The 57,671-nt window shown below is 35.1% G+C and carries 56 protein-coding genes (2 of these 56 running past the window's edge); 15 read left to right on the top strand and 41 right to left on the bottom strand.

The window, feature by feature from the left end:
* From gpr to CaldiYA01_RS03660, 4 genes are all read right to left on the bottom strand, one after another.
* A protein-coding gene (gpr, locus tag CaldiYA01_RS03675; RefSeq protein WP_207181477.1) for a GPR endopeptidase crosses the window boundary here: on the bottom strand, window positions 1–322 show its 5' end (the start). The gene continues 662 nt to the left of window position 1, outside the view; only the first 322 of its 984 coding nucleotides appear in the window; its start codon is at window positions 320–322; its stop codon lies beyond the left edge, outside the window.
* 143 nt (window positions 323–465) lie between these two features.
* Entirely contained in the window at window positions 466–639 is a 174-nt protein-coding gene (locus CaldiYA01_RS03670; protein WP_207181475.1) for a small, acid-soluble spore protein, alpha/beta type, read from the bottom strand.
* A gap of 77 nt (window positions 640–716) precedes the next feature.
* Entirely contained in the window at window positions 717–2,117 is a 1,401-nt protein-coding gene (ypeB, locus tag CaldiYA01_RS03665) for a germination protein YpeB (protein WP_207181473.1), read from the bottom strand.
* A gap of 25 nt (window positions 2,118–2,142) precedes the next feature.
* Entirely contained in the window at window positions 2,143–2,700 is a 558-nt protein-coding gene (locus CaldiYA01_RS03660; RefSeq protein ID WP_207181471.1) for a cell wall hydrolase, read from the bottom strand.
* A gap of 115 nt (window positions 2,701–2,815) precedes the next feature.
* Between CaldiYA01_RS03660 and CaldiYA01_RS03655 the strand changes: the two genes are divergently transcribed.
* Window positions 2,816–3,928, top strand: coding sequence for an MGDG synthase family glycosyltransferase (locus CaldiYA01_RS03655; protein WP_207181463.1), 1,113 nt, complete (start codon window positions 2,816–2,818; stop codon window positions 3,926–3,928).
* 39 nt (window positions 3,929–3,967) lie between these two features.
* Here the strand turns inward: CaldiYA01_RS03655 and CaldiYA01_RS03650 are convergent, their stop codons facing one another.
* Window positions 3,968–4,882, bottom strand: coding sequence for a M23 family metallopeptidase (locus CaldiYA01_RS03650; RefSeq protein WP_207181461.1), 915 nt, complete (start codon window positions 4,880–4,882; stop codon window positions 3,968–3,970).
* Window positions 4,883–5,045: 163 nt separating this feature from the next.
* Between CaldiYA01_RS03650 and CaldiYA01_RS03645 the strand changes: the two genes are divergently transcribed.
* Window positions 5,046–5,306 carry a hypothetical protein gene (locus CaldiYA01_RS03645; protein WP_127352184.1) on the top strand — a complete coding sequence of 87 codons (261 nt, stop codon included), beginning with the start codon at window positions 5,046–5,048 and terminating at the stop codon, window positions 5,304–5,306.
* Window positions 5,307–5,646: 340 nt separating this feature from the next.
* Here the strand turns inward: CaldiYA01_RS03645 and CaldiYA01_RS03640 are convergent, their stop codons facing one another.
* The 26 genes from CaldiYA01_RS03640 to CaldiYA01_RS03515 all read right to left on the bottom strand — a co-directional run bounded on the left by CaldiYA01_RS03640 (window position 5,647) and on the right by CaldiYA01_RS03515 (window position 32,991).
* Window positions 5,647–7,089, bottom strand: a complete 1,443-nt coding sequence (locus tag CaldiYA01_RS03640) for a transposase (RefSeq protein WP_207180368.1) — start codon at window positions 7,087–7,089, stop codon at window positions 5,647–5,649.
* Window positions 7,090–7,219: 130 nt separating this feature from the next.
* Window positions 7,220–7,807: a hypothetical protein gene (locus CaldiYA01_RS03635; protein WP_207181459.1), complete on the bottom strand. Its 588-nt coding sequence runs from the start codon at window positions 7,805–7,807 to the stop codon at window positions 7,220–7,222.
* Between the two features lie 12 nt (window positions 7,808–7,819).
* Window positions 7,820–8,389, bottom strand: a complete 570-nt coding sequence (locus tag CaldiYA01_RS03630) for a hypothetical protein (protein WP_207181457.1) — start codon at window positions 8,387–8,389, stop codon at window positions 7,820–7,822.
* Window positions 8,386–8,607: a hypothetical protein gene (locus CaldiYA01_RS03625; protein ID WP_207181455.1), complete on the bottom strand. Its 222-nt coding sequence runs from the start codon at window positions 8,605–8,607 to the stop codon at window positions 8,386–8,388. Before CaldiYA01_RS03625 ends, CaldiYA01_RS03630 begins: the two co-directional genes overlap by 4 nt.
* 219 nt (window positions 8,608–8,826) lie before the next feature.
* Window positions 8,827–10,101 carry a PDZ domain-containing protein gene (locus CaldiYA01_RS03620; RefSeq protein ID WP_207181453.1) on the bottom strand — a complete coding sequence of 425 codons (1,275 nt, stop codon included), beginning with the start codon at window positions 10,099–10,101 and terminating at the stop codon, window positions 8,827–8,829.
* Between the two features lie 17 nt (window positions 10,102–10,118).
* Window positions 10,119–11,312 (bottom strand): S41 family peptidase, encoded by a 1,194-nt coding sequence (locus tag CaldiYA01_RS03615; protein WP_207181451.1) that lies wholly within the window; start codon window positions 11,310–11,312, stop codon window positions 10,119–10,121.
* 15 nt (window positions 11,313–11,327) lie between these two features.
* Complete coding sequence (locus CaldiYA01_RS03610) at window positions 11,328–12,467, bottom strand: murein hydrolase activator EnvC family protein (RefSeq protein ID WP_207181450.1); 1,140 nt, start codon at window positions 12,465–12,467, stop codon at window positions 11,328–11,330.
* Between the two features lie 44 nt (window positions 12,468–12,511).
* Window positions 12,512–13,396 carry a permease-like cell division protein FtsX gene (gene ftsX, locus CaldiYA01_RS03605; protein ID WP_207181449.1) on the bottom strand — a complete coding sequence of 295 codons (885 nt, stop codon included), beginning with the start codon at window positions 13,394–13,396 and terminating at the stop codon, window positions 12,512–12,514.
* Window positions 13,353–14,072 carry a cell division ATP-binding protein FtsE gene (gene ftsE / locus CaldiYA01_RS03600; RefSeq protein ID WP_207181448.1) on the bottom strand — a complete coding sequence of 240 codons (720 nt, stop codon included), beginning with the start codon at window positions 14,070–14,072 and terminating at the stop codon, window positions 13,353–13,355. Before ftsE ends, ftsX begins: the two co-directional genes overlap by 44 nt.
* 17 nt (window positions 14,073–14,089) lie before the next feature.
* Complete coding sequence (locus CaldiYA01_RS03595) at window positions 14,090–15,184, bottom strand: PucR family transcriptional regulator (protein ID WP_207181447.1); 1,095 nt, start codon at window positions 15,182–15,184, stop codon at window positions 14,090–14,092.
* 139 nt (window positions 15,185–15,323) lie between these two features.
* On the bottom strand, window positions 15,324–16,436 hold the full coding sequence (locus CaldiYA01_RS03590) for an ABC transporter ATP-binding protein (RefSeq protein WP_207181445.1): 1,113 nt from the start codon (window positions 16,434–16,436) through the stop codon (window positions 15,324–15,326).
* A 200-nt stretch (window positions 16,437–16,636) separates the two neighbouring features.
* Window positions 16,637–16,909 (bottom strand): GlsB/YeaQ/YmgE family stress response membrane protein, encoded by a 273-nt coding sequence (locus tag CaldiYA01_RS03585; RefSeq protein ID WP_207181444.1) that lies wholly within the window; start codon window positions 16,907–16,909, stop codon window positions 16,637–16,639.
* A 61-nt stretch (window positions 16,910–16,970) separates the two neighbouring features.
* Entirely contained in the window at window positions 16,971–17,606 is a 636-nt protein-coding gene (locus CaldiYA01_RS03580) for a thiamine diphosphokinase (protein WP_207181441.1), read from the bottom strand.
* A gap of 29 nt (window positions 17,607–17,635) precedes the next feature.
* Window positions 17,636–21,844 (bottom strand): PolC-type DNA polymerase III, encoded by a 4,209-nt coding sequence (locus tag CaldiYA01_RS03575; RefSeq protein ID WP_207181440.1) that lies wholly within the window; start codon window positions 21,842–21,844, stop codon window positions 17,636–17,638.
* Window positions 21,841–22,509, bottom strand: coding sequence for a glycosyltransferase family 2 protein (locus tag CaldiYA01_RS03570; protein WP_207181438.1), 669 nt, complete (start codon window positions 22,507–22,509; stop codon window positions 21,841–21,843). The genes CaldiYA01_RS03575 and CaldiYA01_RS03570 overlap by 4 nt, the downstream gene beginning before the upstream one ends.
* 20 nt (window positions 22,510–22,529) lie before the next feature.
* Window positions 22,530–23,576 (bottom strand): flavodoxin-dependent (E)-4-hydroxy-3-methylbut-2-enyl-diphosphate synthase, encoded by a 1,047-nt coding sequence (gene ispG / locus CaldiYA01_RS03565; RefSeq protein WP_207181436.1) that lies wholly within the window; start codon window positions 23,574–23,576, stop codon window positions 22,530–22,532.
* A complete protein-coding gene (locus CaldiYA01_RS03560; protein WP_207181434.1) occupies window positions 23,573–24,622 on the bottom strand; it encodes a M50 family metallopeptidase in 1,050 nt (349 codons plus the stop codon). Before CaldiYA01_RS03560 ends, ispG begins: the two co-directional genes overlap by 4 nt.
* Window positions 24,622–25,788 carry a 1-deoxy-D-xylulose-5-phosphate reductoisomerase gene (locus tag CaldiYA01_RS03555; protein ID WP_207181432.1) on the bottom strand — a complete coding sequence of 389 codons (1,167 nt, stop codon included), beginning with the start codon at window positions 25,786–25,788 and terminating at the stop codon, window positions 24,622–24,624. The genes CaldiYA01_RS03560 and CaldiYA01_RS03555 overlap by 1 nt, the downstream gene beginning before the upstream one ends.
* Before the next feature lie 26 nt (window positions 25,789–25,814).
* Window positions 25,815–26,600: a phosphatidate cytidylyltransferase gene (locus tag CaldiYA01_RS03550; protein WP_207181430.1), complete on the bottom strand. Its 786-nt coding sequence runs from the start codon at window positions 26,598–26,600 to the stop codon at window positions 25,815–25,817.
* A gap of 19 nt (window positions 26,601–26,619) precedes the next feature.
* Window positions 26,620–27,366: an isoprenyl transferase gene (locus tag CaldiYA01_RS03545; protein ID WP_207181428.1), complete on the bottom strand. Its 747-nt coding sequence runs from the start codon at window positions 27,364–27,366 to the stop codon at window positions 26,620–26,622.
* Window positions 27,367–27,458: 92 nt separating this feature from the next.
* The gene (gene frr / locus CaldiYA01_RS03540) at window positions 27,459–28,013 is read right to left on the bottom strand and encodes a ribosome recycling factor (protein ID WP_013290906.1); all 555 of its coding nucleotides are present in this window, start codon (window positions 28,011–28,013) and stop codon (window positions 27,459–27,461) included.
* A gap of 1 nt (window position 28,014) precedes the next feature.
* Window positions 28,015–28,734 carry a UMP kinase gene (pyrH, locus tag CaldiYA01_RS03535; RefSeq protein ID WP_013290907.1) on the bottom strand — a complete coding sequence of 240 codons (720 nt, stop codon included), beginning with the start codon at window positions 28,732–28,734 and terminating at the stop codon, window positions 28,015–28,017.
* Between the two features lie 131 nt (window positions 28,735–28,865).
* Window positions 28,866–29,480, bottom strand: coding sequence for a translation elongation factor Ts (tsf, locus tag CaldiYA01_RS03530; protein WP_207181426.1), 615 nt, complete (start codon window positions 29,478–29,480; stop codon window positions 28,866–28,868).
* Between the two features lie 36 nt (window positions 29,481–29,516).
* A complete protein-coding gene (rpsB, locus tag CaldiYA01_RS03525; protein WP_207181423.1) occupies window positions 29,517–30,293 on the bottom strand; it encodes a 30S ribosomal protein S2 in 777 nt (258 codons plus the stop codon).
* A gap of 258 nt (window positions 30,294–30,551) precedes the next feature.
* On the bottom strand, window positions 30,552–31,832 hold the full coding sequence (locus CaldiYA01_RS03520; RefSeq protein WP_207181422.1) for a nucleotide sugar dehydrogenase: 1,281 nt from the start codon (window positions 31,830–31,832) through the stop codon (window positions 30,552–30,554).
* On the bottom strand, window positions 31,825–32,991 hold the full coding sequence (locus CaldiYA01_RS03515; protein WP_207181414.1) for a glycosyltransferase: 1,167 nt from the start codon (window positions 32,989–32,991) through the stop codon (window positions 31,825–31,827). The genes CaldiYA01_RS03520 and CaldiYA01_RS03515 overlap by 8 nt, the downstream gene beginning before the upstream one ends.
* 165 nt (window positions 32,992–33,156) lie before the next feature.
* On the opposite strand from CaldiYA01_RS03515, the gene CaldiYA01_RS03510 reads away from it, so the two are divergent.
* From CaldiYA01_RS03510 to CaldiYA01_RS03490, 5 genes are read left to right on the top strand one after another with little or no spacing between them, the layout of a single operon-like run.
* Complete coding sequence (locus CaldiYA01_RS03510; protein ID WP_207181412.1) at window positions 33,157–33,675, top strand: DUF4330 domain-containing protein; 519 nt, start codon at window positions 33,157–33,159, stop codon at window positions 33,673–33,675.
* 13 nt (window positions 33,676–33,688) lie between these two features.
* Window positions 33,689–34,198, top strand: a complete 510-nt coding sequence (locus CaldiYA01_RS03505) for a hypothetical protein (RefSeq protein WP_207181410.1) — start codon at window positions 33,689–33,691, stop codon at window positions 34,196–34,198.
* A gap of 27 nt (window positions 34,199–34,225) precedes the next feature.
* Window positions 34,226–35,611: an O-antigen ligase family protein gene (locus CaldiYA01_RS03500; RefSeq protein ID WP_207181408.1), complete on the top strand. Its 1,386-nt coding sequence runs from the start codon at window positions 34,226–34,228 to the stop codon at window positions 35,609–35,611.
* Between the two features lie 3 nt (window positions 35,612–35,614).
* On the top strand, window positions 35,615–37,372 hold the full coding sequence (locus CaldiYA01_RS03495; protein WP_207181406.1) for an Rqc2 family fibronectin-binding protein: 1,758 nt from the start codon (window positions 35,615–35,617) through the stop codon (window positions 37,370–37,372).
* Between the two features lie 57 nt (window positions 37,373–37,429).
* Window positions 37,430–38,677 (top strand): 6-phosphofructokinase, encoded by a 1,248-nt coding sequence (locus tag CaldiYA01_RS03490; RefSeq protein WP_013290916.1) that lies wholly within the window; start codon window positions 37,430–37,432, stop codon window positions 38,675–38,677.
* 52 nt (window positions 38,678–38,729) lie between these two features.
* Here the strand turns inward: CaldiYA01_RS03490 and CaldiYA01_RS03485 are convergent, their stop codons facing one another.
* Genes CaldiYA01_RS03485 through CaldiYA01_RS03470 form a run of 4 tightly spaced genes read right to left on the bottom strand, consistent with a single transcriptional unit; the run spans window position 38,730 to window position 43,250 of the window.
* A complete protein-coding gene (locus tag CaldiYA01_RS03485) occupies window positions 38,730–41,219 on the bottom strand; it encodes an ATP-dependent Clp protease ATP-binding subunit (RefSeq protein WP_207181404.1) in 2,490 nt (829 codons plus the stop codon).
* Window positions 41,220–41,234: 15 nt separating this feature from the next.
* On the bottom strand, window positions 41,235–42,221 hold the full coding sequence (locus tag CaldiYA01_RS03480) for a protein arginine kinase (protein WP_207181402.1): 987 nt from the start codon (window positions 42,219–42,221) through the stop codon (window positions 41,235–41,237).
* 9 nt (window positions 42,222–42,230) lie between these two features.
* Window positions 42,231–42,743: a UvrB/UvrC motif-containing protein gene (locus tag CaldiYA01_RS03475; protein WP_207181394.1), complete on the bottom strand. Its 513-nt coding sequence runs from the start codon at window positions 42,741–42,743 to the stop codon at window positions 42,231–42,233.
* A 48-nt stretch (window positions 42,744–42,791) separates the two neighbouring features.
* Window positions 42,792–43,250 carry a CtsR family transcriptional regulator gene (locus tag CaldiYA01_RS03470; RefSeq protein WP_207181391.1) on the bottom strand — a complete coding sequence of 153 codons (459 nt, stop codon included), beginning with the start codon at window positions 43,248–43,250 and terminating at the stop codon, window positions 42,792–42,794.
* 168 nt (window positions 43,251–43,418) lie between these two features.
* On the opposite strand from CaldiYA01_RS03470, the gene CaldiYA01_RS03465 reads away from it, so the two are divergent.
* The gene (locus CaldiYA01_RS03465) at window positions 43,419–44,321 is read left to right on the top strand and encodes a polysaccharide deacetylase family protein (RefSeq protein WP_207181389.1); all 903 of its coding nucleotides are present in this window, start codon (window positions 43,419–43,421) and stop codon (window positions 44,319–44,321) included.
* 41 nt (window positions 44,322–44,362) lie between these two features.
* On the opposite strand, the gene CaldiYA01_RS03460 is transcribed toward CaldiYA01_RS03465, so the two are convergent.
* On the bottom strand, window positions 44,363–44,659 hold the full coding sequence (locus CaldiYA01_RS03460) for a zinc-ribbon domain containing protein (RefSeq protein ID WP_013402841.1): 297 nt from the start codon (window positions 44,657–44,659) through the stop codon (window positions 44,363–44,365).
* A gap of 126 nt (window positions 44,660–44,785) precedes the next feature.
* Window positions 44,786–46,870: an elongation factor G gene (fusA, locus tag CaldiYA01_RS03455; RefSeq protein WP_207181388.1), complete on the bottom strand. Its 2,085-nt coding sequence runs from the start codon at window positions 46,868–46,870 to the stop codon at window positions 44,786–44,788.
* 253 nt (window positions 46,871–47,123) lie between these two features.
* On the opposite strand from fusA, the gene CaldiYA01_RS03450 reads away from it, so the two are divergent.
* A complete protein-coding gene (locus CaldiYA01_RS03450) occupies window positions 47,124–48,176 on the top strand; it encodes an HD-GYP domain-containing protein (RefSeq protein WP_207181386.1) in 1,053 nt (350 codons plus the stop codon).
* On the opposite strand, the gene tsaD is transcribed toward CaldiYA01_RS03450, so the two are convergent.
* A complete protein-coding gene (gene tsaD / locus CaldiYA01_RS03445) occupies window positions 48,173–49,183 on the bottom strand; it encodes a tRNA (adenosine(37)-N6)-threonylcarbamoyltransferase complex transferase subunit TsaD (RefSeq protein ID WP_207181384.1) in 1,011 nt (336 codons plus the stop codon). The genes CaldiYA01_RS03450 and tsaD overlap by 4 nt on opposite strands.
* A gap of 143 nt (window positions 49,184–49,326) precedes the next feature.
* Here tsaD and uppP point away from each other — a divergent pair, with 143 nt between their 5' ends.
* Window positions 49,327–50,124 (top strand): undecaprenyl-diphosphatase UppP, encoded by a 798-nt coding sequence (uppP, locus tag CaldiYA01_RS03440; RefSeq protein ID WP_207181371.1) that lies wholly within the window; start codon window positions 49,327–49,329, stop codon window positions 50,122–50,124.
* Here uppP and CaldiYA01_RS03435 read toward each other — a convergent pair.
* Window positions 50,090–51,070 carry a hypothetical protein gene (locus CaldiYA01_RS03435; RefSeq protein ID WP_207181370.1) on the bottom strand — a complete coding sequence of 327 codons (981 nt, stop codon included), beginning with the start codon at window positions 51,068–51,070 and terminating at the stop codon, window positions 50,090–50,092. The two genes, uppP and CaldiYA01_RS03435, sit on opposite strands and share 35 nt — an antisense overlap.
* A 93-nt stretch (window positions 51,071–51,163) precedes the next feature.
* On the opposite strand from CaldiYA01_RS03435, the gene CaldiYA01_RS03430 reads away from it, so the two are divergent.
* From CaldiYA01_RS03430 to CaldiYA01_RS03420, 3 genes are read left to right on the top strand one after another with little or no spacing between them, the layout of a single operon-like run.
* On the top strand, window positions 51,164–51,790 hold the full coding sequence (locus CaldiYA01_RS03430) for a DedA family protein (RefSeq protein WP_207181369.1): 627 nt from the start codon (window positions 51,164–51,166) through the stop codon (window positions 51,788–51,790).
* A gap of 53 nt (window positions 51,791–51,843) precedes the next feature.
* Window positions 51,844–53,049 carry an aspartate aminotransferase family protein gene (locus CaldiYA01_RS03425; protein WP_207181368.1) on the top strand — a complete coding sequence of 402 codons (1,206 nt, stop codon included), beginning with the start codon at window positions 51,844–51,846 and terminating at the stop codon, window positions 53,047–53,049.
* A complete protein-coding gene (locus tag CaldiYA01_RS03420; protein ID WP_207181367.1) occupies window positions 53,027–53,584 on the top strand; it encodes a uracil-DNA glycosylase in 558 nt (185 codons plus the stop codon). The genes CaldiYA01_RS03425 and CaldiYA01_RS03420 overlap by 23 nt, the downstream gene beginning before the upstream one ends.
* Window positions 53,585–53,644: 60 nt before the next feature.
* Here the strand turns inward: CaldiYA01_RS03420 and CaldiYA01_RS03415 are convergent, their stop codons facing one another.
* On the bottom strand, window positions 53,645–55,372 hold the full coding sequence (locus CaldiYA01_RS03415; protein ID WP_207181365.1) for an S-layer homology domain-containing protein: 1,728 nt from the start codon (window positions 55,370–55,372) through the stop codon (window positions 53,645–53,647).
* A gap of 186 nt (window positions 55,373–55,558) precedes the next feature.
* Between CaldiYA01_RS03415 and CaldiYA01_RS03410 the strand changes: the two genes are divergently transcribed.
* The gene (locus CaldiYA01_RS03410; protein WP_238480585.1) at window positions 55,559–56,701 is read left to right on the top strand and encodes a GAF domain-containing protein; all 1,143 of its coding nucleotides are present in this window, start codon (window positions 55,559–55,561) and stop codon (window positions 56,699–56,701) included.
* Between the two features lie 23 nt (window positions 56,702–56,724).
* A complete protein-coding gene (locus CaldiYA01_RS03405) occupies window positions 56,725–57,441 on the top strand; it encodes an MBL fold metallo-hydrolase (RefSeq protein ID WP_207181363.1) in 717 nt (238 codons plus the stop codon).
* A 90-nt stretch (window positions 57,442–57,531) separates the two neighbouring features.
* Here the strand turns inward: CaldiYA01_RS03405 and CaldiYA01_RS03400 are convergent, their stop codons facing one another.
* Window positions 57,532–57,671: the end of a hypothetical protein gene (locus CaldiYA01_RS03400; protein ID WP_408612170.1), read on the bottom strand. It continues 232 nt past the right edge of the window; only the last 140 of its 372 coding nucleotides appear in the window; its start codon lies off the right edge, out of view; its stop codon occupies window positions 57,532–57,534.

Genomic DNA, 57,671 nt, shown 5'->3' with positions numbered 1-57,671 from the left:
TGCCAAGTCCAACAACAAGTACGGTAGATTTTTGTGACACATTTATTAAGCTTTCAAGCTGGTCAGCTAAGACCTTTGAAACTTGTTCCTGTACCTCAAAATCTTCATCACGCAGCCCATCAGCTTCGATAGTGATATAATTTCCTATAGGCTTTTGCAAGATTGCTTCACCTTTTATAGAGTTAATCTTGACCTTAGTGATTTTAATTTTATCCTCAAACTCTTTTCTCTCTTCAACCTCAACACCTTCTATCTCTCTTCCAAGTCCTTTTTGGACAAGTTCTCTTGTTTCAAGTGCAAGGTCTGTTTGAATTTTAAACATTCTTTTTCCCGCCTTTCTCTTGAAACTTTTTCCTACACATTATTATTTTCACTTTTGAATTCATTTAACCAAAAATGAATGTATGTTAAAAGGGAACTGCAAGATTATACCCTTGCAGCCCCCTCTTTTTATTTTCAGGGGGGTTATTGCTTTTCTTTCAAGGCTTTTTCTGCCATCTCGATAGCTTTTCTGACAATATTACCACAGTCGCGTGATTTTACTTCTCCCCAACCGTACTTCGATACCGTGTCGTACACTCCAAGTTCTTTTGCTATTTCCATTTTTAATTCCTCTGACATAATCTTTTGTCTTGCCAAGGCAATCGCCCCCCTTGCGGTTTTTTCACCGCATATCTTAGTCTGTTCAAAAACAATTTAATTTATAATCCATTTATTTACATTGATAAAATTCCGTTAGGGTCTTTAATAATTTCCAGGATATTTTCTTCTTTTCCAGTAATTGCGTTTATATAATCAGCAAAGTATTTGTCGTCGTACTTGCCTAAAAACTCATATGTGAAAGCCTCTTTCCCAGAATCAAGTGGTATGATAGCAAGCGACACACTTTGCACATCAAAATTTTTGCTAATCAAATTTCTTGCTTGTCTTTCAGATATTGCAGGTTTAGGAATATTTCTTGAAGTGTGAGACATATAATATGGTGTTGCATCAAATCCTACTATTTGCCCTGTGTCAAGGGCTACTCTAATCTTTACCATATCAGGATATATTTTGATACCATTTTGCAGAAAAATATAATTTATTAGTGCAGTGTTGTCTTGTTTTAAATAGAAGGTATCAATCATGTTAGGAAAACCTTTTGCAATTAAAAACTTTTTAGCGTTTTCTTTTGCTTTTGCAACACCTATTTTTGGTGAAGAAGTAGCTCTGTTGTCAATCATCCAAATTACTTTGCCACCTTTTTTAGAAATAGCTATCGTGATTGTTCTGTAGCGAATTTTTCTGTCAGGGATTATCTCAAAAGTATAAACCTTTATTCTATCTCCTGAAAGTCCTAAATAATTAACAACGTCAGCTCTTTTAAGATTTAAAAACTCAAAAGCAATTTTTTTTGCTTGTTCTTTAGTTACAAGTTTTTCAGGAAGCCCTTTTGGAATCTGGCGGCTAATATGGTCAGAAAAAGGTCCATCATATATCAAAGTTGGATAGTCTTTAAAACCAGCCTCAACTGCAAGCATTCTGCTACTTGTAACATTCTGAGACACTCTCTTGAGCCTTGACGTTCCAACTACTCTAACCTCTCCCCATCTTAGTCTTCCTTGGCTTATCTCAATTGCAAGTTCATTTAGGCTATTACTGAGTTTATCTGCATATGCTCGAAGTTTTTTGAGTTGCTTTTTCTGAAGGAGTGTCTCCTTTTTACCACTCATAAGCTGTTTTGAAAGCGAAAAACTGAGGTCTCCAACTTGAGTAAGATATTTTGCTGTTTTTTCAAGTGCAACATTGTTCTCAATAGGAAGCTGGGAAAGGTTTTCCTGTGCTGCAAAAGCGTTTCTCCACACCTCGGTATATAATACTGCTCTTTGCCTATCATCGCCTGACACTTCAGCCTTTGAAAGAAGCGATTGGATGTTTTGAACATAACCTACCATATCGAAAAATGCTCTGTGCCACATATTGGTAAGATAGTTATGATAATTAGCTTTACCTCTATACTGATTCACTCCCCAAAGGGCCACAATAACTAAAATACCAAGTGTTACTGCCATTATACTCCAAAGTCTTACACTTTTTAGTCTTTCCCTAAGTTCTTTATATCCACCTAAAATACTCAAGTTAATCTCACCTCTTTAGTTGATTTTATTTTGCAAATCTGTGTTTGCCAATTACAAGCATAACCTTTCTACTCCAAATCCATCTATTTGTTGTCTTTGCAGGATTATAATAATATATACAACCGTTTGTCGGGTCCCAACCATTTAATGCATCTCTTGCGGCTTTCAAAGCTGTTGGTTCAAGTTTGGCGTTAATCTGTCCGTCAGAGACACAGGTAAAGGCACCTGGCTGATAAATAACACCACTGATTGTTTTTGGAAATCCGGGGTGTTTTGTTCTGTTTATAATAACAGCTCCGATTGCAACCTGACCTATATAAGGTTCTCCTCTTGCTTCACCATTTATTACTCTGGCCAAAAGATACAAATCTTTATTTTGGTAGCTCGTTGAACCTTGTGTTTCAATAGATTGATTCAAAACTTCTTTGTCACTACTTTCCAATGCTTTTTCAAGTTTTTTCTCAATTTTTTCGTAACTTGATCTTCTTACATCATAAATAAGTTTTGCAGTGTAAATACTGAGAATAAAACTTATAAAAAGAAGCAAGAGATAAAGTGAATATTTTCTTAAGATTTTGCTCACCGTTTAAACCCCCAAATATAAATTTTTCTAAAATTATTTTTTGTAAGCTCATTTTTATTATTCAAAATTAGCGGTAAAATAAACTTAAAGATTTATATTAGCGGAGGAAATGTAAATGAAAGTTTTGATTTTAAGTCTTGACGCAGGTGGTGGACACTTTGCTGCTTCAAATGCATTGAAAACCGCTATTTTGCAAAAAGATCCCCAAGCCAAAGTTGAAATTGTAGACACCCTTAAGATTATAAGCCCAATATTAGATAAGTTGGCTGTTGGAACATATTTAAAAGCTATTAAAACAGTTCCATTTATATACGGTCTTGTTTATGATTCAACAGACAAAGACCCACCTACACGTTTTAGCAAGGCAATTTATGAAAAATTTTATTTTGCATTTTATAAGCTTTACAATATTATTTCTGAACTAAACCCTGATGTAATAATTGGAACTCATCCGTCACCAATTGATATGGTAAGTCAGCTAAAAAAACGTGGAAACATAAATGTCCCTATAATCAGCATAGTTACAGATTTTACAATACACCCCTATTGGATTAATGAGTATGCAGACTATATAATTGTCCACCATGAGAACTTGGTTTATGAAGCGGTGAAAAAAGGAGCTTCAGAAAAAAAGGTAATACCTCTTGGTATTCCCATTAACCCTTCTTTCTCAATAAATAATGAAAAAAAACAAATCTTATCTGAGCTAAACCTTGAAGACAACCCAACAATCTTAATTATGGGTGGAAGTTTAGGGCTTGGAAATATTGAGGATATAGTTGAAATGGTTTGCCACATATGTGACGAGAGTTATCAAATAATTGTTGTTACTGGGAAAAACAAAACATTAAAGAAATCATTGGAGGTAAGAAATTTTGGAAGAAAGGTAGTTGTATTTGGTTTTATCAGCTTTATAGACAAGCTCATGGCAATAAGTGACATTTTGATTACAAAGCCTGGTGGTCTTACCTGTGCTGAAGCACTTTCTCGTAAACTTCCAATGATTTTGATATCACCAATTCCTGGACAAGAAGAGAGAAATACCTTTTATCTTATAAACAACGGCGCTGCCGCTTATGTAAGAAATATTGAAAGCTTTGATATAGTTTTTAACCAAATAATAAACAATCCTCAAAGGCTCGAACATATGAAACTTGCGTGTTCATTTTTAGCAAAGCCAAATTCATCAAATGACATTGTGGAATTTATAAAGGGAATGGTGCTCTAAAAGGCCCCATTCCCCTTTCTATAAAAAGATTTCTCTTTTTTATTGTGGTTGTGGCAAAAATCTTGCTGGGTTTTGGTTCTCACCGTTGTATAAAATCTCAAAGTGTAAATGTGGTGGGTCCATGTATTCTATATTAGAGCTTGTCCCCACCTCACCAATTTTTTGCCCTTGCCTAACTATGTCTCCAACTTGGACATATTTTAAATCTTTCAAGTTAAAGTATTTTGAAATATATCCATCACTATGGTCAATTACAACATATTTTCCATAAAGAGGGTCTTCGCCCAAGTCAATTACAGTACCGTCAAAGCAAGCTTTTATATCGCTACCTTCTTCTGCTTGAATATCAATGCCTGAATGTTCTGTCCATTCATCTAAGGTTTTAGAGTACACAAGTGACTGGTCAGAAAACTCTCTGATTACCTTGCCAGAAACAGGATATATAGGCTTGAACACAAGAGGATTTATTACTTCTATTTCGTCTCCTAAGCTATTTCTTCCCTGATTTTCCTCTGCAGTTGTATTAGCCTTTTGTTGTGCATGCTGTTGTTTATTAGCATTGCTTGCGGCGTCATTCTTAGTTGTTAAAGAACTTTCATTCTTTTTTGAATTGTAAGCTGAGTTTGAGCTATGAATACTTTGGGTATTGTCTTCTGATTTCCTTTGAGATACATTTTTATTTCCTGTTTTTTCAGTTGTTGCAGGGCTATTTTTTAATTTATCTTGTTTGGTCACTTCTTGCATACCAACTTGTGGAATTGCATTAGAGGTATCGCTGTTATTCAGGCTTACATTATTATCTTGCTTTTCTTCAACCTCATACTTCGTAAAATCAGTAGTTGCAATTGTATAAATTGAAAAACCAATTACAAAAAGACAAACAACCACAATTATATAAAATCCTTTGGTGTCAAAAAAGTTTATCAATCTTTCTTTCCAATCCTTTTTATTCATCTTGACTTTGCACCTCCTTCCATATAATATTCTTGCCAGCTATTTCTCAAACTATACATAAATAACATCTTAAATATCCATATTTTTTCTTTGAATATTAGAAGAGGATTTGATATGATTTATTTAAAGATCAGTTATGTCAACTTAGAATGAGGTGCAAACAATGGAAAGGCGAAATACAAAGAAAAGACTATTTGGAAAGATTTCATCTACTTCAAAAAAGATTTTGTTAATCATAGGAACAATTTCTGTTATAATGCTTTTGCTTGGTATAAAGTTCTATTTTCTATCTTTGCACTATGTGTCTGATAAGATTGATTTAAAAACTTTGTCACAGGGGCTTTTGCAAAATTCACTTTACATATTCATAGAAGGGTTGGCAGCTGCTATTATAATTGACTACTTGGCAAAGACAAAAAATTAAAGGGCAAAGCTATTTTGAATTCAGCCTTGCCCTCTTTTATTCATCATAATATTTATTATTAAAACTACAGTTTTTTGTATACAAATAGCCGTTTGCAAAATGAATAGATGTACAAACCATAAAATAGGAATACAGGAATAAAAGTCAAGAGGGTGTATAGGTAAATTGTGCTATTTGCACACAATAACAACATTATCAGCAACGTATGTAACTATAAATTTATTACCAAATAATTCAAAAGCCAAAAAAGGCAAAGCTATATCAAACCCTTTAAAAAGGGTTTTTAGTGTGGGCAATTTGTTAGGGATTAAAAATGCATTTTTTAGAGTTAAGAGAAATCTCAGGCAATAAGTTTTTTAAGTTTTTGAAGTTTTTTGTAAGAGATATTTTGGTGATGTTTTAGTATGGCATAAGAGAGAATAAAGAGTAAAAGCATACAAATAGCAGAGAGTAAGAAGTCAGAAAAAAGTGAAATATGGTCATATGAGAAAATGGTATCATGACCGAGAAAAGACTTTAGATTAAAAATAGTTTGCTCGATAGTAACTCTGGATTTGTAAAGTTGATAAAACTGGTCAGAATTTCTATCGATACCTGGATAATACCGCAGGTTGGCATCTGGGTATGTATAGAACATCCTACCTGACTTAGAAGTAGTACAAGGATGTGGGCAGGTGCAAAAGCGTTTATTGTCTTTAATCTGAGAGCAAGGGCAGCGCCATTTAATTCTTGGGGAGCGATTTTTACCATTACAAAGACCTTCGTAGATAAAAGGTTTATTTAGTTTATTACAGAAGGGTATACCGTTTTGTGAGATAGTGATGTTAGGGTCAGAGGTAGGGGTATATGAGGTTTGGTTAGAATTTCTGGGGTTAATAGGGATTATGACTTTAGAGAAATTGAAATCTTTGATGAGGGAAGAATAGACCATGTAAGAGTCAAGAGCACTGTCGGCGATAAAGGTTGAAAACTGATTGAATTGGAAATTATGGTTTAGGTTAATCAAAGCGGGAATAAGAGCTTTTGAATCAGAGATAGCTTTAGAAAAAGCAGGGTCTTGAGGGTCATCAGAAGAAGGACAGAAGGCAGGAGTGATTACAAGAGGTAAACCAAATCCATTAGTGATGATAGCGAATTTGTATCCATAGCAGAAATGACCATTAGCGAACATACGAGTAATATAAGGTGAAGCAGAAGCAGATTTGGGGAGGTTTGAGTATGTGAGATAATACACAGCAGAGGATGTAAGGTTAGGGTTTTGAGATTTAGTTTTTCTGAGCATAGATTGGATGAACTTAGGGTTATTTTCTTTGAGCATAGGGACTAAGGCAGTTGTGTCGAATATTACGCAAGAAGCAAGGTCAGGGTTTATTTCAAGTGCAATATTTTGAGCATATTTTGCGAGGTTATAAAAGACGTTTTCGATTTCGGAGCAAAAGATTTTTCTAAATCTTGAGAATGTAGAGATAGAGGGTATAGTATCGAAGTTGCAGAAAGATTTAAGCTGGTATGAGTTGAGCAAGACAGCACGGAGTTGAGTTAAGGTAGAGAATTTGAAGATTTTTTGGATGAAGAAAGCACATAACATAGATTGCAAAGAGAAGCATCTATGTTTACCGAAGTATTTATAGTAGGCTTTAAAGAAGGATTGAGGGATGAAGTTATTGATATTGATGTATTTGTTGAAGAAGCCAAGAAGGTTATGAGGGTTATTGAGAGCGAGGTTTTTAACGTCCTCATAAAGTTCTAAAAAAGAGAGTTGTTTATTATGATTTTTAAACATTTTATCCTCCTCCTCATAGAAAATATGTTTTATACAGTTATATTTTACACTATCTATGAGGAGGAAGGAATACTTTTTTGAAGATTATATAAAGCTTGATAATGCTCATCTTGAGCGTTTCTGCAAAAGGCTATTTTTTGTATACAAAGTTAACGTCCTCTGCTGGAATTGTAAAAGTGGTATAACCCCCAACCCATTTAATCTCCACATGTATATCTTTCACAAATAAGCTTTTGAGCTTATTACTATCAGTTGTAATCTTAGTAATAAATGTGGCTAACCCAACATCTATCCCTTTATTCTTGACGCCATCTAATACATAATTTGGGATTGTATTAAAATCGTATCCGAATTCAAGGTTTTGCCTCCAAGGAGGGAAATATTTTTTTAAACTTTTATCCAATGTGCCTTTGACTATTATTCCTTTATACGAGCAAGGAATTTTAGTTGGAACAATTTTGACACTTATTATGAATCTTAAATAATCTTTGCTTTCTTTAACTTCTTGTATTATAACTTCTGCCTCAGATTTAAAAATTGATGGATTATACTTTCTGTAGCTTAATAACTTAGATTTTTCAATGGATTTATCTTTTTCTATATTTCTTTCTACAATGATTAAAATTCCCATTCCTATCAAAATAACTACAGCTGCATACAGCGCGAATATTGGAATAAACCTTTTTTTGACAATTCTATCACCTACAAAAACTTTCATAAAATAGCATTATCAATGAGTCCACGCAAGAACTAAAGCTGGTTTTAACCATAAATAACGAAGATAAGCTTCTTGATACATTATACTGTCTTGCCAATAGTAACCACTGTAAACTTCTGAAGCAATAGGGCCATATCCATTTGCTGGAATAAAATCATATGACTTTGTGCGCGTAAATCCGTTTTTATCTGTAAATGAAACTAAAGCATGTCTATAGGTTTCCTTGCGTTCAACATCTACCTTCGTAACCCACTCTTTTTTGCTACTGTAATAAACCTGGGCAATTTTACTATAGTATGAGTAAGAATGATATAATGCTGCTTTTCCATATCCTGTTACTGCAATATCCTGCGGCATAAGATTAAACGCAATAGATGCAACTTCGTATATCAAACTCGCTACTTTGACATAATAATTTGCTTCAGCTATGCTCAATAACTCTTCAGCAATCGTTGAAAAAATGCCGTCTTTTTCTCCATCTTTATAGAGAATACCACTTGACCATCGAGGAGTATACGTAATGTTTATTGAACCTTCATCAGTATCTGTATAATTTGGTGTTATTATTAATTTGTTGCTCAAAATGTTATTTTTAGAATTGAATTAAAATAAGGATTTTTCTCATAAACTGCTTTTGTAACTGTATCATTTTCCCGTATTTTTGACTTATCAAATGTTGCATAATTTAAAATTTCATTTTTACTTATCGTCGGGTTCCCTAAAATTGTTTGTTCTTTAAAAATTCCAACGATACATAATATTAACATAAAAACTCCTATAAACCTATATATTCTTTTCATATCACTTAAAACCTCCTTTCAGCTATTGTAGTTTGATTTTAACTAAACAGCTGTTAACATTTTTTCTTGCTAACTTAAAGTTAAATTTACTTTTTATCAACATTGATTGAATAAAACTTATGACATAATTGAATCATCCCTTTATTACCATGAAATGTTATTTTAATTATAAAAAAAATCAATGTATAAATTAACCAAAAATAATTTAATTTTGAATTATCAATTTGTCTTATTAAACAAAAACCTTTTTATTTTGCTGGCTATACTTTTAATAAATATAAAATAACCCTCAGTGTCAATTTTATAGTTTGGCGTCACATTTTTGGTAATGACTATTATACCAAGGTTTCTTATCCCATTTTCATAGTCCTGATAGTAAAGCTCTTTAATTTTCCCCCTTTTATCCTTTACCTTCACCCACATATAAATTTGGGCATCTGAAAATATCCTCTCAAGTTCGTTTTCTGATTGAATTAAAACACCATTTATAGAAATCAATGTGTCACCCAGTTTAATTCCCATCTTTTCAGCAACGCTATTTTCTTCAACATACAACACCTTGATTGTATTCTCCTCTGCCTCAAATATTGATTTTCCCTCTTTTTGCTTTTTTTGCTGAAAAAGTATTATACTTTCATGAGCAATAGGAGCAAACAGAGCTGCCACCCACTTGAAAGCATAGACTTTATATGAAAATGCACTTAAAATAAACAAAACAATACTAAAAATGCTCAAAATTCCAGCACTCTTTTTGCTTATCACAGCTGGTTCATCTTCCACCGCTAAATCCCCGTATCCAAGCGCTGCAACAATAGGAGTCATAAGAAGCATAGCATTGGGCAAAAGATTCTGTGGTTTAAAAAGAGGCCACCATGTTGGTTCAAACAACTCAATTTTTACAACCTGCGTGGTGGTCTGATAGTTATACGCAATTATTACCATCGGTATAACCCAGAACCTTTGCATAAGGTAAGCACCTGAGGTTGAAAAAACACCTTCTTTTTTTCTTCTCTCAATCACAACAGGTATTGCACCACGAAAACCGTCCAAGAAAATTAAAAGACTTTCAACAAAATGGAGAATTGCAACAATTACCAATATCCCTGAGATATCAACAACCGGTTTTGTGAAGATGAGAGATATCACCGAAACAATTCCTGCTGAATATGAAAAACAAAGATACCTTGGATTTATGAGTGCAAGAATCAAAGCAATATACCAAAGGTACATAAAACTATCTACATCTACTACAATACCAAAAAATAAAGTAATTAAACTGACTATATAACCCCCTACAAGTCCTGCGATAGATGACTCCACAACTTTGTAGGTAAGGCTGACCCGGTTGTACCCGAGCACAGCCTGTTCAAATTCCTGTTCTCTTTTGTACAAAAAAGAAATCAATATTACTACTACCCAAAAATTCCAGCTAAAAAGAAGTTGAAATATACTCAGTCCTGTCAGTTCAAATATCTGCCAAAAAAACTTTAACATTATATGCACCTCAAATTTCAAAACTTACTCTTTGAAATTTCACTCTTTAATATCTCAATAGCTTTTTTCAGTTGCAAGTCTTTATCTATTGGAACATTCATTTTATCTTGATACTCCTTGGGCTGAGCTATCTTAATATCTGGCTCTATACCTTTTTTGTGAATATATGCTCCACTTGGCAAAAGATACTGACTCACTGTTATTTTTATTGCAGAACCATCTCCAAGGTCAAATACCTGCTGAACAACCCCTTTGCCAAATGTCTTATCACCAACAATTTTTGCCCTTTTTTGGTCTTTTAAACATCCAGCTAATATCTCTGAAGCTGATGCCGAATATTTATTGGTAAGCACAACAAGCGGTGTTACAGTGTCACCATTTTTGTATGACTTAAAATATTCTTTTTGATTGTATCTATCTTTAAGATACACAATAAGCTGTCCTTTTTTGAGAAAATTGCTTGCAATGTCAACAACAGACTCTAAAAGCCCGCCAGGATTAAATCTCAAGTCAATAATAAGTCCGCGGCAGCCAGAACTTTTGAGTTTGTCATAGCTATTGTAAAAGTCCTGTGGGGTATTTTCGTCAAAATTGGTGATTTTAATATAACCTATGTTATTTTCCAAAATGGAAGAAGATACAGTTTTTATTTTTACTTCATCCCTGACAATTTTAAATTCAATAGGCTTTGAGCTGCCATCGCGCAAAATTGTAACTGTCACACTTGTTCCTTTTGGCCCTCTCATTAAATTTACAGCCTTTTCTATATCTTTTGATGTCAAATTTATCCCATTTACTCTTATAATCTTATCCCCTGGTTTTATCCCGGCCTTGTATGCCGGAGAACCTTCAAATGGTGTTACAACTTCAATATAATGTTCGCCCGGCTCTATTGTCACTCCTATCCCAAAATACGTACCTTTACTTTGTATCATAAACTCTTCAAATTCTTTTTTGGTAAAATATTCTGTGTATGGATCATCGACACTTGCAGCAATACCATCTATTGCGCCGTCTACAATTTTTTGGTCATTTATATCCTTAGGTTCGTAGTAATATTTTTTCAAAAGCCATATAACCTTAGAAATCTTAGGGTCGGTTACTATTCTGTTTGTATACACAGGACTTCCAAAATAGACATAAGTGGTCACAATATATGTTACAATTGCGGTAATGAAAACTATTGCAAAAGTTTGAAGTCTTTTCTTCATTTCTTTTTCAGCTCCTTATCTTAGGAAATTGAGTGGGTCAGATATATCGCCGTTTATTCTAACCTCAAAATGAAGGTGAGGACCTGTTGCATACCCAGTTGCACCAACACTGCCTATTATTTCACCTCTTTTCACTTTTTGACCCACAGTAACGTTAATTGAAGAAAGATGACCATATAAGGTTGAAATACCACTACCATTATCTATAATGACAGTCTTACCATAGCCAGACACCCATCCGGCTAAAATCACATCACCGTCTGCTGCTGCTAAAACACTTGCTCCATATGGCGCTGCAATGTCAATCCCTGTGTGCATTTTATTTTTCTTCAAAATTGGATGAAACCTCATACCAAAATATGACGTTACCTCATAATACCCTTCAAGCGGCCATAAAAGTTTACCACCTTTATACATACGTTTTTTCTTTTGTCTTGCCAAAATTTCCTTTATTTTCTTAGAAAGTTCATTTGAAATTTCTTCAAGTTCATCAAGCATTCTTTCCAATTTATCTTGCTCTTTTTCAAGTTCCGACAAAAGCTTTTTCTTTTCATTTTGATCTGCTAAAAGAGAAGCTTGGTAGCTTTCAAGATCTTTTTTTTGTCTACTCAAATCTTCCTTTAACAGAACAAGTTCTTTTTTCTTATTTTTGATAGTCTCAATGCTCTTTGTGTACTCATTTAGTATTTGCTTATCATATTCAATTATATCGTTAAAAAGATACATTCTTGTAAAAAAATCTGAAAGGTTTTGAGAGTCAAGCAGCATTTCAATATACGATACAGAGACAGTATTTAGCTCATAAATACATCTTATTCTCTCTTTGAACTTTTCATAATACATTTCTTTCCTTTTTTCTTCTTCTTTGAGCTCAGCCTCTGTCTTCAAAATCTTGTTTTCAATAGATGCAATGTTTGCTTTTAAATTTCTTATTTTTCCTTCTACATCATCAATCTTCTTATCAAGCCCATCTATTTGAGATAAAACTTGCTGCTGCTGTTTTTTAACCTCTATTATCTTCTGCTGTGCCTTTTGCTTGCTCTTTTCAATAGACTTAAGCTTGCTTTGATACTCTTTTAAAGTACTTGACACAGCAGTTTCAAAAAAGATAACAAATATAAGCAAAATAGAAAAAATTTTGAGTCTGATTTTCAACAGCCAAACCCCCTCTTTTACAAAAGACAAAAGAGGCTTGATTTTTATGCTTTTAAATATCTTCTCAAAGAAATTAAACTTCCCAGTACACCCACCATGCTTCCTGTGAGTATAAACACTCCTAATATTTTGTACTTGTAAATAGAAATGTTGACAAAATCAACAAAGGTAATAGTCTGTGAAAGGTACCTTATTGCATAGTGATAAAACAACAGAACAATAGCGTATGCTAAAAGTGAACCTAAAATACCTATAATAAATCCCTCAACAACAAAAGGTCCGCTTATAAACCTATTAGTTGCTCCAATATATCTCATAATTGAGATTTCTTTTCGTCTTGCAAAGAGGGTTATTTTAATAGTATTGGCAATTATAAATATGGCAATTATATAAAGTCCCAAAATTAAAAGTATGCAAAAAAGATTTATTATCTTCAAAATCCTTTTAAGCTTTTCCACCGTCTCAGAAGGAAAATAGACCTGAGCAACACCATCTAACGTTTCTAACTCTTCTGCAAGCTTTTTAGTGTATTCAATCTTTACAGGTTTTACTACAAAGTATCCCCGCAGAGGATTATCCCTCTCAAGTCCTTCAAGCAAAAATGCATTTTTACCAAGCTTATTTTTCAAATCTTGCAAAGCCATCTGTGGACTTATGTATTTAAACTCTCGAACTAAAACATTTTTCCTCAAATAATCTTCAATTACAATAGCTTTTTCTTCCTGACCTTTTTGTAAAATTACCCTTATATCAACCGTCTTTTCAATTTGTTGCGAAATATAATTAAGATTAGCTCCTATTGCAATAAATATCCCAACCACAGTTAAGGCTGCTACCACTATAGAAATAGAAGCAGCAGCCATGGTCTTATTTAAAAAAATGTTTCTAAATCCATCTTTGCAAAAGTACTTGATTGTCTGAAGACTCATAGCTGTAAACTCCTCTATGCTGATCTTTTACAATTCTACCACAATCAATTGCTACAACCCTTTTTCTCATACTGTCAACAATCTCTTTTGCATGAGTGGCAACAAGTACAGTTGTTCCTCTTTTATTGATATCTTCTAGAAGTTTCATTATTTCCCACGATGTATCAGGGTCTAAGTTACCTGTTGGCTCATCAGCTACAAGCAAGTTGGGCTTATTTACAATTGCTCGCGCCAAGGCAACCCGCTGCTGCTCACCGCCTGAAAGTTCGTGCGGGTAACATTTTGCCTTGTGCGCAAGCCCTACCAAAGATAGAACATAAGGAACCTGTCTTCTGATGATTTTTGCAGGTGTTCCTGTTATCTGCATAGCAAACTCCACATTTTCATATACTGTTTTGTTGGGGAGAAGTCTAAAATCCTGAAATACTATTCCAATCTTTCTTCTGTAATATGGTATCTCCCTTTTCGGAAGCTGTGTGAGCTTGTACTCACCAACAATAATCTCTCCCTCAGTCGGGTCAATCTCTTTCAAAATAAGCTTTACAATTGTAGATTTTCCTGCCCCGCTTGAACCAACCAAAAATACAAACTCTCCTTTTTCAATGGTCAAATTGATATTTGTGAGCGCAAGCACCCCGTTTGGATATCTTTTGCTCACATTTATAAATTTTACCATTCTTTTCACCTGCAATTTTAAAATGTAATGTTACCTTTTGTATATTCTAAATATTGATTTACAAGCATAGCCATCTTGAAAATTATAGCATCTTCAAACCTTCTGAGGTCAAGTCCTATCATTCTTTCTATTTTGTCAAGTCTGTAAACCAGAGTATTTCTGTGAATATAAAGCTGTCTTGCTGTTTCTGATACGTTCAAGTTGCATTCAAAAAACATCTCAACAGTCTGTATAAGTTCTGGGTCAAAATCAGAAAGTTTTACATCCTTGAAGACCTCTTCCAAGAACATCTCACAAAGTTTTGTTGGCATCTGATATATAAGTCTTCCAAGACCAAGCTTGTGATAGCTTACGATGTACTTGTCCTTTTCAAAGATGTAGCCTATTTTGAGCGCTGCTTCTGCCTCCTTATAAGACATCGAAAGTTCTTTTATGTCATCAACAACAGAGCCAATTCCAATATATGCCTTGAGCAATAGTTCTGAGTTGAGTGTATCAAGTATAATCCTTGCAACCTTGTATGCATCCTCATCATTTGAACCTGGTTTTAGCTCTTTTATGAAAACCAGAATATTGTTGTCAAGCTGGATTATAAAATCTTTTGTACTCTTTGGAAATATGCTTGTCAAAATCTCACCGATGTTCACATCTTTAATCTCTTTTGCATTTGGAATATAAATAGCAAACACAACCCTTGTTGCACCTGTCGCAATGTGAAGTTCTCTTGCCTTTGTATAGATTTCTCCTGGAAGGATGTTGTCATACAAAAGATTTTTTATAAACAGCTTTTTATCGTACGCTGAAGCTGGCTCTTTTGCTTTCATCACAACAAGGTTTAACATGTCCAAAAGCTTTTCAGCATGAGGTTCTGTATTGTTTATATAAAGAACGTAGGTGTCTGTCTGGCTTCTGTAAACCTTGTATGTGCGGCCTTCAAATATCTCAAGGTCTGTATCAGTCTTTATCATGTCAATTGCAACCGTGTTTATCCTGTTTTGAGAAAGAGGATTTGAACTGTATATAACTCTACCATCGGCTTCAATATATCCAAATTCATCGTCGATGATGTCTTTTGCCTGCTCTAAAACATCAATAACCTTTTGTGTCATCATACCTCAATACCTCACCCTTTTCTCAATAGTATTTTATAACTCTATTATACTTTTTTTCTTTGCAGTTGTAAAAGGTTTTTGAAAACAAAAAGCCCCTGCCACAGCTTTACCACATGGCAAGGGCTTATTCTACTTTTGCTTAGTGAACAATAGCCTTCTCTGTTTCTTTGTCGAACAGGTGAATTCTGTTGACATCAAACGCAAGTTTGATCTTGTCGCCAGCTTTTGCTTTTGACCTTGGATCAACTCTTGCAATGAGGTTAAGCCCATCAACAACTACATACAGAAGTGTTTCAGAACCAAGCATCTCAACAACATCAACATGTGCATCAACAACAGCATCCTGAGCTGTCTGCAGGAATATCTCTTCATCGTGCAAATCCTCTGGTCTTATACCCATTATAACTTCCTTTCCAACATAGCCAAGCTCTTCAACCTTCTTTGCCTTTCCTTCTGGAAGTTTTATTGCGTTGTTTCCAAATACAACATATAAGTTCTTATCCTTTTGCTCAATCCTTGATTCAATGAAGTTCATCTGTGGCGAACCAATGAAACCTGCCACAAATAGGTTTGCAGGTTGTTCATACAGAACTTGGGGAGTGTCTACCTGCTGAATAAATCCATCTTTCATAACAACAATTCTTGTACCCATTGTCATAGCTTCTGTCTGGTCGTGTGTAACGTAGATGAATGTTGTTCCAAGCCTCTTGTGAAGCTTAGATAGCTCTGTTCTCATCTGAACTCTGAGTTTTGCGTCCAAGTTTGAAAGAGGCTCATCCATGAGGAATACTTTTGGCTCTCTTACAATAGCACGACCTAAAGCCACTCTCTGTCTCTGACCACCGGACAGAGCCTTCGGTTTTCTGTCAAGTAGGTGCTCAATTCCCAAAATCTTAGCAGCTTCATGTACACGTCTTTTTATCTCATCTTTAGGAAATTTTCTGAGTTTGAGACCAAATGCCATATTTTCAAAAACAGTCATGTGAGGATACAAAGCATAGTTCTGGAAAACCATCGCAATGTCTCTGTCCTTCGGTGGGACATCATTTACCAGCTTGTCCCCTATGTAGATTTCGCCTTCTGTTACCTCTTCAAGACCTGCTATCATTCTCAGTGTTGTTGTCTTACCACAACCAGATGGTCCTACCAAAACTATGAATTCTTTGTCCTCAATATCTAAGTTAAAGTCAGAAACAGCTGTAACACCACCAGGATATCTCTTGTAAACACCTTTTAATCTTACACTTGCCACTTTTCTTTAACCTCCTACACAGTATTGTATATAAACTTGTAATAAATCTTCTTCTAATATAGACTATACAATTATTTGCGATTAAAAACTATTGATTTTTTAAACAAACTTTTCAAAAACCTTTTAGATAACATGTCTAAACTATCTTACCAAAAACAAAGGCTGATAAGGAGCCTTTCCTTATCAGCCAAATTTTACTGCTACTGTTGTTTGGTTGCCGTATCAATCCCTTTTCTGAACATTCCCAGTACAAATATAAATATTGCTGCGCCAAGGATGGTTGGAATAATAGGAATACCAGCAATCACAGGTCCAAGTTTTCTGAAAAACGGAATATATGCTCCAATCCAAGACCCAACAAGTCCAGCAATCATAGCACCAATAAATCCACCTGGCATCTTGTATTTGGTTAGTGCATCGCCTATATACCCTGCAATTGCTGCAACAATTAGGGTCATTATAAATCCGAGCATAAGTTTTGACCCCCTTTTTGATGGAGCCTCTATTTATTTAGTATGAATACTTTTATCAAATTTAATCACTTGATAATATTACTAATAAAACCCCATCTTTTACCTCAACAATTGCTTCATCTTCAATAATAACATTTGACACACCATAAGGATTGCCAAACTTCATCACACCATTTTCTAACGAATAATACAAACCTTTGGTACAAATACCACTCACAGTTTGCGTGTATGGAAGCAAAGAAAGTAAGTGACCTTTTTTACCATGAATTTTTATTTTGTCTCTTGTCATCATGATTATATTGTTTTCATCTACTATTGTACCTACTATACCACGTTCAAGCAGATAATATAAAAGACTTATGTTGGCAAGAACATGGTCAAGTCTTTCGCCAGTGCAAGAAAGCATTACCACCTCGTCAAATCCATTTTCTGCCAAATACTCAATAGCAATCTGTGTATCTGTTTTATCCTTTTCACAAGGAAATTCCATTATTTGTATGCCATTAATTTTGAAATATTCTAAAATTCTTCTGTCTACAGAGTCAAAGTCGCCTATTATCAGGTTTGGAACAAAACCATATTTGTATGCCACGTTTGCTCCACCATCACAGCAAATTATAAAATCAGCATCTTTCATATGTTCATCATAAAATGACTTGCTTGCAATCTTGCCACTTGAGATTACAACACCTTTCATATCTTTTTCCCTTTCCTAACAATAAATTTTTAGAAAAAGCTTAGCTGACTTGTTTGAGGCAAGTCTTTCAACACTTTATACTGAGTCAAAATCTCTATTACCTGCTTGTTTAGCTTTGCACGTCTTATAAGGTCATCCACCGACAAAAACCTTCCTTCTTTTCTCGCCTCAACAATACTTTTTGCAGCTGCCACCCCAACATTTGGCAGAGCACTAAAAGGTATTAAAAGTCCTCCATCTTTTATGATGAACCTCTCTGCATCAGACTCATTCAAATCAACAGGGTAAAATTTTAGACCTCGTGCTAACATTTCATTTGCAATCTCAAGCACTGTCAGAAGGTTTTTGTCTTTCTGAGAAAGACTACTTATCCTGTTTTCCAAATCCCTTATCTTCTGCCTTATAGCATCTCTCCCCTTGATGATTGTTGCATAATCAAAGTCGTCTGCTCTGACTGTAAAATATGTTGCATAGAAAGCCTCCTTATAATGTACTTTGAAATATGCAATCCTGAACGCCATCATTACATACGCTGCAGCATGTGCTTTTGGGAACATGTACGTTATCTTTTTGCAACTCTCTATATACCAGTCCGGTACATTGTGAGCTCTTAGAAGCTGCTCATCCTCCGGCTTTAATCCTTTACCTTTTCTAACATCTTCCATGATTCTGAAACTGTCTTTTGGTGGAACACCCTTTTGAATTAAATATAACATAATATCGTCTCTTGTAGAAATTACCTCTTTGAGCGTTGCAATTCCATTTCTTACTAAATCCTGAGCATTGTTTGTCCACACATTTGTGCCATGCGAAAGACCTGAAATACGAACAAGTTCAGCAAACGTCTTTGGTTTTGTCTCAATTAACATCTGTCTTACAAATCTTGTACCAAACTCAGGTATACCGAAAGTCCCTACTTCACAATCTATGTCCTCAGGAGAAATTCCAAGAGCTTCTGTGCTTGTAAAAATTGACATCGTATCTTTGTCATCAAGAGGAATTGAACGCGGGTCAACTCCCGTCAAGTCCTGGAGCATTCGTATGACAGTCGGGTCGTCGTGGCCAAGAATATCAAGCTTCAAAAGTCTTCCTGAGATAGCATGGTAATCAAAGTGCGTTGTGATAACGCTTTTGTCAGTGCTATCTGCCGGATGCTGGATTGGTGTAAAATCAAATATCTCTTTGTCTCTTGGAACAATCATAAGCCCCCCAGGATGCTGGCCTGTTGTTCTTTTTACTCCTGTGCAACCCTGAGAAAGTCTCAAAATCTCTGCAGGATGAAGACTCAAACCTTTTTCTTCTGCATACTTTGTTACAAAACCATGTGCTGTCTTTTCTGCAACTGTTGATATTGTACCAGCTCTGAACACATAACCTTGTCCAAACAGTTCTTCTGTAAACTTGTGTGCAATTGGCTGATAATCACCAGAAAAGTTAAGGTCAATATCAGGTTCTTTATCCCCATCAAATCCCAAAAAGGTCTCAAACGGTATGTCGTGCCCATCTTTTTTAAGTTTTTCCCCACAGCGTGGACAGTTTTTGTCTTCCAAGTCATAACCACATCCAACAGAACCATCTGTTATAAACTCGGAATACTTACAGTGTGGACAAACATAATGTGGGGGCAACGGATTTACCTCTGTTATCCCACACATTGTCGCAACAAGAGAAGAACCAACAGACCCTCGTGACCCAACAAGATACCCATCTGACAAAGATTTAGATACAAGTTTTTGGGCAATCAAATACATCACCGCAAAACCATTCTTGATTATCGAATTCAGTTCCTTTTCAAGCCGTGCTCTTACAATTTCCGGAAGAGGGTCTCCATATATTTCGTGAGCTTTCTTCATTGTCATGTTGTATATTTCTTCCTCAGCACCCTCAATCTTGGGTGGGAAAGTCTCATCGGGTATTGGTTTTACATCTTCTATCATATCGGCAATCTTATTGGTATTTTCTACAACAACTTCATAACAAGCATCACTGCCAAGATATTCAAATTCCTTGAGCATTTCATCAGTTGTTCTGAAATAAAGCTGTGGGTCATTTTCAACATCATCGTACCCTTGGTTATGTTTTAAAATCTGGCGCAACACTCTCTGGTGTGGATGACAATAGTGCGCATCAGATGTCGCAACAACAAGCTTGCCAAGTTTTTTGCCAAGATTGTAAATCTTTTTATTGATTTCTCTTAAATCTTCTTCATCTTTTAAGTATCCTTCTCTAATCAAAAAAGAATTATTCTCAACCGGCATTATCTCAAGGAAATCATAAAATGCTGCTATCTTTTCTATCTCTTCCTCACTTTTTCCTTCTAAAAAGGCCCTGAAAATTTCACCGGACTCACACGCACTTCCTATCAAAAGTCCATCTTTTAATTGTATCAAAAGACTTTTGGGTATCCTTGGCCTTTTATAGAAGTATTCTAAATGAGAATACGATACCAGTTTGTAGAGATTTTTTAACCCCTGCTGGTTCTTTACAAGTATAGTTGCATGATAGCTGTGAGACTTGAGGTCTGCTTTTGCGTTTGACTCAATTGAATTAAATTCTTTTAACCATTTGTACCCTCTTGCTTTTAATCTTTCCACAAGAGAAATAAAGATACCAGCTGTTGTTTCTGCGTCAGAATCAGCTCTGTGATGATGTTTTAACTCTATATTTAAAAACTCAGCAACTTTGTTTAACTTATGAGAAGAAAGGTCTGTCAAAAGCCTTCTTGAAAGTTCCAGCGTATCGATATATGTATAGTCGAAAATAATTCCACACTCATGGTACGCCTTTTTCAAAAATCCAATATCAAACTGAGCGTTGTGCGCAACAAGAACGCTACCGCTCGCAAACTTTTCAAATTCTAAAATGACGTCACTCAGCTTTGGGGCTTTATCAACCATATCTTGGTATATGCCTGTTAGCTCTGATATCCTGACAGGGATTTTGCCTTCGGGGTCGACAAATGTAGAAAATCTCTCTGTTATTTGACCGTTTTCTATCTTCACAGCACCAATTTCTATTATTCTATCTCTCTGACTGTCAAACCCTGTTGTTTCAATGTCAACAACCACAAAGGTAGAGTCAAATCCTTGTCCTTCCTTAGGATTGTAAACAACTGGCGCGCCGTCATCAATAAGATAGCATTCCATCCCATAGATAACTTTGATATTACAGCTTTTGCTAGCCTCCTGTGCTTCTGGAAACGCTTGAACAACTCCATGGTCTGTTATTGCAACTGCTCTGTGTCCCATTGAAGCTGCCAATTTTATAATCTCCTCTGCAGAGCACACAGCATCCATAGCAGACATTTTGGTGTGAGCATGAAGTTCTACTCTCTTGTTATCGCTTGTATCAAGTCGCTGAGGTTTTTGACTTTTGTTTATGTTTTTAGCATTAACCACAACCGCTTTTTCAAAATCGTCAAATTCTACCCTGCCTTCAACCTTAACATAATCTCCAACAGAAATTGAAGTAGGAATTTTATCTTTCTTAGCAACAATTTTTACAAAGGTTGAATTTAAATAGTCTGTGATGTAAAGCTTGTATATGAGCACATTTTGGTTTTTAGTCTCTTTTATCTCAAGATTAAAAATTTCACCTTCGATCACGCAATCAGTACCAACTTTGACAAGAGAAATAGGAGTTACCTCTTTCTTTTCATCTATCTTTTTGCCAAATATAATGGTCGGGTCTGTCTCAACCTCATTCTTTTCACTTGTAATTTTTTCTGTTTCTTCTTTCTTTTCCTCGCTAAGCCTTAGATATTTTTCTACTTCTTGGTCTGTATCAAACTGGATAAAAAAGTCTTTAATCTTAAAATCCACGTCGCATACTATTCCGAACTCTTCAGACAGTATTTGCTTTACAAGCACATCTACTTTTCTTTCAAAAAGAATATCTCTGATACCATTTGGAACCAAAAAATCTAAGCCGCTTGAACTTTGCACAATCTCGCATTCTCTCAAAAAATGGCTAAGACCGTTACATCTTTTTGAAATCTTATAAAACAAAAACCATCTATATTTTTTCAAAAGTTCTTCCAACGTCAGGTTTCTGGTTTTGAAGAGTTTTATCTCAACATCTCTGCAACTTTCTAAAAGAGACTTGAATCTTTGTTCAATTCCAATGAGGTCAATATCTTTCAGGTTATCAAGGCTCTCAACATAAACCTTAAGATCCATACTTGATTTGTCAAACTCAATCTTAACAGGTTTTACTGGCAAAAATAGAGCCTCACTCATTGTCCATCCCTACTTTTTTTGAGATTGACATAACCTTTTATTATATCTGAATACATCTTCATCCGGTGCTGAGCACCTTTTATAAACCCAAGCTTCTCTTCCTTCATCACATGCGAAACCTTTGGCAGTGGTACTGTCAATACTCTTAAGTTAAACTTTTTGGCATACTCAGTTAAAATAATCTCTATTGCATACCCCAAATCTTTTATATCCTCGCGCGACTCTAAAATTTTTTCAAAAACCCATCTTTTTATCCCTCTCTGGCCTGACAAAAAAGGCGAAATCTTCTGGGCAAGGTCGGTGGAAAACCTGCCGTCAGAAAAAATTCCAATTGTCATGTCAGCCTGGTCTTCAAGCAAAGGTCTAATTAAATTTTCAACATCTTCAACCTTGAGATTTACAAGGTCTGCATCAAGCATCAATATTATATCTCCCTCTGTATTCTCCACACCGTAAAAAATAGCATAGCTCTTTCCTCTGTTTTTTTCAAGTCTTAAGACACTCACACCATTTTTTGCTGCTACTTCAGCTGTTTTGTCTACAGAACCATCGTCAATTACAAAAATCTCATCTACAAGTTTACACTTTTTTACAACACTAAGCACAGCACCTATTCTCTTTTCTTCGTTGTAAGCAGGAATAAGACAAACCACCTTCTTACACATATTTTCACCTCATCGAAAAATTAAGAAAGAGAATAGATTTCCTTTACAAGCTCATCTACAATCTCATTCTCTTTCACTTTCCTTATAATCTTGCCTTTCTTAAACAGAAGTCCTTCACCAGCTCCACATGCCACACCTACATCTGCTTCTTTTGCCTCGCCAGGGCCGTTTACTGCACAGCCCATTATCGCAACCGAAATGTCCAAGTCTAAATTTTGTATTCTCTTTTCAACCTCATCTGCAATCTTTAAAAGGTCAACATTACACCTTGCACAAGTGGGACATGATACTATCTTCACACCTTTTCTGAGCTTTAAACTTTTCAAAATCTCCTTTGCCACAATAACCTCTTTCTCTGGACTATCTGTAAGAGAAACTCTTATTGTATCACCAATTCCCCTCAAGAGAAGATAACCAATTGCAATGCTCGACTTCACAGTACCTGCAACAAAAGTGCCTGCTTCGGTAAGACCAACATGAAGAGGATAGCTGAGCTTTTGGGATAGTATTTCATAGCTCTTAATTGTAGTTAAAACATCTGAAGATTTAACAGATACAACAATATTGTCAAAGTCGTATTTTTCAAGAAGTTTTACCTGGTATATTGCTGCATCCACAATGGCCTCTGGTACAGGAGACTTATATTTTTGCAATATCTCTTTTGGAAGCGAACCAGAATTTGCACCAACTCTAATAGCAATCCCATACCTTTTGGCCTCTTTTGCTATTTCATGGACTTTTTTTTCATCTCCAATATTTCCAGGATTTATTCTAATCTTGTCAGCACCATTGTAAATAGCTTCAAGCGCGAGCTTATAGTCAAAATGAATGTCAGCAACAAGTGGAATGTGTATCTTCAGTTTTATTTTACTTATGGCCTTAGCACTATCTAAATCTGGAACAGCAACTCTTATTATTTCACATCCCAAACTCTCAAGCCTCAATATTTGATCAACTGTAGCTTCAACATCCTTTGTCTTTGTGTTTGTCATTGACTGAATTCTAATTGGCTCACCACCGCCAATATAAAGTTCTCCTATTCTAACTTTTTTTGTCAACAACTTCACCTTCCAGGCATTATAATATTCTTTATATCATTAAAGGTAACTATCACCAACAAAAATAGAAGAAGTACAAAACCAATTGTGTGAATAAGTGCTTCTTTTTCTCTGTTAAATGGTTTTCTTGCCACAGCTTCGTACAAATAAAACACGAGTCTGCTACCATCTAAAGCAGGAAATGGTATAAGATTTATAACACCCAAGTTTACTGAAATCAGCTGCATAAGCCACAGAATATTCAAAAGACCTCTAAACACGCTCTGTTTAAATCCGGCATTTGCAGCCTCGCCAATTGTCTTTACCATACCAACAGGTCCCATAATCTCAGATGCCGATACCCTTCCTGTTATCATTAACACAACACTATATATGGTCTCTTTTATCTCTGCATATGTTCCAAATAGCCCATAATAGATGCTATCTAATAAATTTTTACGTGATATTTTTGATGAAACGCCTATTCGTTTTGTTTTTGTGTTCGGGTCATACTTTGGCATTACCCTGAAAGTATATTGTTTGCCATCTCTTAAAATCTTTATTTCTATTTCTCTGTCTTTGTAGAGCATATTGTGAACAGCCAAATAAAAGCTTACCTGGTCCCAGACATAAACTCTATTTTTGTCAAGCGCAACAATCCTGTCACCACTTCTTATCCCAGCCTCATATGCAGGCATGTTTGGTTCTACCCTACCAATTGTGTTGGTTCCAAAACCAATAAAATAACCAATCCCCATCATGATTAATATGGCAAGAATAAAGTTCATAACAGGTCCCATCAAAACCATCAAAATTCTTTTGTGAACCTTTGCGTTGTTGAGTGCTTGTGGATGGTCAACATCCTGGTCTTCACCAAGAGGCTTTACATACCCTCCTATCAAAAATGCCCTCACAGAATACTCCGTCTCTTTTCCCTTTATGCTAAAGAGTTTGGGACCAAAACCAATTGCAAATTCTTCAACAAGTACACCTGAAAGTTTACATACAATAAAATGTCCAAATTCATGAACAAGTATCACTATTGTCAGCACAATTAAAGCCAATATAAGATTCATTAGCTTTTCTCACCTTCCACAAGATTTTTAAATTTCTGCCTTGCCTCCATATCAATTTCCAAAATATCATTAATGGATTCCACTTTTTGCCGCTCGTGACTTTCAATAATTTTAGCCACATAGTTCATAATATCAACAAAGCCAATTTTTCCTTCCAAGAAATATTTTACAGCCTCTTCATTAACAGCATTGAGCACAATCGGATAACTTTCTCCTTTTTTTGCACACTCATATGCAATTTTGAGCAAAAAGAATGTATCAAAATCAGGCTCTTCAAATGTAAGGTTTTTTATCTTTACAAGGTCAAGTGGCGCAGCTACTGCTTTGCCTCTTTCGGGAAAAGTAAGCGCATATTCAATCGGAAGACGCATATCAGGATACGATAGTTGTGCTTTTATAGACCCATCAACAAATTCAACCATTGAATGAATAATACTCTGAGGATGTATAACAACATCAATATCATCACATTTTTTATCAAAGAAAAACATAGCTTCTATTATTTCAAAGCCTTTATTTATAAGGGTGGCTGAGTCAACTGTTATTTTTTTGCCCATGGTCCATGTAGGGTGTTTGAGCACATCTTCTATATTGACGCTTTGTAAGTCTTTGAGTTTTTTCCCTCTGAAAGGCCCTCCCGATGCCGTAAGAATTATCTTTTTTACATTTTTTTTGTCTTCACCTACCAGGCACTGAAAAATAGCACTGTGCTCTGAATCAACAGGAATAAGAATAGGGTGAGAATCTTTCCCCTGTTTTCGAGAAATAATTTTTTTTATAATCTTTCCTCCTGTCACAAGAGTCTCTTTGTTGGCAAGAGCAACTCTTTTACCTGCTAAAATAGCCTCAATTGTTGGCACTAAACCAGATATACCAACAAGAGCATTTACTATCAAATCTGCTGCTGGATATGTTGCAACACTAATTAGCCCTTCTTGACCTGTTACAATTATTTTATCAGGAAAATTTTCTTTTAATAAAGTATAGTACTTCTCATCTCCAATACATAAAATGTCAGGGTCTAGATCTCTTGCCTGTTCAATCAAAAGATCTACATTTTTGTGCGTTGAAAGCCCCACAACTTTAATCCCAAGCCTTTTTGCAACATCTATTGTCTGAACACCTATAGACCCAGTTGACCCTAGGATGCAAATGCTTCTTGTCATATACTTCGCTCCTTTAAATGCAATTATTAAAATAATCCAAATTTTGCAAGAAAATAGATTATTGGTGTGACCATGATTAAGCTGTCGAACCTGTCAAGCACACCACCATGTCCTGGCAAAATAGAGCCAAAATCCTTTTTCTGCTGCTGTCTTTTTAGCATTGAAGCAAACAAATCGCCTGTGTGTGCAACAACAGATAGTATCATACCTTCTGTTGCACTTATAAGCATGGTTGATAAATCAAAATTCTTGCCAGAAAGTCCAAACTTATAAAACCAAACAGCAAGCACACCTCCAACCATTGCTCCAAAAAAGCCTTCTAAACTTTTTTTAGGACTAATACTTGTCCATATTCTTCTTTTTCCAAGTGTAAGGCCAGCAAAATACGCAAAAGTATCTGAAAGCCAGCATACAAGGTAAGGAACCCATATTAGTTTTTTCCCATTTTCAAATTCTCTTAACATTACTAATAACAAAATGGGAAAAACTATGTAAATAAAAGAAAATATTACATAAATTATATTTTGTGAAGCTATCCTGTTTTTAAAGCTTTCTATTAAAGCAAGTAGAAAAAGGAAAACAAACAAAAATAATATTTTGCTGCTAATATTAAGATTGCTAAAAATAATAAAGGTACTCAATGTTATGCTCAAATAGAACATATATCTTTCTATTCTAAACAAACTATAAAATTCATACAAAGCAACTGCTGCAACAAGAGCACTAAAAATCTTCAGCCAAATACCACCAAGAAAGTTTGCCAAAGCTACCAACGCTATTCCCCAGATAGCAGTGATTATCCTCTGTTTCATTTTATTTCCTCCAAAAAGGCTATTTAACACCACCAAATCTTCTTTCTCTTTTTTGATAGTCTTCGATAGCTTTTAAAAGGTGCTCCTTTTTGAAGTCCGGCCAAAGCACATTGGAAAACCAAAATTCTGTATATGATATCTGCCACAAAAGAAAGTTTGAAACCCTCATCTCTCCGCTTGGTCTTATCAAAAGGTCAGGGTCAGGGATATCATTTGTGTAAAGATATTTTTTAAAGAGGTCCTCATCAACATCTCCGATATCAATTTTACCACTCTTTATGTCCAAAGCCAAATTTTTTACCGCATTTATTATCTCCTGCCTTGCGCCATAATTCAAAGCTATTACAACACAAAGTCCTTTTTTGTCTTTCGTTTTTTCTTCAGCACTTACAATTCTCTCTTGAATATCTTTATCAAGCTTTGAAATATCCCCTATAACCCTGATTCTTATCTGGGTCTTGTTTATGAGGTTTTCTATCTCTGTATCAAAGAATTCTCTCAAAAGATTCATAAGATTTTCAACTTCCTCTTTAGGCCTTTTCCAGTTTTCTGTCGAAAAAGCGTAAACTGTAAGATATTTTAGCCCTATCTCATCAGCAAAAAGAACTATCTCTTTTAGCTTCTGCGCACCAAACCTGTGCCCAGCTGAACGCGGAAGCCCCCTCTTTCTTGCCCACCTGCCATTTCCATCCATAATGATTGCAATATGTTGTGGCATCTTTTCTTTTTCTATTTTTATTTTTTCTCTCTTCAAAAATTCTAACATTTGACTCCATACTCCCTTTTTATTGATTAAAAAAATAACGGGGTTGCTGCCCCGCCAAACCCATAAAATTTCCCACTGTTATAAACAAAAGTCTATACCTCCATAATCTCTTTTTCCTTTGCACTCAAAAGTTTCTCAATCTGCTCTATGTATTTGTCGTGAAGCTTCTGGACATCCTCTTCGGCGTCTTTGAGGTCATCTTCTGTAATCTCATTGTTCTTTTTCATTTTTTTGTACTCATCAAGCGCCTCTCTTCTTATGTTTCTAATTGCCACCTTTGCATCTTCAGCCATTTTTTTGACCTGTTTTACAAGCTCTTTTCTTCTTTCTTCTGTGAGTTCAGGGAAAATAAGTCTTATAACTTTTCCGTCATTTGTTGGATTTACTCCAAGGTCAGATTTTTGAATGGCTTTTTCAATTTCTTTGAGCATTCTTGCTTCCCATGGCTGAATAACAATCATTCTCGCTTCAGGAACAGTAATACTCGCAACCTGGGGAATGGGAGTTGGAACACCATAGTAGTCCACCATCACCTTGTCCAGAATATGAGGATTTGCTCTTCCTGCCCTGACCGTAGCAAACTCCTCTTTCAAAGTCTCAATTGCCTTTTTCATTTTCTCCTCTGCAACCTGAATAGGTTCTGCCATCTTACTTTGCCTCCTTTACATTTACAATTGTTCCTATGTTTTCGCCCATCACAGCCTTGAGAATATTTCCTTTTGCAAGTTCAAACACCAAAATAGGAATTTCATTGTCCATGCACATAGATGTTGCTGTCGAGTCCATAACCTCAAGTCGCTGATTGATGACATCTAAGTAAGTTATAAAGTCATACTTTTTAGCATTTGGATTTTTCTTCGGGTCACTGTCATAGACACCGTCTACTTTTTTGGCAAGAAGTATTGCCTCTGCATCAATCTCAGCAGCACGCAAGGCTGCTGCAGTGTCTGTTGAGAAGAAAGGATTGCCTGTGCCACATGCGAATATCACAACCCTGCCCTTTTCCAAGTGGCGAATTGCTCGGCGTCGGATGTACGGCTCTGCAATCTGTCTCATCTCGATTGCGCTCTGGACTCTTGTCGGAATGCCTCTTTTTTCAAGAACGCTCTGAAGTGCAAGTGAATTAATAACAGTTGCGAGCATACCCATATAGTCGGCTGTTGCCCTGTCTATGTGTTCAGCACTTCTTCCTCTGAAGAAGTTACCTCCACCTACAACAATCGCAACTTCCACTCCAAGCTCCCTTACCTTTTCAATCTCTTCACAGATAGTTTCAACAACCTGCCAGTCAATTCCAAAACCCTTTTCACCGCCCAAAGCTTCACCACTTAATTTTAATATTACCCTTTTGTATTTTGGCTTAACCATTTTTATCTTCTCCTTCTTTACGATAATATTTTACAAACAATGATGCTCACATATCAAGAGTTTTTGCTCAAAAAAAGGGAACACCACTTTTCAATAAAATAGTGTTCCCTCCTTCTGCCATATTTAAAATTTTAACATGAAGCAGCCTTTTCAATTCCTTCTCCTCTTTCAAATCTTGCAAATCTTCTTATAACAATATTTTCGCCAATTTTTGCAATTTTTTCTGTTAGCAAGTCTTTTATCTTCATATCAGGGTTTTTAATCCAAGGCTGCTCAAGCAAGCAAACCTCTTCAAAAAACTTTTCAAGTCTACCCTCAACAATTCTGTCAACAACATTTTCTGGCTTTCCTTCATTCAAAGCCTGCTGTCTTAAAATTGCCTTTTCTTTTTCAATTACATCAACAGGCACTTCTTCCCTTGAAACATATTTTGGATTTGCTGCTGCAATCTGCATAGCAATATCCTTTGCAAATTGTCTAAACTCCTCATTCCTTGCAACAAAGTCTGTCTCACAATTTATCTCTACCAAAACACCAATTCTACCATTACCATGGATATAGCTTTCAACAATACCCTCTGCCGCAACACGCAAAGCCTTCTTTGCAGCCTTTGCAAGGCCTCTTTCTCTCAAAAGTTCTATTGCCTTGTCCATATCGCCGCCTGCATCTTCTAAAGCCTTTTTGCAGTCCATCATACCAGCACCTGTTTTTTCTCTGAGTTCTTTTACCATATCAGCAGTAATCATTAAAAATCCCTCCTACAATGTTTGATAGAAAACATATCACTCTTCATCTATACTATCATCCACTGCTATTTCAGCTTGTTCAATCTCTTTGTCAGCTTCTTGAGAAGAAGTTGTAGCAGGTGTAAACTGCTCACCTTCTCTTCCCTCAATCACAGCATCAGCAATTTTAGACGTGATGAGCTTTACAGCACGGATTGCATCATCATTTCCAGGAATTACATAATCAATCTCGTCAGGGTCGCAGTTTGTATCGACAATCGCAACTATTGGAATCCCAAGCTTTCTTGCCTCAAGCACAGCATTTCTTTCTTTTCTTGGGTCAACAATGTACAGGATATCAGGAATGCGTGGCATGTTTTGAATTCCACCAAGATACTTCAAAAGTCTTTCTTTTTCTTTCCTCAAGAGATTTACTTCTTTTTTGGGCAGAACATCAAATGTGCCGTCTTCTTCCATGCGCTGAAGCTCTTTTAACCTTTCTATTCTTGTCTTTATTGTTCTGAAGTTGGTCAAAAGTCCACCAAGCCATCGTTGATTGATGTAAAACATACCGCATCTTTCTGCCTCTTCTTTGATTGTCTCTTGAGCTTGCTTTTTTGTTCCAACAAAGAGCACAATTTTACCTTCTGCTACCTGAGACTTTACAAACTCATAAGCTTCGTCCATTTTCTTTACTGTCTTCTGAAGGTCAATAATATAAATCCCATTTCTTTCAGTAAAGATGTACTCAGCCATCTTGGGATTCCATCTGCGTGTCTGATGACCGAAATGCACACCTGCTTCAAGAAGCTGTTTCATGGTTAAAACTGGCATCTTTTTTACCTCCCTCAATTCGGTTTTTCTTCGAGCCGGATAATTAAGAAGGCTTTTTATGCCTTCCACCGAAGATTTCCGACTCTGCTTTTTTACAAAGCCGACAATATTATAGCACAGCTCAATATTAATAACAAGACAATGTTGTATTTTTGCAAAAATTTTTATATAATCATATCTGCAAAACCCCCCAAATTTTATTTTGAAAGTCTATATTCAAAAAAGAGGTCGTGGCAAATTGCCATGACCTCTTTTCCTTTATATCTTTTCCAGTAAAAATCCTCTTTCTCTTGCATCATTGTAAGAAAACACATTTCGAGTGTCAATAATTATTGCCTTAGAAGGAGGTATATATTCAAAAATTTTTTCAAACTCCATCCCATGTTGCTTTGCTAAAATCAAAACAATTTGTGTATCTTTCAAAGCTTCTTGCAAACTCTCAACTTTAAAATCATATTCGGTTTTTACCGCAGGGTCAAATGCTTTGACCTCAACACCTCGAGATTGTAATATTTTAATTATTTCAACGGCGGGGCTGAGCCTGTCGTCAGAAGAATAATCTTTCATTGCAATGCCAAGCACTGCAACCTTTTTTGAACATTTGTGCTTTTCAATAGTCTTCATAACAAGATCAGATATATAGTAAGGAATACCTTCGTTGAACATTCTTGCCGTTTTAGAAAGCTTAAGCTCAACACCCAGCTCCTGTGCCTTTGCATCTAAGTAATAAAATGCATTAGGGATGCAAAATCCTCCAACCCCAGGTCCAGGATATAAGAGATTTACCCTTTTGTGAGTGTTTGCAACCTTTATAACCTCAAATATATCAAGGTTCATCGCCTTTGTAAATCTCTCAAACTCGTTTACCATCGCAATATTTATATCCCTTTGCAGATTCTCAATCACCTTTGCTGTCTCAACAACTTCAAACGAAGATGCAATAACTATCTCTTCCTTGCAAATCACCTTAATCAAATCAACAGCTCTTCTTACGCTATTTTCACAAAATCCCGCCAGGGCAGTTGGCATATTTTCAAACTCTTCAAAAGCCTTCCCCTCTGCAATCCTCTCAGAAGCATAGGCTAAATAGAAGTCCTTTCCACATTCCAAGCCATTTTCTTCTAATATTGGGAGAAATATATTTCTTGTTGTACCCGGAACGACGGTTGATCGCAAAAGTATTAGCTGATTTTTTCTCAAGTTTTTGCTTATCTCTTTGGCACACGAAATGAGATAATCAAAGTATGGTTTTCCGCCATAAACAGGTATTGGAACAGTGACTATTATATTATCTACATTTTCAAGTGCCTGTTTGTAATTTACCACGGGAATAAAGTTCCCATTTTCAAGCTGCTCTTTTAAAATCTCCTGTATAGTTTTCCCATTGTAACTTTCTAAATAGTGAGTTTCCCCCTTTTTAAGCTCATCAATCAACTTTTCATTGCTATCAACACCAAAGACTTTGAAACCTTTCATTGCAAACGAAAGAGCAAGTGGAAGACCAACATATCCAAGACCAATTACACATACGCTATTCAATAGCTATCCCTTCCCTCTTTAGTATATCAATAATTTGTTCTACTCTGCTATCCCATGAAGTTTGCCTTGCATACTCTATTCTTTTTTCTATCTTTTCAGTTTTAGGATTTTGTACCTCCTGTAGAGCTTGAATACACTTTGAAAGAATATCATCATAGTTTTTGCCAATATATACAACATCAGAAAATTCTTCTACCTGAGGTATAGAAGTTGAAACAATTGGTTTTCCAGTTGCCAAATATTCATAAAACTTTAACGGACTTACATTCTCTGAAAGCTTGTTTGTTCTGAATAAGTTTAAGCAAACATCAAATTGAGAGACATACTGCGGCAAATCCTTGTTATCAATCCTCCCAAGCAAATAAACATTGTTCAGTTTCTTTAAATTATCTACGCTTACACCAGCCCCTACAGGTCCTATTAAAACAAAAGACCACTCTTTTTTTTCTTTTGCTAAATATTCTATAAGTTGAGTGTCAATCCATGTGTGGATGACACCTATAAAGCCAAAAATAGGATGGGGAATATTCTTCATCTTATCGGGTACAGGTAACCTATTTGAAGCCATATTAAAATGTTCAAACTCAGCACCGTTTGGTACAAGATAGGTGTGAGGATTTAATAATTTGAGCTTTTTATATAGTCCATGGGTTGTTGTGAAAACTACATTACTCTTTTGAGCAAGCTCATCCTCCATGCTCTCAACCAAAGCTTTGTCAATGAATCCTTGAAACTCTGAATGCTTGTCTATACAATCGTAAACTAAAAAGCTGTAAGAGAGATATTCAAGTGCATCAACAGTGTTTGGCATGTATGTCCATATTATAGGCGATTTTAAGCCAAAGTTCTGATAAATAACTTCTTTTACAAAAGTTGCTATCATTTTTTGATTAAACTTATTTATAGCTCTTTTCTTGTTATAAAAAGGGAGGATAGGTGGTAGAGCAAATACAAAAAGATTTTCTTTTATTCTTTTTGGAGACTTTCTAAATCTTGTGAGGTAAGGTCTTAAACTTGGATCTTTTAATGGACCTATCAGGGTCACTGGTGGGTCTAAATAAAATATCCTACAGTTTTGTGGCATTCTTTTCATTATCTGTTGTTTACGTGTTGGTATTGGATCCCACGGCGTTGTTGAAAAACAAATTATATCTATCATCTTATCTCAGTCCCTCAGTAATTTTTTTGAAACTTTTTTTACAAATCTTAAGATACAATATTTCTGGTAGCTCAGTCAACAAAAATTCTAAAATCTCTTGACCAAGCTCAATAATTTGTAATACTATGGTTTTGATAAACTATTGTTGTGGAGGGAGAAACAGATATGAAAATAGTAGACCAAAAGGGAAGACTATTTGGTATCATTAACATTGTTGACCTCATTTTGATAATACTAATTGTTGCAATTGCATGGGTAGGGTTTGCTAAAATTTCATCACATGCAAAATCATCCGAAGATACTACACAGGATGAATTTGTTGAAATCAAGCCTGGCGAGGCAATCATCAATGTAAAAATTCCTCTTGCTGACCCTGTTATGGCTCAGTCTCTTCACAAAAACGATTATTTGGTAACTGGCGACACTTTGACAAAATCATATATTCAGGACATTCAAATAAAAGACGGAATATACGAAAGAACATCGTCAGATGGCAAAGTTGTTGTTGCAACTCACCCATATAAGAAAGATGTCTATCTTACTATTTATGGCTACGTAACCTTGCAAGGAGCAACAATAAAGCTTGACAAGCAAACAGTCAGAGTTGGAAAGACATTTTATGTAAAGACAAGAACTACAGAACTTGTTGGAGTTGTAACTGGAGTGAAAGTTGTAAAAGAATAAGGTTGGTGAAAAGATGATAAAAGAAAGTTTTGCATACAAAACGGTTCTGTTACTGGCGAGATATCTGAGGGAAAGCAGAATATATGAACTTGTCTCCAAGCTTTTTTATTTTTCAAGATACTCAGCAGTCTTCGAACTTGTAAGAAAAAAGCCAAAAGACGACTACATACAGCAACCTCTTTTTTTAAAGGCTCTTTCGAACTTTTATAGCAAAATTATAAATGGCATACATCAGATATTATTTTCCTCAAAAAGTTTATTGACAAATAGTTTTTTGGTTTGGATTGCCCGTGAACAGACAAGATTTATGACTGAAAAACCTGTTTTTTTCTTAATTTTTTATGTTTTTATCTTTCACACTGGCTTTATAGTTGGAAAAATTGCAAAAGGTGCTCTCTCAATAAAAAGTCTACTTTCGTGGACTCTACTGCTACTGTTAAATTTCTTCTGTCTTCAAGATGCTAAGAAGAAGTTTTCAAAACATAGCATAATTCTCAGATTTTTAAAAGATATTTTTTCTTGAAAAATAGATTTTGAAAGGTGAAAAAAGATGGTTGAGAAAAAGTCTTTATATATCACCTCTTTTTTGATACTCACACTTGGAATTTTAAGTAGTCTGTTCTCTTTAAAGATAGGTATACTTGCATTTGGTCTGTTTTTGCTTGTATTGATAACATTAGAAGAGCCATCTAAGCTGATATATGGTATTGTACTTTATGCATTTATGGATTTTCTTTTTAGAAAACTTCCTATATTAAGCAGTTTTGCTTCTGTATGGGATGAAGTGCTATTTTTGATAATTATCTTTGCGCTGCTTTTAAAGTCAGTTATAAAAAACCAATCAAGTTTGAGACTTTCTCCTTTAGACGTATACATTCTGATTTTTTTACTTGTCTGTGTGTTTTTACTGCTTAAAAATTCGCCTGATATGAGAATAGCAATAGAAGGTTTTAGAGTATACGCAGAGTATGCCTTATGGTTCTTTGTCGGACTGTGGCTTTTAAAAGACGCAAAGCAGTTTGAAAGGATTATTAAAATATTTATCTTGATGATGTTTATAATATCCATCTATGGCATATATCAGTATATTATTGGTGTTGAAATACCCTCAAGCTGGATTGATAGTAGTAGAGAAACATATATAAGAACAAGGGTGTTTTCAATTATAGGAAGTCCAAATGTCCTTGGAAGTTTATTGGCAATGTCAATCCCGTTTGTACTTCCGTATGTGCTTTATGAGAAAAATATTAAAAAGAGAATTTATTATGCGGTTGTGTTGATTTCAATGATTGCCTGCCTTGGGTTTACGTTTTCAAGAGGTGCATGGCTTGCATTTTTGTTTTCAATGCTTCTTTTTGGTTTTTTCATAGACAAAAGAGTTTTGGGTATTCTCTTTGCCATCTTTATATCAGTCCCTATTTTAGCACCTTCAATTGTAATGAGAGTGCTTTATATGCTAAGCTCTGAGTACGCCAAAAGCAGTGCAAGGGCAGGAAGAATTGCCCGCTGGACAAAAGCATACGAAATATTAATGCAGCATCCTCTCTTTGGGGTTGGATTTGGAAGATTTGGCGGTGCGGTTGCAAAGAGAAATATAGCCAATGCGTTTTACGTAGATAATTTTTATCTGAAAAGTGCTGTTGAAATGGGAATTATTGGAGTAGGCATTATGATTTTAGTGTTTATAGTAGGGCTTTTGCTTGCTGCAAGAACTGTAAAACATCTGCACTCGAAAGAACTGAAGAATATAGCAAGCGGAGTACTCATAGGTCTTGCAACAGTCTTGCTGCACAATATCGTTGAAAACATCTTTGAAGTTCCTATGATGACAACATATTTCTGGCTGTTTTTGGGATTTTTATTTGCTCTCAAATCAGCAGAAGACAAAAACCGATTTTTTGAACAAAACGACATTTACAATAATGGAGGAAGCTAAAAGATGCCATTTGACGGAGTTGTTCTAAGTGTGCTTAAAAAAGAATTAATTTTGGAGCTTGTAGATGGTAAAGTTGAAAGGATATATCAGCCAAATCAGTTTGAAGTAAACCTTTATATTTACAAGCTTGGAAAAACAAAAAAACTTATTATCTCTGCAAATCCTTCTCTCCCAAGGATATACTTCACAGAAAGGCAAAAGAAAAACCCAGACGTTGCTCCAAATTTCTGCATGATTTTGCGCAAGAATTTACTTGGAGCAAGGATTATCGGAATTTATCAGGAAGGGTTAGAAAGAATTTTGAAGATAGAGTTTGAGACAAAGAGTGAGCTGGGTGACACAGAAGTAAAGTATATCGTATTCGAAATGATGGGAAGGCACAGCAATATATTTTTGATAGACTCCAATTACAAAATTATTGATGCAATAAAAAGGCTGTCATTTGAAGACTCACCAAGACCAATTCTACCTGGAGTTAAATATTCTTTACCACCAGTTTTGACAAAGAAAAATCCTACTGAAATCTCGTTTGATGAATTTGTCTCTTTTTTCAAATCCTCAAACAAAAGTCCAGAAAATATTCTGACCGATAATCTTTCAGGAATTAGCAAACAATTTGCAATTGAAGTTATCTTGCGTGCACAAGTTTTTGAAAAAAGTTTTGAAAATGCGAATACAATTAAAAGGATTTTTGATACTTTAAAAGAATTATTATATTATATAGTCGAAAAAGGGGAAATACTTCCAACGCTATATACTGAAAAAGGAAATGTTGTAGATTTTTATGCTGTCGACTTGAAGTGTTACACTAATTACTCTAAGAAACATTTTGAAAATTTAAATTCGTGTATAGACGAGTACTATTTTAAAAAAGAACAATACACACTATTTATTGAAAAACGCCAATATCTTCAGAAAACTATAGAACAAAATATAAAAAAGCTAAGCCAAAAATATGAACAGAACATTCAAAAAATCCAAGAAGCTAAAAATGCCGAGGTTTACAAAAAATATGGAGACCTAATTTTAGCAAATCTTTTTCAGACAAAAGAAACAAACCGAGATTTTATTGAAGTTATTGATTATTACAGCGAAGATTTGTCTGTCATAAAAATTCCAATTGAAAAAGATAAAGATTTGAAACAGAATGCCGAGAGGTACTATAAGCTTTACAATAAGCTCAAAAAAGCTGAAGAATATGCAAAAAGTGAGATTATTGAAATTGAAAAAGAACTTGAATTTTTGCAAAGTTTAGAAGCATTGCTTGAAAAAAGCCAAGAGATAGAAGACCTTTTGAGTATTGAAGAAGAGTTGGAAAAAGAAGGCTATATCAAAACTCAGGCAGAAAACGCAGGTCAGCAAAAGAAAAAAGAAAATCAAAAATCAAAACCTCACCATTTTATCAGCTCAGACGGATTTGACATATATGTGGGTAGAAACAACCTGCAGAACGATTTTCTCACCCTAAGATTTGCATCAAGCCATGACATCTGGCTTCACACCCAAAAGATCCCTGGATCTCATGTTATAATTCGTACAAACAATAAAGAAGTTCCACAAACAACCTTAGTCGAAGCTGCACTCCTTGCAAGCTACTTTAGTAAAGCTAAGCATTCAACAAAAGTGCCGGTTGACTATACGTTTGTAAAGTATGTAAAAAAACCACCTAAATCCAAGCCAGGTTTTGTTATATACGATAATTTCAAGACTATCATTGTTGATTCACCTGAAAACATTGATAACTTTAACAAAGTTGAGTAATGGCTTCTATGTTTAACTATTTAGATAAACTAAAAATATAGACGGGAGGGATTTTGAATGCCAAAAGAGGGTAACTGCGTGGTCGCGCAATCAGGGGGGCCAACTGCTGTTATCAACGCTTCGCTTTTGGGTGTTATTGAAGAGGCTATGAAACAACATCCTATCCGTGCCATTTATGGTGCTAAAAATGGAATCATCGGTTTAATTGACGAAGAGCTTTACGACCTCAGAATGGAAGATCCTGAAGAGCTAAAACTTTTAAAGACAACTCCATCATCTGCCTTAGGTTCTTGCAGGTATCAGCTCAAGCCTTTTGAACATGACGAAAAGGACTATATTAAGATTTTCAATGTATTTGAAGCACACAACATCCGTTATTTTTTCTATATAGGCGGAAACGACTCTATGGATACAGCTGATAAATTAACACGATACGCGCAAAAGATTGGGTATGATATCTGCATAATCGGTATTCCAAAGACAATTGACAATGACCTTGTGATGACAGACCATTGCCCGGGTTTTGGAAGTGCAGCAAAGTACATTGCAACATCTGTGATGGAAATTGCAAGAGATGCTGTGGTGTACCCAACAAACATTGTTACTATAATTGAAGTGATGGGAAGAAACGCTGGCTGGCTTGCAGCAGCATCTGCACTGGCATCAAAAGATATAGGTGCCCCAGATTTAATATACCTTCCTGAGGTTCCATTTTCGATTGATAAATTTTTGGATGATGTAAGAAATATCCATAAAAAAACCGGAAAGATTACTATTGTTGTATCAGAAGGTATTAAAGATAAAGAAGGCAAATATATTGCTGATATGAGTCACAAGTTCGGAATAGACGCATTTGGTCATGTACAGCTTGGCGGAGCAGCGTTTGTTTTAGAGAACATCATCCGCGAAGAAGTGGAAAAGAGAGTAAAATCAATCCAATTCAACGTACTACAACGAAGTGCTGCTCATATCATGTCCAAAACTGACGTTGAGGAAGCATATATGGTTGGACGCATGGCAGTAAGGTACGCTGTTGAAGGTGCTTGCGGATATATGGTTGCAATAAAACGCGACAGCGATAATCCTTATTCAAGTTCAACAGAACTTGTTGAGCTGAACAAGGTTGCAAACGCAGAAAAGCTTGTTCCACTTGCATGGATCTCTCATGATGGCAATTATGTAAAAGAAGACGCTCTTAACTATATCCAGCCGCTAATTGAAGGTGAAGTTGAAGTCAAGTACGAAAGAGGTCTTCCTCGATATGCAAAGCTCAGAAAGATAATGGTGCCAAAGAAGGTTGTATAAACTCACAAAAAAGCGGGAGCTTAAAACCAAAAATTTGCTCCCGCTTTAATTTTTACTGTGACTGAGCCATCTCAGATGAAGATGTAGATGTTTTTTCTTTTTTTACTATTTCTGTACTTCCGTCAACAAAGTCTACTATAAATTCGTCACCCTGCTTTATCTTACCCTCCAAGATAGCTTCGGAAATCTTATCTTCTACCATGCTCTGGATAGCTCGTTTTAGTGGTCTTGCACCGAACACAGGGTCAAATCCTTTTTTAGCAATTGCTTCAACCAAGGAGGGGGTAAACTCTGCATAGTAGTCACTTGCTTTTATCCTCTCCTGCAAGTTTTTGAGCATTATCTCTACAATCTTTTTGACATCATCTTCGTCAAGCGGATGAAAGACTATAATTTCATCAATCCTGTTCAAAAACTCTGGTCTGAAAGTTTTCTTTAGCTCACTCATGACATTTTCTTTTATTCTCTCATATGTCCTTTGCTTTTCATCTTCTGAAGTTGAAAATCCTAACTTTTTAGGGTTTGTGATAAGGTTTGCTCCTATATTAGATGTCATGATGATAACAGTGTTTCGGAAACTGACCGTTCTTCCCTGCGAATCTGTGAGCCTTCCATCATCAAGTATCTGCAAAAGCAGGTTGAAAACATCAGGATGTGCTTTTTCTATTTCATCAAACAGCACAACAGAGTAAGGTCTTCTTCTGACCTTTTCGGTAAGCTGGCCACCTTCTTCATACCCAACATAGCCCGGAGGTGAACCAATTAGTTTTGACACGTTGAACTTTTCCATATACTCCGACATATCAATTCTTATCATCGCATCCTCTGTACCAAACAGTGCTTCTGCCAAAGCTCGTGCAAGCTCTGTTTTTCCTACACCAGTAGGTCCAAGGAAGATAAACGAACCAATTGGCCTTTTCGGGTCTTTGAGCCCAACTCTCCCTCGTCGTATAGCCCTTGCAACAGCCCTGACAGCCTCATCCTGACCAACAACTCGTCTGTGCAAAACCTCTTCAAGCTTTAAAAGTCTTTCAGACTCATCTTCGGTAAGTTTATTTACTGGAATTCCTGTCCAGCTTGATACAATGTATGCTATATCATCTTCTGTAACAATTGGCTGGGTCTTTTGTTGGTCATTTGTCCATGAATTTTTTATCTTTTCAAGTTCCTGACGAAGCTTCATTATTTCATCTCTTATTTTTGCAGCTTTTTCATATTCCTGAAGCCTTATAGCTTCCTCTTTTTCTTTTTCAAGTTTCTCAATCTTCTCTTCAAATTCTTTCACATGTGGGGGTAAAGTGTACATTCTAAGTCTTACTCTTGATGCTGCCTCATCAATAAGGTCAATTGCTTTATCAGGTAGATATCTATCTGTAATATATTTGGTAGAAAGCTCAACTGCAACTTTTATAGCTTCATCTGTTATTTTTACACCATGATGAGCTTCGTATTTGTCTCTAAGACCTTTTAAAATCTGTATAGCTTCTTCAGGTGTTGGTTCACCAACTAAAATTGGCTGGAATCTTCGCTCAAGTGCAGCATCTTTTTCTATATGTTTTCTGTACTCATCAAGAGTTGTTGCACCAATCACCTGAATCTCACCACGTGCAAGAGCAGGTTTTAAGATGTTTGACGCATCAATTGCACCTTCGGCTGCACCAGCACCAATTATGGTGTGCATCTCATCAATAAACAGAATTACATTTCCTGCTTTTCTAACCTCTTCCATAGCTTTTTTGAGCCTTTCTTCAAACTCTCCTCTGAACTTTGACCCTGCAACCATAGCCGAAAGGTCTAAAGCCACAACCCTTTTATTTCTTAAAAGTTCAGGAACATTGCCCTCAACAATCTTCTGTGCAAGTCCTTCAACAATAGCAGTCTTACCAACACCTGGCTCACCAATCAAGCACGGGTTGTTCTTTGTTCTTCTTGACAAAATTTGAATGACTCTTTCTATTTCCTTTTCACGACCAATCACAGGGTCAATTTTGCCTTCAAGTGCAAGTTGTGTAAGGTCTCTACTAAACTGATTTAATGTTGGAGTGTTTTGTGTTTGGAAATTAATCTGCTGTTGTGGAGATACCCCACCAACATTTTTTGCATCTTCGTTCAAAAGCTTCATTATCTCTTCAAAAAGTCTTTGCGGGTCAACCCCAAGGTCCATTAAAATTCTCACAGCTACACTTTCTCCCTCTCTCATTATAGCAAGAAGGATATGTTCTGTGCTGATATAGCTGCTGCCAAGTCTTCGTGCTTCCATAAAAGCAATCTCAAACACTCTTTTTGTTCTTGGAGTAAAACCTGTTGGTGGCTGCGGAAGTTGATAGTCGCCTCTTCCAATCAACTCTTCAATCTCATCAATCACCTTTTCTTCAGTAACGCCCTGATTTTGCAAAACTCTTGCAGCAATACCACCACCTTCTCTTATAAGTCCCAAAAGTAAGTGCTCTGTACCAACATAGTTATGCCCAAGCTCGGCAGCAGCCTGCTGCGCAAGCATTATTGCTTTTTCAGCTCTTTCTGTAAATCTCCCTTGAAACATATTAGTTTTCCCTCCCTATCCTAAAATTTTTCTTATAAGTTCTGCTCTTTTTATATCTCTTTCCTCTGGTGTCATTTCTCTGCCAAAATAGTCTTGGATAATAGCTGGCTGAATTAAATTCAAAAGCACATCCAGCTTGTCGATTGTTGTCTCCTTAATTATACCCATACTTATGCCCATTCTAACATCAGATATAAGTCTTAAAGCTTCGTTTGAAGAGATATTCCTTGCATATTTTAAAATTCCATATGATCTGTAGACTTTGTCTTCAACAAAAGCTCTGTTTTCACTCAAAAGTTTCAACCTTGCCTGCTGTTCCTGCTCTATTATCTGATTGGTTATTGAGACCACATTTGCTATAATATCTTCTTCAGGCTGACCCAATGTTATCTGATTGGAAATTTGGTAAAGGTTCCCTGCAGCCTCACTCCCCTCACCATAAAATCCACGTACTGCAATCCCCAGCTTTGTTATTGTATCAATTATTCCTTTCATATACCCCAGAAGTGTTAAGGCAGGAAGATGGACCATAAATGATGCTCTCAAACCTGTTCCTACATTTGTGGGACACGAAGTGAGATACCCCCATGTTTCGTCATAGGCATAAGGAAGATGTTGTTCCAAAAAATCATCAATTTTGTTTGCATCTTCCCATGCTTTTTGTATTTCCTGCCCCCTGTAAAGAACCTGAATTCTTAAATGGTCTTCTTCATTTATCATAATGCTGATATTCTCATTTTGGTCAATTGCTACAGCACTTTTTATTTTTGATGATGCAAGTGCAGGTGATATCAAATGTTTTTCTATAAGCACTTGGCGTTTTAGAAGAGGCAGTTTTTTTATCTCGAAAAAGTCAAAGTGATACTGCTTGTTTTTCAAAATTACATTTTTTACCCTATCTATAACATTTGAAGCATCATAGTCATTCATCTTTATGGTAAAAGGCACATCAGAAAGATTCCTTGCAAGCCTTATCCTGCTTGTTACAACAATATCATTCATCTTGAAAAATCACTCCCGTGAAAGCTTTTTTTCAAGATCTCTTATCTTATCTCTAATCTGTGCAGCTTTTTCATATTCCTCATTCTTTATAGCCACATTGAGCTCTATTTTGAGCCTATCTATTTCTCTTTTTATTGCTATGTCTTCGCCCATCTTGGTAGGAATTTTACCTACATGCTTAGTATTTCCATGAATCCTGCGAAAAATGGGATAAAGTTTTTCTGAAAATGAGCTATAACACATAGCACAACCAAACCTTCCAGCCCTTCTGAACTCATCAAATGTCATACCGCACCCCTTGCATGTAAGAGCAATCTCTAAAGAAGGTTTTAACACTTGTGCCCCAAAAGCTGGTTCAAGTATCCCTGCCAAAAAGTTTGTTACAGAAAACGGTGCATCAAATTCTATACTACCTTTCTGTTTTGCGCATATTTCGCAAAGATGCATCTCTGTCTTAACTCCGTTTATAATCTGAGTATAATGAACAGTTGCCGGTCTTTTCCCACAATTTTCGCAAAGCATAATATCTCACCGTCCTTTATAAAAAAAGCTTCTACTCTCATTTAAATATTACCCATTCATAAGGGAAATTATCATTGCTTTTAGAATTAACATTCTGAGAGAATCTTTCAACGGCTGGTTTACAGGTAATGTTTTGTCATTAAGCGCAGCTTTCATTATATTAGCTTCTCTTTTTGATATAACACCATTTTCAAGCAGACACTCCACAATTTCATTTGCTTGATGCTGACTTACAGGTGAGCTTATATTGTTCAAAATATTTTCAAGCAGATTAGAAGAATTTTCAAACTTGACTTTTACAATTCTAATAGAACCCCCTCCACCACGTTTGCTTTCAATATAATACCCTCTTTCGATAGTAAATCTGGTGGAAAGTACATAATTTATCTGAGATGGTGCACAGTTGAAAAAGTTTGCAAGCTCATTCCTCTGAATTTCAACCTCACCATCTTTTTTTTCAATGAGTTGTTTTATAAACTCCTCAATGATGTCAGAAAGCCTTGGCATAAAAATTCCACCCCGCTTCAAACTTAGCTGACTTTGACTATCTTTGACCTTGCAAATATATTTTAAAACATTTTTCTTTAAAATGCAATATATTTCTTGTTGTTAAGATGTAACAAATATATTATAATAATTTGTATAAAATGCTTTCTGGAAAGGTAAGAAAAAAGGTTGAAACTGAAAAAGTTGTTATATATAGCTTTTACCGCAATTTTAGCGTTATTTTTTTTCTTTGTATCTATGATCATCAGCAAAAATTTTTTCTCTACCATAATTTTAAAACAAAATTATTCTTACTTTCAAGAAGAGAGGCTTAGGATTTCTGACAAACCAAAACCTTCACATAAACAAAATCCAGCTAAAGTCAGCTTAAGTAAATATGACAAGCCCAAATATCTTCCCGATAGTCAAAACAAGAATGTGGAAGTTGAAAAACAAGAAAAAAATGATAAAATTATTTATCTAACTATCGATGATGGACCGTCTCCTGTAACTCCTTCCATACTCGAAATTTTGGAAAATGAAAAAGTTAAAGCTACATTTTTTGTTGTAGGTGTAAACTGTATCAAATATCCAAAGTATCTAAAAGAAATTTATCAGAAAGGACATTTGATAGGTAATCATTCATATTCTCACAAGTATAATAGCATATATAAAGATTTTAATCATTTTGTTGAAGATTTCAAAAAAGCTCAAGATACTATTTACAAAATTATAGGGATAAAACCTAAATACTACAGATTTCCTGGCGGATCATTGAGCAGAGTTTCTCCTCAAATTAAAAAATTTCTTGATACAAATGGCATAATATATATTGACTGGAACGCAATTACTGGTGACTCAATGAAAAATCATGAAAATCTTACACCAGAACAAATCTTAAAAATTACTTTTTCAACAGCTAATAAGAAAAATAGAGTTGTACTTTTAATGCATGACAGCTTTTCTAAAAAGAATGTGATAGAAGCTCTGCCAAGTATAATCAAAGCTTTTAAAAAACAGGGATATAAATTTGAAACAATTGACAAGATACAAAAACCCATTCAGTTTAAAACAAAAGCCGCATCACATTGATGCGGCTTTTAACTTCCCCATTTTATTTAAACCTGCAGTGGTTATCTTGCTGCTTTTATCTTGGAGAAACAATCACTGCAGTATATGGGTCTGTCGTTTCTTGGTCTGAACGGAACCTTTGTCTCTTTCCCACAAGCACTGCAAACTGCGTCGTAAAGTTCACGTCTTTGACCCTGTCTGGAATCTCTTCTTTGCATGGCCTTTCTCTGGTCTCTGCACTCTTTGCATCTTGTTGGTTCATTCTTGAACCCTTTCTGTGCGTAGAATTCCTGTTCACCTGCTGTGAAAACAAACTCTCTTCCGCAATCCTTGCAAACTAAAACCTTGTCTTGATACATTCTAAAATTCCCCTCACTTCATGGATTTAAATTTTTCTGACGCCCATTGTTCATTTGCCGAACAACCAACGTCTTTTTAATTATAACCCCATTTTAGCATTTTGTAAATAGCAAATTAAAATTTTTTTACTCCTCTTCTTCCTCTTGAAGTGTACTCTTAGCTGCCTCAATTATTTTTTGGGCAATATGGCTTGGAACTTCCTCATACCTTGCAAACTCCATGGAAAAATATCCTCTTCCCTGTGTCATTGACCTGAGGTCTGTTGCGTATTTGAACATCTCAGCAAGAGGAACTTCTGCTAAAATCTCTTCTAAGTGACTGTCAAGCGGCTGCATTCCTAAAACTCTTCCTCTTCGTCTGTTCAAATCACCCATAATATCACCTGTATAGTTCTGTGGAACTACAACTTTCACACTCATAATTGGTTCTAAAAGCACCGGATTGGCTTGTGCAAGACCTTTTTTGAAGGCTAAAGATGTTGCAACTTTGAACGCAAGTTCTGATGAGTCAACTGGATGATACGACCCATCAACCAATGTAGCTTTCAAATTCATAACAGGATAGCCTGCAAGCACACCCTTTTTAATACACTCTCTCAATCCCTTTTCAACAGCTGGAATATATTGTTTTGGTACCGCACCACCAAATATCTTCTCTTCAAAAACTAAATCTTCTTCTGGACCTGGTTCAAATTCAATAAAAACATGTCCATACTGGCCATGTCCTCCTGTTTGTTTCTTGTACTTTCCTTCACTCTTTACCTTCTTTCTGATAGTTTCTCTATAAGGGACTTTTGGGTCAGATAAAACTACTGAGACACCAAACTTGTTTTTAAGCTTGCTGACAATCACATCTATGTGCATCTCACCAATACCATAGATGATGTTTTGCCCAGTTTCATTGTTCTTTTCTATCCTGAAAGTAAGGTCCTCCTCCATAAGCTTGTGAAGACCGTTTGAAATTTTTTCTTCATCACCTTTTGTCTTTGGCTCAATGGCAAGCATTAGCCACGGACGGGGAAAATCAATTTCTTGAAGCTTTATTGGTCTTGACTGCTCGCACAGGGTGGAATTTGTTAGAGTAGATTGTAACTTTGTCACAATACCGATGTCACCTGCAACAAGCTCAGATACAGGGATTTGCTTTTTACCTCTTATCATGAAGATTTGTGAGATTTTTTCAAGTTTTTCTGACATGGTATTAAATAAGGTCATTTCTGGTTTTAGAATACCGCTCACTACTTTTAGGTATGAAATCCTGCCAACAAACGGGTCAGCAACTGTTTTGAATACAAAAGCACATACAGGAGTGTTCTTATCGACTTTTATATCTAATTCATTTCCATTTTTTATATCCATTGCTTTGTACTGTTTTTCACCAGCTGCCGGCAAAAGTTTTATGATAGTATCTAAAAGCTCTTTAACTCCAATACCCTTTGTAGCACATCCGCACAGTATTGGAAAAACTGACCTTTGTCTTACCCCTTCACCAAGTCCTTTGTAGATTTCATCATCAGAGATTTCTTCACCTGCAAAATATTTTTCCATCAGATTTTCATCATTTTCGACCGAATCTTCAATAAGACTATTTCTTATCTCTTCAATTTTATCACTCAACCCGCTCGGAATTTCTATTTCCTTTGCGGTGTTATCTTCATACCTGTAAGCTCTTTTTGAAATCACATCAACAAAGCCAATAAACTTCCCATCTTCCATTATTGGATACTGAATCGGAATTGCCTTTTGTGTTAAAATCTGTTTGATTTTATTTACTACTTTGTCAAAATTAGCGTTTTCCTCGTCCATTTTGTTGACATATATAAGCACTGGAAGATTATACTTCTGTGCAAGTTCCCATGATTTTTCAGTGCCAACCTGCACACCTGTTTTTGCACCGATTACCAACACTGCAGAGTCAGCTATATGCAACGCTTCGCATACCTCACCAACAAAGTCAAAGTATCCTGGCGTGTCAAGAATATTTATCTTACAGTTTTGCCACTCAAGTGGTTCTACTGTCATTGAAATTGAGATTCGTCTTTTTATTTCTTCAGGGTCAAAGTCTGAGGTTGTTGTACCATCTTCTATCCTTCCCATTCTGTCAATACATTTTGCGGCAAATAACATACTTTCTGTGAGAACTGTTTTCCCATCCCCTCCGTGACCAAGTAAAACCACATTCTTTATATACTGCGGAGCATAGTCTTTCATATAGGCATTCCCCCTTGTAACTTAAAAGATTTAAATTTGTATGCGATAAATAAAATATTCTACACTGATATTAAAAATCCTTTTGCTAATTTGTTAATCCTTTCAGAAAAAATTTAAAAGAATATCACTTTGATAGAATTTAAATTGTGTTAGAATATATAAATCTTATTGACGTGGTAAAAAATGTTGCTGTAAAATTTTATACAGAAGAATCTTTAATCTGATTTTAAAAATAAAGGGGTTTTAAAATCTCATGAAAAAAGTGACGGTTGACCAGCTCGAAGAAGGTATGAAACTTGCGCGGGATGTGTTTACTGAAAACGGCAAACTTTTGCTCCCAGAGGGATTTATCATCAAACCCTCATTTATTCAAAAGCTCAGAGAACACAATATTGAGAGTGTCTACGTGGAAGATGAAAAAACAGAAAGTTATGTGAAAGAAGAGGTCATTTATCATGAAACTTTTGTTGCTATTCAGGATTTAATGCTGTCTGCAAAGGCAGGAGAAATTGTTGACCCATTTGTTGCTAAAGAAATAGTAAATGATATTGTTGGGCAAATAATTGAAGAAGAAGACGTGTTTTTACGAATAGTTGGGTTTAGAGATGTTGACAACTATACATATTTTCACTCTGTAGATGTGAGTATTTTTGCTGCTATAATTGGAAAGCTTTTGGAACTTGATAGAAAACAGATAGAAGAGCTGGCTTTGGCAGCACTTCTGCATGATTTTGGCAAGATGAAAATCCCTCATGAAATATTGAATAAGCCAGCAAAGCTTACTGATGAAGAGTTTGAAGAGATGAAAAAACATACTATATATGGGTATCAAATTGTAAAAAACATGGATGATGTTTCTGAAAAGATTGCAGAAGTAGCACTTTTACATCACGAAAGACTTGATGGGTCGGGTTATCCTCTCAAGCTCAAAGGTGATAAAATCCCTTTGTTCGCAAAAATAGTGGCAGTTGCGGATGTCTACGATGCTCTTACAGCAGACAGAGTATATAAAAAGAAAATAGTACCAACAAAGGCGGCAGATTATCTTACAAAATATTCGGGTATTTATTTTGATAAAGATATTGTCCAAAAATTCTTGAAAATGGTAGTAAAGTATCCGGTGGGTTGCTTTGTTGTTTTGAATACTGGTGAAATTGCAATTGTATATGAAGAAAATCCTTTCAATAAGACAAGACCAATAGTTAAAGTTGTTGCAAAAAAAGAAGGTCCACCTGTACTTATTCCTTATTTTGTGGACCTTTCACAAGATTATAAAAGGGAAATTATTGATGTAATTAACTATTAACTTTTTTTGCTTACAAAATTTATATATGGAACGGCATTTTCACAGTAAGATGATACTATTCCTTTTTGCAGCTTAAAGTAGCCACATGAAGCAATCATAGCTGCATTGTCTGTACAATATATTAATTCTGGTACAAAAAATTCAATATTGTGTTCAGCACACTTTTTATAAAATTCGCTTCTTAGCCTTGAGTTTGCAGCAACACCACCGGCAACCGCTATTTTTCTGATATTTGTCTCAAGTGAAAGACTGATTGTCTTTTCCACGAGCATACTCACAACTGTTTTTTGGAATGATGCAGCTACATCTTCTATTCTAAATTCTTCTTTTTTTTGCCAAAGTCCATGAACATGGTTTATCACGGCAGATTTTATCCCACTGAAACTAAAATTGTATCCATCAACACCAGCCACAGGATATTTGTATTTGTCTTCATCACCATGTTTTGCGATTTTGTCTATGGCCGGACCGCCTGGATATCCAAGCCCCAAGTATCTTGCAATCTTATCAAAAGCCTCACCTGCCGCATCATCTCTTGTTTTCCCAACCACCTCATACACATCAAAGTCTTTTAAAATAATTAGATTGGTATGTCCTCCAGAAACTACTAGAACAATCAATGGAGGTGTAAGTTGAGGGTATGTTATAAAATTTGCATAAATATGTCCTTCTATATGATTCACAGCAACAAACGGAAGTTTTCTGGCATAGCTTAGTGCTTTTGCGAACGAAAGCCCCACAAGAAGCGAACCTACAAGCCCAGGTCCGTACGTTGCAGCAATACCATCGATATCGTGTATAGCCAAACCTGCCTGTTTGAACGCCATATCAACAACATATGAAATCTTCTCAACATGTTTGCGAGAAGCTATCTCTGGCACAACACCACCAAATTGATGGTGTATGTCAGTCTGAGAATATATCACATTTGACAAAACTCTTCTTCCATCTTCTACGATTGCAGCAGAAGTTTCATCACATGATGTTTCAATTCCAAGTACAAGCATCTTTTAAATCTCAGCTCCTTAATAAAATAAAGTTTAACACTTCTTTATTATACCAAATTCTTATACAATTTTAATTTTTCCTATTACACATTTTTGATATAATAGATTAGTCCAAAACTTTTTAAGCAGAGGAGGGTATTGTTTTGACAGCATTCCAAGCAATTTTTCTAGGAACACTACAGGGGCTTGGAGAATTTTTGCCAATTTCAAGCTCTGCACACCTGATAATCTTCCCATGGCTTTTTGGCTGGAAAGAACACTCTCTTGTATTCGATGTTGCTCTGCATCTTGGAACACTCTTAGCGGTACTTGTATATTTTTGGAAGGACTACTTAGATCTCATGGTACAAGGAATTGCAAAGCCAAAGTCAGAAAAAGGAAAATTGCTTTGGTTCATAATAGTTGCAACAATTCCGGGTGCACTTTTTGGATACTTTTTTGAAAATATTGTAGAAGAAGTTTTTAGAAAACAATATCTTTTAATTGCAATTGTGCTTGCAGTATTTGGATTCATACTATACTATGTAGATTCAATCGCAAAAAACAAAGTGGAACTTTCAAAGATGAATGTGTTGCAAGCAGCTTTAATTGGCATTTCACAGGCGTTTGCTCTTTTCCCTGGAATTTCGCGATCTGGCATTACAATGACAACAGGACTTTTGCTTGGTCTTAAAAAAGAAGCTGCAGCTAAATTTTCGTTCTTGATGTCAGCACCTATTATACTTGGTGCAGGATTTGTTTCGCTTTTAAAAAATATAAATTATGTATTTACAGAATTTTACAGCTTTGCAATTGGATTTTTTACATCGGCAGTTGTAGGTTTTCTCGCAATCCATTTTTTGCTTGGTATTGTCAAGAAAAGTGGTTTTAAAATCTTTGCATATTATAGATTTTTCTTAGCCGCAGTTATTTTAGTTTTTTATCTTTTAAGATTAGTGTAGATAATAGGATCATTATTATAATGCCAAGACCGATGTACCCCATGAGAGAGTACAGCTTTCTTAGAAGTTCCTGAAACTCATTAAAACCTAAAATAAGCGAAACGATGATAATCACAAACTTAATTTTATGATTTTTGATAGAATAAGAAAGACCCATATAGTTTGCGAGAATAGTTGTAAGTATTTCTAAAAATGTACAGGTTACAAGGACAAACTGCAAAACAGGATTCTTCTCAATTTTCAAAAGAGGCATTTGGGAAGTCTGAATCCAGTTTTCTGAAAGTAATAGAATATTGATAATTAATATCAGTAAAAAAGTTAGAACAGCAGAAATGGCAATTGATATTTTAATCTCTTGCTTACAAAATCTTTCTTCAAGATTATTTATTACAGGAAAGGCAAGTAACGAGTTGTAAGTAGCGTAAAGAAGAGGAAATATAAGATTATGAAAAATATCCTTTGATAAATGAAAATTTAAATTTTTAAATTGAAATAATATAGTATTTTTGTGTATAAATTTTGAAAAAATAAATGCAATTGTCATAATTAAAATGCTTACTACAACCTTGTTTAAATTAATAATTGTTAGCAAGCCATGCTTATATATTGCAAAGCTCAAGACAACACAAAGTAAAGTAAACACATATTTATTAATACCAAAAAGTTCTTTTCCTAGTTGACCAAATGCTGAAAACATAACTGTTAATGTTATTACAGAAAAGACCAAAATGTAAGATTTGAATATCACTAAAATTATTATATTTTTGATTCTGATGTTCACAAGGTAAAATAATATTAAAAATATAAGAATGGAAGAAAAGCCTATATACAAAAAACTTTTTTCTTTGAATTGAGAGAAAAAGTAGAAAATCTCTTGACCAGTGGAAAAACCAGCACCTATTATTGATCCTAAAATTGTAGAAACAATTGCAAAAATTTTTTCCATACTGGGTTGTTCTCCTGCTACGTTTGCATTTTCTCAAATTACATGATATTTAAATTTACAACATTATATGAAAGAATTCTGGAGGAATAAGTAATGGAACTTTTAAAACAAATATTTATCTCAATTGCCGAATACCTATCCCAGTTTGGTCATTTAGGTGTATTTATAGGAATGACGCTTGAGTCTGCCTGTATTCCAATACCCTCTGAGGTCATCCTGCCACTTGGTGGGTACCTCGTATATAAAGGAATTGGAACTGTACTGTCCATGACCATTGTTGCAACCTTGGGTTGTTTAGCTGGCTCTGTAATAGCCTATGTAGTAGGGTACTTCGGCGGAAGGCCATTTATACTCAAATACGGTAAATATTTTTTTATATCAAAACACGATTTTGAAAAGGCAGAAGAATTCTTTCAAAAAAAAGGGGAAATTACTATATTTTTGAGCAGACTTCTGCCTGTTATAAGAACATTTATCTCGCTACCTGCTGGTATCGCAAAGATGAATTTTTTAAAATTTTGCTTTTATACAACCCTTGGTTCATTCCCATGGTGTTTACTTTTTGTGTACCTTGGTAAAAAACTTGGAGACAATTGGAAGTCAATTGAAGAACATTTAAAAGGTTTTGATTATTTTATATTAGCCTTAATAATTGTTGCGATTGTAGGTTATATTGTCTATAAAATTTTCAAAGGGAAAAAGTCAGCTGATGTTGAATAAATATAAATGTTGATGTATAATTATTAAAAACTTTTGAGTGAGGGGCCAAAACAATGAAGTTAGATGATATAATCTCTTATGATTTACAGTATTATGTAAACGTGTTTGGAAATCGAATACCACTTGCATTTGTAAGAGGAGAAGGATGCATTCTTTATGACAGCGAAAACAAAGAATACCTTGATTTTATCTCTGGAATTTCTGTGTGCAATTTGGGGCACAGCCATCCAAAATTTGTTGCTGCCTTGAAAGACCAGATTGAAAAGCTCATACACACATCAAGTCTGTTTTACATTGAACCTCAAGCACTTTTGGCAAAAAAACTTGCTGAAGTTTCTAAATTTGACAAAGTATTTTTTTGTAACTCTGGAGCTGAGGCGAACGAGGCTGCAATAAAGCTTGTGAGAAACTACTTTTTCAAAAAAGGTCTTTCAAAATACAAAATCATCACACTTGAAAATTCCTTCCATGGAAGAACACTTGCAACAACTGCTGCAACAGGTCAAAAAAAGTATCAAAAGCCATTTGAACCAATGCCAGAAGGATTTATAAACGTTGAGGCAGACATTGAAAAGATAAAAAATGCTATAGATGACAAAACAGCTGCGGTTATGATTGAACTTGTTCAGGCAGAAGGCGGAATAAATGTGCTTTCAAAAGAGTTTGTACAAAAGCTTTATAATCTTTGCAAACAAGAGGACCTTTTGCTTGTAATTGACGAGGTTCAAACAGGAATTGGAAGGTGTGGCAGTCTTTTTTGTTTTGAGCAGTATGATATAACACCTAACATAATTACTCTTGCAAAAGGGCTTGGAAATGGTGTGCCGATTGGAGCTATGCTTTGCAAAAAAGAAATTGCTACATTTGAACCAGGGGAACACGGCTCAACTTTTGGTGGAAATTTGCTTGCAACAAGAGCAGCTTTAGAGGTGTTGAGAATAATTGAAGAAGAAAATATAATTGAAAATGTGAACAAAATGGGGGATTATTTAAAGCAAAAGCTTTTTGAGCTAAAAGAACAATTCGACTTTATTGTGGATGTCAGAGGTTTGGGACTTTTAATAGGTGTTGAATTTTCTTTCCCTGTGAAAGAGCTTGTAAGAAAGCTTGCTTTAGCCGGACTTTTGACAAGCAGCTGCGGAGGTGGAAACGTTATAAGATTTGCTCCACCTTTGATTGTTCAAAAAACTCACATAGATAAAGCTATGGAAATTTTCAAAGACGTGGTGAAAAGTTATGCTAACATGGGAAGAACTTGAAAATGCATGTCTTTCATGTGAAAAATGCCCTATTTCTAAAAATCGCACAAACGTTGTGGTGGGTGATGGAAACAAAAATGCAAAGCTTGTATTTGTTGGCGAAGCTCCTGGTGAAGAAGAAGACAAGCAAGGGAAACCGTTTGTAGGAAGAGCAGGAAAGTTTTTGGACTTGGCTTTGACTTCTCTGGAGCTTTCAAGAGAAAAAGATTTTTATATCTGCAACATTTTAAAGTGTAGACCACCAAACAATCGCGTCCCAACAGAAGTGGAGGCTCAAAACTGCTTGCCTTTTTTGAGAGCTCAGATAAAACTTATCTCTCCAAAAATAATTGTCTGCCTCGGTGCAACTGCCATGAAATATATTCTTGGCAAAGACCTTAAAATCACTCAAGACAGAGGAAAATGGTTTGAAAAAGGTGGTTTTTTGATTATGGCTACATACCATCCAGCAGCACTTTTAAGAGACCCAGGCAAAAGAGAGGATTTTTACAGAGATTTAAAAAGTGTAAAGGAGAAGCTGGAGAAAATAAAATAGTTGCTAGAAAAAAATATAAATAAGGGCATACTACAAATGTAGTGTGCCCCTTCTATCTTCTTATGGTATCTTTATTCTAATTACATTACCGCCCAATATTCTATCTGAGTAAATGGCATAAACCGTAATGTAATAGTAATGGCCTCTCTTAAGTTCCTTATATTCTCCATTGATCAAATACTTATCCTTTGCTTTGACATTTATTGAAGTAATATTTTTATCTGATACTACTGCCAACAAGCCATCTTTATTGAAGTCAGGTGATGAGTTAGTATCAGATACAATAACTCTATACCCTTGAAGCTTATCGTTATCAATTTTGTTCCACCTTAAGTTGATATACGACTGTCCCCACCATCTTACTATTTTTGCCTGAAACTTTGGTCTTAATTTTGCAATCTCCAAATTAGAATAATAAACGGCCTTGATGCTATTCCCAGGGATAAGTCTATCTTGATACTGAGCTGTTACACTAAAATAATATTCTTTACCATCTTTTAAATACTCACCGAAATCTCCACCTTTGTAAGGAATTGTGTTGTCAATAACAATCTGAGCTGTATTTTTGTCATTGATAAACACAAGATAACCATTGTCCGGATATTTAGGTTCTTTACTTTTTTTGGATATCACAATCCAATATCCTATAAGTCGGGAATCGTCTATCTTTTGCCAGCTTAAAACAAATTTATTGTCTTTATATTCATATTTTACAGACGGCTTTTCAAAATAATTTTGTATAACTGGCATTCTCATTTTCACAGCATTGCCTTTTACGTAGACATTTCCCTCATAGATTGCTGTAACACTGAAATAATATTCTTCTCCGCTTTTTACATAAACTCCAAAGTCACCACCATTATACTTTGAATTCACTCCAATCTCTATATAATTAGCATTTCTGTCAGACAATATGGTCAGATATCCATCTTGCGGATATCCCGGCTGGCTATTGTTCTTTGAGATAACAACTGCGTATCCTTTCAGTTTTTTATCACTTATTCTATTCCATATCAGGACAACTTTGTCTCCCTTTGTATAGGCAGTGACATTGGGTATAGGATAAGTATATCTCTGATTAGAACCTGATGAAGAATTATCGTCATAGGTAACTTTTTCTTCAGTTGATTGAGCATTAATAACGTTGTACAACAGTACCGCTGCCTGAGCACGGGTAAGAATTCCTTGTGGCTCAAATTTATACTGATTAGAATTTGAAACTGGGCTTCCTACCATAATACCTTTTGCAATGGCAATTGCGACATATTTAACAAGATTCTTTGATATCTGGTCTTTATCAATGTAGTCACTTAAAATACTCATGTCAACATTTTCATTCTGTAGTCCCTTTGCTTTTACAAGTGCAACTGCCATATCCTCTCTTACCGCATAATCAGATGGTTTAAAGTAGTCGCCATTTTGACTTCTAAAACCTGTCAAATAATATTTTGCAGTCTCTACATATGGATATGCCCAGTGGTATTTTGGAACGTCTTTAAAGGATGGATTATCTGTCACTCTGATTGGAAGATTCAAGCTAATTACCATAATCCTTGCAAATTCAGCCCTTGTGACTGGATTGTCTGGTCTGAAAGTGTTGTCCGGATAGCCTGTTATTATTCCTCTTTCTACCATAAATTTTACAGCGTTATATGCCCAATGATTTTGAGAAAGGTCGGAAAAGATTGAGTTTGATTGTTCTTGAGAAAATGAAACTATGCTAAAAATAGAAACCATAAAAACTATTGCAAAAAAACCTGTCAACAGCTTTTTATAATACCATCTCATACTCCTCCAACTCCTTTCTAAAATAAGTTGATTTTTTATACAATAACATTATATCCAATATTTATGTGATTCATTTTATGATATTATTACAAATCTATGTAAATTTTATTTCCACTTTATACATTGAAACAGCTCCAAATTTTTGAGATAATCTTAATAAACAATTACATCAATGGTGACTCTAACATGCTTGAAGCATATGAACAGATTACAAAACTTAAATATATTATTGAGCGTTTTAGTAGTTTTATAATTAATTCTTCTGCAGAAAAAGATATTAACGAAATCCTATCAATGACAATCGACACCTGTTTAGAACTTACAGGAAGCGATGGTGCAACCATTTATTTAAAAGAAACTGTAGAGCAAGAAGATAAACTTGTAATAAAAGCTACTAAAAATCTCTCTGTAAATTTTGAATTTTATTTAGGTTATACTTTGCCTATATCACCTATAAGCATGGCTGGTTATGTCGCAATAACTCAAAAACCTATTGTTATCAATGATACATTAAACTTACCTGATAATCATGAATTTAAACAGTTCAAATTTTTTGACAAAAGTTTACATTATGTTACTATAAACATTGTTACTGCCCCTATATTTGACTTTCGAAATAGGCTTCTGGGAGTTTTGCAAGTAATAAATAAAAAAGCAAAATCAAATTTAAAATTAGATGAAACCAACGCCTCATTATATACCATAAGTTATACAGAAACAGATATAAAAATAATCTTGGCTATCTCTTCTTTTGTAGGAATACTTATTGACAGAATTAAAGCTTACGAAAAAAATGATTTATCTGTTATAACCACTCAAAGACTACTTTCTAACATGTTTGAATCAGTAAAAAAATCCATTTCTGTTTTAAATGATATTCTTGTAAGTGGTCAGCAGAAGTTTATTGAATCCTTGCAACCAGAAAAAAAAGAAAAACTCTTAAACTTAAAAGAAGGCATAGAACTCTTTAAAAAACAATATGATCTTTCAAAAGTAACTGAAATTCTTACAACAATTGTTTATTTAGTAGTTAAAAATTTAGATATGAAATCTTTAGATATTCTGCATGAAATTTTTTCTACCGAAATAAGACTTTATGATATTCCTGTAAAAATTAATGATTACGAATATATAATTTTTCTTCACAATGTAGATTTAATAAAAGCTCGAATGATTGCAAAAAGAATAGAACGAAAATTTATTGAAAAAATTCAAACAGATGATGTCAAAAATTCTCAACCAATGTTTTCCTGGAACTTTTATGAACTAAAACCTGATGAAGAAAAAAGTATTGAAGAAGTTATCAATTATTTGCAAAAAAATAGCTAAAGAAAATGAAGGTGAAATCTGAAATGAAAACACCTTTGTTGAAATTTTTGGGTATAGGAAGTGCTTTCAATCCTTATTTAAAAAACACTTCTGCCTATTTCGAGTTTGATAATGAATTATTCATATTTGATTGTGGTGAAGGTATTTTTTCAAGTTTGTATAAACTTAAATTGCCAGAAAAATATCAAACAATTAATGTTCTTATTACACACACACATTCTGACCATACCGCAACTTTAGGACACTTAATTTTTTATTGTTTTTATGAGTTAGGTAAAAAAGTTAAGATTTTTTTCCCAGAAGAATCTTTAATCCTTTCTTTACTAAGTAATATGGGTATAAAAAAGAATATCTATGAATTAGTAAAATTAGATGATATCTTCATATACAATGAAAAACTTACGATAATAACAATAAAACAACAACATGTTGATGAAATTCCTTGCTTTGGCTATCTAATTAAAACAAAAGAAAGTTGTTTTTTTTATAGCGGAGACGCTAAAACAATAAATAAACTAATCCTTAGTAAATTTTTAAATGGAGAAATTGATTTTTTATATCAAGATACATGTTCTGAAAATCAACACGAAGACAATCCCCATCTTTCATTAAATGAACTTGCTAACATTGTTCCACCTGAAAAAAGGAATAAGGTTTATTGTATCCATATCGACGCAAATTTCAATTTTAATCTTGCTTTAAGCATGGGCTTTAATATCCCAGAACAAATAGAAGTATAAATTAAAAAATAAAAAAGATGCCCCTCTTAATAAGCCAGAGGGGCAAAAATCTATTTTTTAGGAGTTCGAGGGGTTATGAGGATAGAGGGATTATCTTGCCCAAATAAAACGCGAAAAATGATCTGTTTTAAGCTGCTGTTTTTTAAGCTTAACAAAAATATTAATCCCCGCAGACCTGTCATAAATGTAGCCTTCATATCCTAAGCACCTTAGATGAACATCTTTTTTAA

Source organism: Caldicellulosiruptor diazotrophicus (assembly GCF_017347585.1).
Classification (GTDB): Bacteria; Bacillota; Thermoanaerobacteria; order Caldicellulosiruptorales; family Caldicellulosiruptoraceae; genus Caldicellulosiruptor; species Caldicellulosiruptor diazotrophicus.
The sequence above is the reverse complement of the archived record's forward strand: the minus strand, read 5'-3'. Positions and strand labels throughout refer to the sequence as shown.

Bases quoted from the DNA above. Each gene is read 5' to 3' on its own strand.
- CaldiYA01_RS03420 (WP_207181367.1), top strand. From the start codon at position 53,027: ATGCTAACATGGGAAGAACTTGAAAATGCATGTCTTTCATGTGAAAAA.
- CaldiYA01_RS03625 (WP_207181455.1), bottom strand. From the start codon at position 8,607: ATGAAAAGAATATATAGGTTTATAGGAGTTTTTATGTTAATATTATGT.
- CaldiYA01_RS03490 (WP_013290916.1), top strand. From the start codon at position 37,430: ATGCCAAAAGAGGGTAACTGCGTGGTCGCGCAATCAGGGGGGCCAACT.
- CaldiYA01_RS03495 (WP_207181406.1), top strand. From the start codon at position 35,615: ATGCCATTTGACGGAGTTGTTCTAAGTGTGCTTAAAAAAGAATTAATT.
- CaldiYA01_RS03505 (WP_207181410.1), top strand. From the start codon at position 33,689: ATGATAAAAGAAAGTTTTGCATACAAAACGGTTCTGTTACTGGCGAGA.
- CaldiYA01_RS03475 (WP_207181394.1), bottom strand. From the start codon at position 42,743: ATGCTTTGCGAAAATTGTGGGAAAAGACCGGCAACTGTTCATTATACT.
- CaldiYA01_RS03515 (WP_207181414.1), bottom strand. From the start codon at position 32,991: ATGATAGATATAATTTGTTTTTCAACAACGCCGTGGGATCCAATACCA.
- rpsB (WP_207181423.1), bottom strand. From the start codon at position 30,293: ATGCCAGTTTTAACCATGAAACAGCTTCTTGAAGCAGGTGTGCATTTC.
- CaldiYA01_RS03485 (WP_207181404.1), bottom strand. From the start codon at position 41,219: ATGTTTCAAGGGAGATTTACAGAAAGAGCTGAAAAAGCAATAATGCTT.
- CaldiYA01_RS03470 (WP_207181391.1), bottom strand. From the start codon at position 43,250: ATGCCAAGGCTTTCTGACATCATTGAGGAGTTTATAAAACAACTCATT.
- CaldiYA01_RS03545 (WP_207181428.1), bottom strand. From the start codon at position 27,366: ATGTTAGAATTTTTGAAGAGAGAAAAAATAAAAATAGAAAAAGAAAAG.
- tsaD (WP_207181384.1), bottom strand. From the start codon at position 49,183: ATGCTTGTACTTGGAATTGAAACATCATGTGATGAAACTTCTGCTGCA.
- CaldiYA01_RS03595 (WP_207181447.1), bottom strand. From the start codon at position 15,184: ATGATGACACAAAAGGTTATTGATGTTTTAGAGCAGGCAAAAGACATC.
- fusA (WP_207181388.1), bottom strand. From the start codon at position 46,870: ATGAAAGACTATGCTCCGCAGTATATAAAGAATGTGGTTTTACTTGGT.
- CaldiYA01_RS03550 (WP_207181430.1), bottom strand. From the start codon at position 26,600: ATGAAACAGAGGATAATCACTGCTATCTGGGGAATAGCGTTGGTAGCT.
- CaldiYA01_RS03650 (WP_207181461.1), bottom strand. From the start codon at position 4,882: ATGAATAAAAAGGATTGGAAAGAAAGATTGATAAACTTTTTTGACACC.
- tsf (WP_207181426.1), bottom strand. From the start codon at position 29,480: ATGATTACTGCTGATATGGTAAAAGAACTCAGAGAAAAAACAGGTGCT.
- CaldiYA01_RS03480 (WP_207181402.1), bottom strand. From the start codon at position 42,221: ATGAATGATATTGTTGTAACAAGCAGGATAAGGCTTGCAAGGAATCTT.
- CaldiYA01_RS03410 (WP_238480585.1), top strand. From the start codon at position 55,559: ATGCTTGAAGCATATGAACAGATTACAAAACTTAAATATATTATTGAG.
- CaldiYA01_RS03555 (WP_207181432.1), bottom strand. From the start codon at position 25,788: ATGACAAGAAGCATTTGCATCCTAGGGTCAACTGGGTCTATAGGTGTT.
- CaldiYA01_RS03425 (WP_207181368.1), top strand. From the start codon at position 51,844: ATGAAGTTAGATGATATAATCTCTTATGATTTACAGTATTATGTAAAC.
- CaldiYA01_RS03510 (WP_207181412.1), top strand. From the start codon at position 33,157: ATGAAAATAGTAGACCAAAAGGGAAGACTATTTGGTATCATTAACATT.
- pyrH (WP_013290907.1), bottom strand. From the start codon at position 28,734: ATGGTTAAGCCAAAATACAAAAGGGTAATATTAAAATTAAGTGGTGAA.
- CaldiYA01_RS03640 (WP_207180368.1), bottom strand. From the start codon at position 7,089: ATGTTTAAAAATCATAATAAACAACTCTCTTTTTTAGAACTTTATGAG.
- CaldiYA01_RS03645 (WP_127352184.1), top strand. From the start codon at position 5,046: ATGGAAAGGCGAAATACAAAGAAAAGACTATTTGGAAAGATTTCATCT.
- frr (WP_013290906.1), bottom strand. From the start codon at position 28,013: ATGGCAGAACCTATTCAGGTTGCAGAGGAGAAAATGAAAAAGGCAATT.
- CaldiYA01_RS03585 (WP_207181444.1), bottom strand. From the start codon at position 16,909: ATGCTCGGATTTATAATGACCCTAATTGTTGCAGCAATTGCAGGGTAT.
- CaldiYA01_RS03635 (WP_207181459.1), bottom strand. From the start codon at position 7,807: ATGAAAGTTTTTGTAGGTGATAGAATTGTCAAAAAAAGGTTTATTCCA.
- CaldiYA01_RS03570 (WP_207181438.1), bottom strand. From the start codon at position 22,509: ATGTGTAAGAAGGTGGTTTGTCTTATTCCTGCTTACAACGAAGAAAAG.
- CaldiYA01_RS03575 (WP_207181440.1), bottom strand. From the start codon at position 21,844: ATGAGTGAGGCTCTATTTTTGCCAGTAAAACCTGTTAAGATTGAGTTT.
- CaldiYA01_RS03450 (WP_207181386.1), top strand. From the start codon at position 47,124: ATGAAAAAAGTGACGGTTGACCAGCTCGAAGAAGGTATGAAACTTGCG.
- ftsE (WP_207181448.1), bottom strand. From the start codon at position 14,072: ATGGTAAAATTTATAAATGTGAGCAAAAGATATCCAAACGGGGTGCTT.
- CaldiYA01_RS03655 (WP_207181463.1), top strand. From the start codon at position 2,816: ATGAAAGTTTTGATTTTAAGTCTTGACGCAGGTGGTGGACACTTTGCT.
- ftsX (WP_207181449.1), bottom strand. From the start codon at position 13,396: ATGAGTCTTCAGACAATCAAGTACTTTTGCAAAGATGGATTTAGAAAC.
- CaldiYA01_RS03560 (WP_207181434.1), bottom strand. From the start codon at position 24,622: ATGAATCTTATATTGGCTTTAATTGTGCTGACAATAGTGATACTTGTT.
- CaldiYA01_RS03615 (WP_207181451.1), bottom strand. From the start codon at position 11,312: ATGAAGAAAAGACTTCAAACTTTTGCAATAGTTTTCATTACCGCAATT.
- CaldiYA01_RS03460 (WP_013402841.1), bottom strand. From the start codon at position 44,659: ATGTATCAAGACAAGGTTTTAGTTTGCAAGGATTGCGGAAGAGAGTTT.
- CaldiYA01_RS03430 (WP_207181369.1), top strand. From the start codon at position 51,164: ATGGAACTTTTAAAACAAATATTTATCTCAATTGCCGAATACCTATCC.
- CaldiYA01_RS03580 (WP_207181441.1), bottom strand. From the start codon at position 17,606: ATGAAAGGTGTTGTAATCTCAAGTGGCAAGATTGCAAGCAAGTCATTT.
- CaldiYA01_RS03500 (WP_207181408.1), top strand. From the start codon at position 34,226: ATGGTTGAGAAAAAGTCTTTATATATCACCTCTTTTTTGATACTCACA.
- CaldiYA01_RS03620 (WP_207181453.1), bottom strand. From the start codon at position 10,101: ATGTTAAAGTTTTTTTGGCAGATATTTGAACTGACAGGACTGAGTATA.
- CaldiYA01_RS03435 (WP_207181370.1), bottom strand. From the start codon at position 51,070: ATGGAAAAAATTTTTGCAATTGTTTCTACAATTTTAGGATCAATAATA.
- CaldiYA01_RS03405 (WP_207181363.1), top strand. From the start codon at position 56,725: ATGAAAACACCTTTGTTGAAATTTTTGGGTATAGGAAGTGCTTTCAAT.
- CaldiYA01_RS03415 (WP_207181365.1), bottom strand. From the start codon at position 55,372: ATGAGATGGTATTATAAAAAGCTGTTGACAGGTTTTTTTGCAATAGTT.